The organism is Neglectibacter sp. CSJ-5 (assembly GCF_032490475.1).
GTDB lineage: Bacteria > Bacillota > Clostridia > Oscillospirales > Acutalibacteraceae > Hominenteromicrobium > Hominenteromicrobium mulieris.
On the sequence record NZ_JAVYJC010000001.1, the window covers coordinates 403701 to 461371 of the forward strand.

Here is a 57671-nt window from a genome sequence, read left to right on the forward strand (position 1 = left end):
GACCCGTCCGCAAACTAAAAGGAAAACCACCTGTCCCATATAGAACAGAACTGGTGGCATAAGAAATTTTGTGTCTACTAACTATTGACTACTTCATTATTAAAAGAACTGCGGATACTTTGCAAATGGCAGCGGAAATCAAAACGCTGTTTATCCGCAATCATATTTACCTCCATACGGATTCCGAGAAAGATGTTCAAGTGCTTCGAGAGAGATTTTTAGAATGGAAAAACCGAAATGCTTGTAAACTGAACGGAAAATATTGAATTTCGTTAAGCCGTGTGTTATACTGTTTAAGTGGTTAGTTTCAGTATAGCACACGGCTCGTTTTCAAAAAAATGAAGCCACCTTACGCCAGCTTACTCCACGGCTTACGCCATTAGATTTTCCGCTATCTGAATTAGGCGTAACTGAGCTTACCCCAGCTTCAAACGAGTAGATGCCGGTCGGGACTTATAGACGCTAAGCGGAGCTTATCTAAGGCTGGCCACGAAAATCCCGACAATGAAGTCCTTAGATGGTGTAAATAAGAAAAATGATGTAAATAATACAGCTTCTGAAGCACCTGAAAAAATGTAAAAACTGAGTCTGAAAAGATTGATTTTTCTAAAGTAAAGATTGAGCCTTTGTTTGAGGAAATGGTAGATTTTGATACATTCAGCAAGTCAGATTTCCGTGCAGTAAAGGTTAAAGAGTGTGTTGCAGTACCGAAGTCAAAGAAACTGTTACAGTTTACGCTTGATGACGGAACAGGCACAGACAGAACCATTTTAAGCGGTATTCATAGCTTTTATGAGCCGGATGAACTGGTTGGTAAGACCTGCATTGCAATCACCAATCTGCCTCCGAGAGCGATGATGGGCATTGACTCTTGCGGTATGCTCCTCAGTGCTATCCACGAAGAAGAAGGCGAAGAAAAGCTCCATCTTCTGATGGTAGATGACAGAATTCCGGCAGGTGCAAAGCTCTATTAAGATGATGTAAAGATGTACCGTTTTACTAAATAGACGGGACGTACTTCGTTTGATAAAAAACTAAAAAAACAGCGATTTACATTAAACTTACATCATTTGATGCAGAAATCGGTGCAAGCAAGAAAAAATCGCATAATTAGTGCAATGAGTGGGCAATTCCAATCGGAGTTGCCCATTTTTAAAACAAACAGAAATACAAATCGGGATTTGTGGAGGATAATATGAAAGTAGATGTCATTAAGAAATATTTTCAGTCTTGGTTAGATAACGATGTTGAGATTGTAAAACAGACTTTTTCTGAAAATGCTTTATATAGTGAATGCTATGGACCTGAATATCATGGCTTATCACAAATTGTAACATGGTTTGAAAATTGGAATAATAAGGGACAAGTATTGGAATGGACAATCAAACGAATATTCGAGCAAAACCAAACGTTAATTGTTGAATGGTACTTCAGATGTAATTATGATGGTAAGATAGATGGCTTTGATGGTGTTACAATAGCAGATTTTGATAAGGATATGAAAATATTAAAATTATGTGAATTTCAGTCGAAGGCAGAACACTACTATCCATATGAATCATGATCTAAATTCCAGTTTGCCAACTTGCCCTTTGAGAGAGGAGAAATCCTTTTCTCAAAAGCTTGTTCGATACTGAATGTTATGTTAAGATAGCAAGTATAGCGAGTGGGCAATTCCAATCGGAGTTGCCCATTTTCTAAAATGAATGGAAATGCAAATCGGTATTTGAGGTGGTAAAAATGGAAACAAAAATGGCGTATGGTAACCCAAAATTAAACAGAGATGTTATTAAATATATAGCCATGTTGACTATGCTGTTGAATCATATTTCACAAGTCTTTATGAAATCAGGATATTTTCTGTCGGAGCTATTTCTGGACATAGGGTATTTTACAGCAATTACAATGTGTTACTTTCTTGTAGAGGGCTTTCAATATACTCATTCAAAAAAGAATTATGCGATTAGACTGCTAATATTTGCCTTGATTTCTGAAATCCCATATTGTATGGCGTTTACAACAAATGGAGTGTTAGAATTTCAAGGTTTGAATATGCTATTTACATTGCTCATATGTTTTATAATTCTAATTGTGAATGATAAAGTATCAAATAAATTTTTAAAAGATATATGTATCTTGGGATTGACAGTACTTTCTTTATTCAGCGATTGGGCATTATTGGCACCAATATTTACACTGTTGTTTATATGGAGTAGAGGAACAAGAAATAAGATAAAATATACGTTTATTATTTCAATGTTATTATTTGGACTTTTTAATTTTGCAGGTGGTATTGGAAGATTTTCGCTAGGTACAAATATTGCTTATGCGTTAGGAAGTATGTTAGGAATTGCTCTTGCAGGAATTGTAATTTTATATTTCTATAATGGCAAGCGAATGGAAAAGGGGAAAGTATTCTCCAAGTGGTTTTTCTATTTATTTTATCCTGTGCATCTTCTCATATTAGGTTTGATTAGAATTTATTGTTTATAAACTGACTTCTTGTAGATAAGGAGACTGGAGTTAATTATCTTTGTTGGAAATCTGGATACGGGGCTGGTATTACACCTCTTCTGGATTCTGAAGGAAAGCAATTTTTCAATTTAGGAATCTATGAATTAAATGTTATAGATACAACTACGCATTCAATCAAAGATACTGTTTCAGCAGTAAAAGAAAAAAATAGTAAGCGGTACGGCTTTACTATACTGCGAACTTGACGGTAGAAAAAGTCACAATATCGTCGTATAGGATTCTTAAATCAGAATGACAAATCGGAAGTTGTGGAGGTAAAATATAGATGAATCAAGGTAGAATTATTGTAATCACAGGTGCGCCGGGGACAGGAAAAACTACAACGGCATCTGCTGTTGCAAAAGAATCAGATTTGGAAAAGTCTGTGCATATGCACACAGATGACTTTTATCATTATTTGAGTAAAGGGGCAATACCACCGCATTTGCCAGAATCAAATGAGCAAAATTTGATTGTCATTGAAGCGTTTTTAGAAGCTGCGAAGCGATATGCTCGTGGCGGATATGATGTAATTGTAGATGGCATTGTAGGACCGTGGTTTTTAGAGCCGTGGCTCAACATTGTTCAAGAGCATTATGAAGTACACTATATCGTTTTAAGGGCAAGTAAAGAAGAAACTATGAAGCGAGCTATCGAACGCTCAAAGTTAGACAGAGAAACAAATATTGAATTAGTTGAAACAATGTGGAAGCAATTTTCCAATTTAGGAATCTATGAATTAAATGTTATAGATACAACTACGCATTCAATCAAAGATACTGTTTCAGCAGTAAAAGAAAAAATAGTAAGCGGTACGGCTTTACTATACTGCGAACTTGACGGTAGAAAAAGTCACAATGTCGTAGTATAATATTCTTAAATCAGAATGACTAATCGAAATTTGACGGAGGAGAATGTGAAATGAAAATTTATGACATTTCCCAAGAGGTTTTCGGCTGTCAGGTATTTGCCGGCGATCCGGCGCCTGAAAAAAAGCAGCTTTGCTCAATAGAAAAGGGCGATTTGTATAACCTGACGGCTTTTGGTATGTGTGCTCACAACGGCACGCATATCGACGCGCCGTTCCACTTTATCAAAGGCGGAAAAACCGTTGATTCCATAGGCTTGGACACATTCGTAGGAATGGCTTATGTTGCGGAATATTGCGGAATTGTCTCCGGCACCGCAGCGGCGGAAATCCTTGAAAAAGCGAAAAAACAGAACCCGGAAGCGGCAACGAGAATTCTTATTAAGGGAGACGCGGAGGTTTCTTCGGAGGCAGCGAAAGTATTTGCCGACTCGGGGATCTTACTGCTCGGCAACGAATCCCAGACTGTCGGGCCCGAAGCTGCTCCAATGGAGGTACATCTCATCCTGCTGGGGGCCGGTATCGTATTGCTTGAAGGAATCCGTTTGGCAGAAGTTCCGGAAGGCAGTTATTTCTTAAATGCAGCGCCATTAAATCTATCCGGTGCGGATGGTTCGCCGTGCAGAGCTGTACTGATCGCTGCTGAGAGATAAATCCCAGTTCACCGAACTGAATATGGTGCAGGTGTTTTAGGGTAGTCGAAGTGGTAGAAAAATTCGTAAAGATGTGGTATAATACTTTTGCTTGTGAGAGACAAATCGGGATTTAGCGAGGTAAAGATATATGCTTCATTTAGAAAAAGTAAATGGTAATAATGTCTGGGATATCCTGAAACTGACGGTATCGGAATCGCAGAAGAACTTCGTTGCCACCAATGAGATCAGCATCATTGAAGCGTATACTGCAATTACGGGAAACGGTCATGCATTCCCGTTTGGTATATATGATGAGGATAAGCCTGTAGGCTTCCTGATGATTGGTTTTGATGTTGATGATTATTGGACGGATGCACCTAAAATTGCAAAGGGAAACTATAATCTGTGGCGTCTTATGATCGATAAGGCATATCAAAACAGAGGGTACGGGAAAGAAGCGGTCAGCCTTGCATTAGAGTTCATAAAATCTATGCCTTGTGGAGAAGCGGAATACTGTTGGCTATCATATGAACCCGATAATGCAGTTGCCCGTCAGATGTATCGCTCTTTCGTTTCGAAGAAACCGGTGAAATGGACGGCGAAGAACTGATCGCTGTTCTGAGACTGTAATTAACAACTTCCAGTTTGTCGAACTGAATATAGCGTACATAGCCGCTTGGTTTTCAAAAGAAATCAGGCGGCTATTTCTATTTTGAAGGAGGTGTTCGCTATGAGCGAAAAGGATTACAACGCTCGCCTTTATGAGAAAATGAAAGCCGAGCAGGACAAATACCGGGACTGGCTGCTGCATCCCTACGAATACATGATGCGGGAGGACATCGTAATGGAAGAAGGCAGCGTTTGTGAAAATGTCACAATTTACGGAGGTAAAGTTTCAAATACGCTTGCCTTTTTGTACTTGTTATGATATTATTGGTATGCGTACTAAAACGTTTGGAGAGAGGTGATATATTTGCGGAGAGACAGCAGTGAAACAAAGCGGAAAATACTGACCGTGTGCGTCCGTCTCTTTCTGGAACAGGGGTATAAAAACACCTCTGTCAGTCAGATTGTGGACGAAGCAGGTGTGGCAAGAGGAAGCTATTTGAATCTGTTTCCTACCAAGGACAGAATTTTGCTGGAATTGACCGAAACGATGTTCGGCGGACAGTTCGGCGTGGCAAGAAGCATTGCAGACAGCAAGCTGCCGCCGGTTTACGCCTATGCGGTGGAAACGGCGATCCAACTGACACTGACCGAGCTGAATGAGAACCTGAGGGAAATCTACATTGAAGCCTATTCCCTGCCCGAAACATCGGAGTATATCTACCTGCATACCACGGCAGAGCTGAAGCAGATTTTTGGTGAAAATTTCCCCGATGATACCGAGAGCGACTTTTACGAGATGGAAATCGGCACGGCGGGATTGATGCGTAGCTATATGGCGAGAAAATGTGATATTCATTTTCCGTTGGAACGCAAGCTCAGCCGCTTTCTGACGGCGGCGATGCGGGTGTATCGTGTACCGGAGGAAGAACAGGCAAAGGTGCTTGCCTTTATTCAGTCATTAGATATTAAGGCAATCGCCACGGAGGTTATGTATAAGCTGTTTGCCATGTTGGAAATGAAATACGATTTTAAGCTGTCAAAGAACGGCGAAATGGAGGAAACAAGATGAAGAAACGATTATTCAGTATCCTGCTTGCTCTGTGCATGGTGCTCTGCCTTGTGCCGACCACGGCATTTGCCGAGAGCGAGACGGAAGAACCGCCTGTTTGCAGCTGTGAAACAGCCTGCACGGCGGAAGCAATGAACGCAGATTGTCCCATCTGCGGCGCAGAGGGCGCTTTGCCGGAGAACTGTGCAAAGTGCGCCCAGCCCGCAGACGATGCGGCAGTGCAGCCGGAGGGGGAAGTGTCTGACCCCCAGCCGGAGGGGGAAGTGTCTGACCCCCAGCCGGAGGGGAAAGTGTCTGACCCCCAGCCGGAGGGGAAAGTGTCTGACCCCCAGCCGGAGGGGGAAGTGTCTGACCCCCAGCCGGAGGGGAAAGTGTCCGACCCCCAGCCGGAGACAGCCTTGACGTCGTTAATTGGCGGAAACGAGACGGCAAAAGATGTCAGCACCGCGGAAGAACTGACTGCAGCTATTGCTGATGTTAATTTCGACACCGTCAGGCTGACAGGGGACATTAGCATCAGCAGTACCCTGACCGTCAACCGCCCTGATGTCACGCTGGATTTGAACGGCTATACTTTGACATGCGGTGATACGGAGTGCGATGATATATTCAGCGTGAATGAACACGGAAATCTGACGGTAAAGGACAGCGGTACCGGCGGTAAAATTGACGGTCAAAATAACAACTGCGGCTTCAGTATCAACGGCGGTATCCTGACCTTAAAAAGCGGCACCATCATAAACTGCATGACTGACGGTGACGGCGGTGCTGTGGATATCTCAGACGGCGGCAAATTTGAGATGAGCGGCGGCGCTATTACGAATTGCAAAGCCAGTGATGACAGTGGTGCGGTGGATATCGGTGATGGCTGCACTTTTATTATGAACAGTGGCACCATCAGCGGCTGCAGAGCGGATGACGATGCCGGTGCGATCTTTATCAAGGGAAATGCTTCCTTTTTAATGAACGGCGGAACGATTGAAAATTGTTCTGCCGGCAACTACGGCGGTGCGGTGAAGATACGCAACACCAGCAGATTCACCATGAATGGCGGCACCATCTCCAGCTGCACTGCCCAGCAAGGCGGCGGTGTATATGTAGACGGTAGCAGCACCTTCACCATGAATGACGGCAGCATCGCGAGCTGCACGGCGGTGAATGGCGGCAACAGTGTGTTTGTCGTCAAACCCAGTGCCAGTTTTACTATGACCGGCGGCACGGTGGATGGCAGCATTGCGCTGCCCTACAAGGTCGGCAATAACACCGTTTACATGGACGGCCTTGGCACCGCAGCTTATCCCTATCAAATCAGCACCGCCGACCAGCTGAAGCTGTTCCGGGATATTGTCAACGGTGCGGGCGGCCAGACGCAGAACTGTGGCGCGTATGCTGTGCTGACTGCGGACATTGATTTGAATAACGAACCGTGGACGCCCATCGGTCCGGACAGAGACAGTGCCTATACCGGTACCTTTGACGGGCAGGGACACACCGTCAAGAATCTGAGTGTAACCGTCAATGTCCAGCCCGGTCGCGCCGGTCTGTTCGGTTGCGTAAAAGACGGCACCATCCGGAAACTGACGGTGGCAGGCTCGGTGTCATGTACTGCTAACCAGGGGTGGTGTGGCGGCATTGCGGGCTACGCTATGGACGAAACCATCGAAAACTGCGCCAGCCTCTGCACGGTCTCCTGCACAGGCATAGATGCCAGAGTCGGTGGAATTGTCGGATTAGTCGACTATAATAGTCGTACGCTAATAATCCGCGATTGCTATAACATCGGAAAAATCACCGACAGAAGCGACAACGGCAGTGGCGACGCCGGAGGTATCTGCGGATTTTATATGAACGGAAAGATTTCCAACTGCTATAATGTCGGCGAAATCACTGGTAGCGGATATGTTAGTAAAATCGCAGTCTCCGCCTATAATGATAGCAGACCCACCAACTGCTACTATCTGAGCGACACGGACACAGATCTCAATGGAACCGCCAAAACCGCCGCGGAATTTGCCAACGGTGACGTGCTGGATGAGCTTAAGGCTGGCCGCGACAATTCTCCATGGGACAGCTGCCAGTATGTGGCTGCGGCAAAAATAACCCTGCCCGTGTTCAAGGGACAGGGCGACGCCCATGACCACCAGAGCAACGACTGGAAATCCAACGAAACGGAACACTGGCAGGTCTGCACCTGCGGCGCGGTGTTTCATAAGGCGGAACACTCCGGCGGCACGGCCACCTGCACCGAAAAAGCAAAATGCGCAGTTTGCGGTGCGGAATATGGCGATGTTCTGGGACATGATTTTACTACCAGTTGGACACATGATGATAACGAGCACTGGAAGCAGTGTTCCCGTTGCGATGAAAAGGATGACGTAGGCCCTCATACTTGGAACAGCGGTACGGTAACAACAGCGCCTACCTGCACAAAAGCGGGTGAAAAGACATATAGCTGCAACAAGTGCGGCGCAACAAAAATAGAGCCGATTCCAGCTACGGGCCATAGCTGGAAGTCCGATTGGACGTCCGATGCAACGCATCACTGGCATGAGTGTGCCAACGATAATTGCGATGTGACGGATAACGCGGGAAAGAACGGCTACGCGGAGCACTCCGGCGGCAAAGCGACCTGCACCCAAAATGCCGTCTGTGAGTTTTGCAAGGCAAGCTATGGCAGCCTTGACCCGAACAACCACACCGACCTGAAACACATTGACGCAAAGGCTGCCACCGCTGCCGAAGAAGGCAACATTGCGTATTGGTACTGCGACGGCTGCAAGAAGTATTTCTCCGATGCTGCGGCAACCAAGGAAATCACCAAGGCTGCCACCGTGACGGCAAAGCTGCCCCCGAAAATCACAGCCGGGGATGGTGCAGCGGTCACGCAGGGCGAGAAAAAGGAACTGACCTTCACTTCTGATGCATCCTTTGCCGATTTTGTTCGTGTAGAGCTTGATGGCACTGCGCTGGAAGAAAAGAACTATACGAAGAGAGAGGGCAGCACCATCATCACGCTGAACCGTGATTTTGTTGCCGCGCTTTCCGTGGGCGAGCATACGCTTGCGATTGTTTCTCAACACGGTACGGCAACAGCTAAGTTCACCGTCAAGGCAAAGCCGACGGAAACGGCAACCCCGCAGCCCACTGTGCCCCCGCAGCCTACAGCGCAGCCGACGCCGACGGTGCAGCCCCAGCCGACGGTGCAGCCTGTTTCCCCGATTCTGCGCACCGGCGACACCGCCAACCCCGCATTGTGGTTTGCGCTGCTGATTGTCAGCGGCGGTGCTGCCATTGGTATAACGGTTGCCAGCAGAAAGAAAAAGCATAACAAATAATGGAATAGTGTTTCCTTGCTCCATCTTCCGAGCAAGACAAAAGCGCCGTAGCAATACGGCGCTTTTTTGTTGCCCGGAAGCGGCAACCAGCGGCTTTTGGATGGTTGGCGGTAGGATACCGCCGCCAAAACAAAGCCGTTCATATCGAAAGAAAACGCCCAAAATCGGCCCGAAACTATACAGCGGGAAACGGTTTTGGGCGTTTCTGCGTTTCGGGAGCAAATCGGCATTCGGCAGCGAAAAGGAGGTGTCCGCTATGCCCCGTATGCCGAAATACCTCAAGAGAGAATGGGCGTTCTTTCTTGATATACTCGCTCGAATTCATCTGGTGACATAAAGTCGCAATGCTTATGTGTATTTGAAATTTCTCATTTTGGCTTGTACTATTTATATTCTAGCACCAACTGTTGGCGAAGATACCGTTTCCGAGTCTGGTCCAATTGTGATTCTAAGGATTTGGAATTGATCTTTTTTATTAAGTGTGCTATAATAAAATCGGTATCCAAGTAAAATATATTATGAAAGATTGAATTGTAATGAAGAATCTAAAATGCCAAATACGCAATCTTGAAAATATTACAGTTTCTAACGAAGACTACGCTGCTGTTGAAAGAGAGCTGCAGCTTCTGGGGAAAAAACTACTAACTGAGTATGTCATTAAAATCGGAAACATAGAGGTTGAGCCTTTATGGGTAGAAGCATATTATTCAAACATATCAAAGAAATTTTCGGATCCATTTATTCATGGAAAAGAGGAACAAAGCAAATTTTGTGTTTTATATTTTCATCATAACACAGATGATTCCAGAAGTGGTGTAGATATTTGCCTTTCTTTATGCGACGAGGATAAGAATAAAAGCAAATATTACCTATCGTATTTACTCAAATACACTTTAGTGAATGGTGAGTTTACAACACAATCGCAATTAAGCGCTAAGATTCGAAAAGCATATAATTCACTATCTGAATCAGATAAAAGCTGTATTCTTTTTAATAAGACTTTTAATGCAACAAACACGAATGACATTGTGGGATATACTGCACGAATCGGACTTAAAGCAACAGATTCTGATCCAGAGACAGAGAAAATTAAAAAATCTTATATATCATTAAGGTTGGCTATAGCCAAAAATTTCGACAAATCATATCCTTGCGAAAAAAGGCTTCCTAAATTAGAAAGTCTTGCTGATAACTATCTTTCAACCCATGAGTCGGGCAACAAAGAAAATTGGTACATCGATCATTTCGGGTATTGTCCCCAAAAGTATAAAGGTAAATAATATGCTCTACTTTTCATCACTTCTAAAAACCATTCCCGAATACGCTGCGTCGGCGGGAAATCTGTTTACCGCTTTATCAAAATGCGGTGAAGAATATACTTTTTTCGACGGTGCGAAGGATATATGGGCAAAGGATTATATGCCGGTCAAAACAGGGAGCAGCAAATACATATCCTTTCGCTATGAGCCCTGTTATTTAAAAGGCGATCCCCAACTAAAAACCGACTTCAAAAACGATGTCGCGCCAAAGCTCAGTTTGCCCGTAATATACTCGAACATCAATCTTGACGGCGGGAATATTGTGTTTTCTCCGTCAAAAGAAAAGGCAATCATTTCCGACAGGGTGTTCTCCGAAAATCCGGAATACGAAAAATCCGTGCTTATATCCGAGCTCGAAAACCGGCTTGAGGCCGAAATCATCATTATTCCGTCGCTTAAAAGCGATATGACCGGTCATGCGGACGGCGTTGTGCGGTTTGTAGACGAAAAAACGGTGATTGGCAACGCAACGCCATGTAAGAATGGTTATGAGCAAAGGGTTAAAGCGGCTTTGAGAAAAAGCGGGATTTTGGCTATCGATTTTCCGTATTTTGAGTCTTACGGCATAAGTGCCGTCGGCAGTTATCTTAATTTTCTTGAAACGCAAAAGCATATTTTCCTGCCCGTTTTCGGCGTCTCTGAGGATGAAAGCGCAATAAAGGCAGCAAAATGTATTTTTGCTAAAGAGATAATCGCCGTAAATATAAACGATATTGCACAGGATGGAGGCGTTTTAAATTGCATAAGCTGGGAAACGACAGTATGACTGCAAATGACAAAAGAAACGAAATCAAGGCGGTACTTACGGCAAGGCGAAACCTTTACAATGCCGGTGTTGCACTTTTGGAGTGCGACAATGTATATGCATCGAACATAAAATTTGCACTTGAAAGGCTCACCTTTTCAAGTTATACCGTTCCTTTTGTAGGTGCGGGAGCGGTTAAAAAGCAAATTGACGAAACCAATATAATGCTTTATTAGCGATTTTTTCTCTACACCCATTGCAAACCAGAAAAAAGCGCGGTATAATATGACCGGAAGAACCGAAATGGTCATATTTCAGGGAGGGTGCGACCTTGGCTTTTACCGACTATGAAACAGAACAACTTCACAAGGCGCTGCTGAAGGAAACAAGACATTGCGCTGTCACGCTGGGGATGAAGAAAACCTCAGTGGATCAACTGACAAAGGCTGTCGGTATCGCAAAAGGCTCATTTTATAAATTCTTCGAATCCAAGGAGATGGCCTTCTTTGCGGTTCTGGAAAGTATCCACTCCGAGCTTTACGGGGTGGCTGACCAGGCGTTGCACAGAAATGGCGGCCTGCCAACATCGGAGCGCGCGGCAGAGGCGGTTCTGGCCGTCTGCCGGCGGCTGTCCGATACCGGCGACATGGTTTTCATTGAAAACGATGCGAAGCTGCTTTTGCAGAGACTGCCGGATGACATCAAAAAGGAACATTACCACGATGACGAGACGCACATTCGTCTGCTTCTGGAAAAATATGGCCTTGTTCCTAAACGGGGGATTTCACTTGCCGCCGCGACAGTACGCGGACTGATTCTGACCGTCTCACACAAGGAGCAAATAGGAGGACTGTACCCGCAGGTGCTGGAAACGCTGGTGTACGGTGCTTGCAGGGAGCTATTTGAATAAGCCGAAAGGCCGCAGAGATGCGGCTTTTCCAAGGCGCAACGGTTAGCGACATCTAACATTGAAAGGAATGATAGCGATGCAGGAACACAAGAATTTCTGGGACAAAAATGCCGGTCGCTACGACCGCTTTATGCGAAAGGATCGGGCGGCGTATGACGAGATGTATGAGCTGATCCGGCCGGTCGTAAAAGCCAAGACGGTGTTGGAGCTTGCTACCGGCACGGGACTGATCGCAAAGCACATCGTGAACGCGGCGGCACACATCGAGGCGACGGACGCATCTGCGGAGATGATTGCTGAGGCAAAGCGAGATACCCGCTCTGCCAAGCTGCACTTCTCCGTGCAGGATATGTTCCGCCTGCCCTATGCGGATAAGTCCTTTGATGTGGTGATCGTGTCCAACGCGCTGCATATCGTGCCGCAGCCGGAGAAAGCCCTTGCCGAGATCCGCCGGGTGCTGAAGGACGACGGTGTGCTCATCGCGCCCACCTTCACCCATGCGGGAAACTCGTTTTCCGGCAAGGTCAGGGCATTTTTTATGAGGATGGCAGGCTTCCCTCTCCGCAGCAAGTGGACGAGCGCGGAATACCTGCGCTTCCTACGGCAAAACGGCTGGACGGTGCGGAAAAGCGCTGTTCTGAAGGCATCCTTCCCGCTGACCTATGCGGAATGTGTGAAATCGGAGGTGTGATAAGATGTCATTTTTTGAGAACACCAGAAAGCCTGTGGGGCTTGGCGGGAAAATCATGGTCGCCATGATGAACCTGGGGCACAGTCCTGTGGCACGGTGGGGACTTCGCTTTTTGGAGCTTACTCCGGATGCCAAGGTGCTGGACTGCGGCTGCGGCGGAGGGGCGAACATCAAGAGACTGCTGAAAAAATGCCCGCAGGGTATCGTGAAGGGCATCGACTATTCGCCCGTCAGTGTGGAGAAATCCAAAAAGGTCAACGAGGCCGCCATAGCGGAGGGCCGCTGCACCGTCCTGCAAGGCAGCGTGGCGGATATGATTTTCGCAGATGACTGGTTCGATGCGGTAACGGCCTTTGAAACCGTCTATTTCTGGCCCGATCTGCCGCAGTGCTTCCGGGAGGTTTACCGGGTGCTGAAGCCCGGCGGGACATTGCTCATCTGCAACGAAAGCAACGGCGATACGGACAAGGACAAGAAGTGGACGGAGATCATCGGCGGCATGACCATCTACAAGGACGCCGAGCTGAAGACGTATCTGGAGCAGGCGGGCTTTCACGATGTGCAGATACGCAAAAAGAAAAGCTGGCTCTGCATTACGGCGTGGAAATGAGGGGGCTAAATCATGAGTATCTTTGCATCTATCTTACGCAGCGTATACAAGCTCTCCGGCGCGAAAAAGGCGTTCGCCTTGCCGGAGGATGCACTGCGAAAGGAAATTGAAAAGCAAAACCGGCATCGTGGCGTTTTTACGCCCACCGACCGCAAGGCGCATTATGAAACGATCGCGGCGCACAACAACGCGCAGCCCGAGCCGCTGCCGCAGCCGAGACACATCGTCGTTGTATCCCCCGGTGAAGTGCCGTGGAACGATGCGGAAAAGGCGCGGATGCAGGCGCTCAATATTATGAACGAATTTTACGCCAAAGACACGAGCAATAAAATCAAGGCTGTATTCGTAATTTAATACCAGCCGAAGAAGAACTGCTGTCAAGTGATGGCAGTTCTTCTTTTTCGGCAAGTATTTAAGAAGTCATGAAGTCGTGAGTATAGTCGAAGTGGTAGAAAAATTCGTAAAGATGTGGTATAATACTTTTGATTAAAAACAATAAATGAGAATTTGTGGAGGTAAGTATGATAGTACCTGTAGATGAAACAAATCTTCTTCAAGCCGCAACCATCCATTCAATATCCTGGAAGGAATCGCATCGTGCATTTTGTACTCCTGATTTCATAGAAACACACACGCCAGATCGGCAACGGGAGTATTTGAGAAACAAGATGAACAACGGAACAAAGCTCTATATGCTTGTAGAAGAAAAACCAATAGGGGTTGTTTCTGTAACAAAGGGTTTAATAGAGGATCTTTATATTCTTCCAGATATGCAAAACATGGGTTATGGAACGAAATTGTTACTATACGCAGTAGGCCAATGTACGGATACCCCTACGCTGTGGATCCTTGAGAATAATATAAATGCTGAGAGACTCTATCGTCGAATAGGCTTTAAGGAGACAGGGAGAAAGAACGCAACAAATAAACTTGATGAGATTGAGTTCGCATTGACATAAATTCCAGTTTGTCGAACTGAATATAAGGATGATCCGTCTGCGGTATGGGAGCAACCTCATACCGCAGATACTTATCAGCCGCCCATACAGGCCAGTATGAGATTCTCGTAAAAAATACCACCTATGTTCTTAAAACAACCACCTATCGAGAATCGGTAGAAATCAGTTCTTGATTTTCCTATACTGTAACCGTAGCGAGGAGGTGAACCGATGCAAATTGAAATCAAGATAGACGAAAAATGCAAAGAGCCAAAAATCAGCGTGATGACGGACAAAATGACCGATGAAGTCAATGCAATCATAAAAAGACTGTCAGGCGAGCAACCGCAGGTCATTGCCGGCTTCAGGGAGGATGTGGTCGAGGTTCTGGAACCGTCTGAAATCTACCGTGTTTTTGCTGAATCAGGTAAGGTGTTTGCCGAGACAAATCACGGCGAGTATGCACTCCGCCTGAGGCTATACGAGGCGGAACAACGGCTTGACAGCAAGACTTTTGTCCGAATATCAAACTCGGATATTATCAATCTGAGAAAGGTCAAGAGCTTTGATTTGAGCTTTGCCGGGACAATTTGCATTACGCTTTCAAACGGTACGGTTACTTATGTATCACGGCGATCCGTCGCCAAAATCAAACAACTGTTAGGAATGTGAGGTGGCAGAAATGAAGAAAAAACTGATTGGACGAGGTGTAATTGGTTTCCCTGTTGGCATTGCAATCGGATATGTCATTACGGTGATTATCTCAATCTGCATTGGGGATGGCTTTTTCCATCCGGTCACTCCGGAGCTTGTGAATAAAATGGGGAGCGAATTAAATGCGGTTCTCATTCAAACCGGTCTGAGCGGAATAATGGGCACAGGCTTTGCAATGGCTTCGGTTATTTGGGAGATCGATTCGTGGAGTCTTGCAAAGCAAAGCGGGATTTACTTCGCAATTGCTTGCGTGATTATGTTCCCCATCTCTTATTTTGCCAACTGGATGCCCCATTCGACAGCTGGAATTCTGTCTTATGTAGGCATATTCGTAGCGATCTTCCTCGCTGCTTGGGCAACTCAGTATTCTGTGTGGAAAAGGAAGATTAAGAAAATGAACGAAGGCATTAAAGATAATAACGATATGAATTGATCCCACCGCTCTGCATTCTGCGCTTTGCTTGAACAATAGAATAAGCCACATACATAGCCGCTTGGTTTTCAAAAGAAATCAGGCGGCTATTTCTATTTTGAAGGAGGTGTTCGTTTCCGGATTTGTCACGGACAGGGCGGGAAAGCGGGTTCAAACGCGGCATACCTTTTCGTTATAATAGAACCAAAGAATAATTCTGTTGAGCAAAAGGGGGACGCGTATGAAAAATGGGAAACGGGCGGTAAGCTTTATTTTGGCGGTGGTGCTGTTGTGCACATCGTTTGCAGGATGCGGCATGGTGCAGCAGGACAAGGCGTATTTGGAGCAGGTGGCGGCGGCCGTGACGGAGACGCAGAGCATTTTAAAGGACGTGGAAGCTGCGGCGGACGAGCTTTCCGGGCAGAGCAGCATTGTGTATGAGAATTCTGTGAATGCAGAGGGCTTTGACGTGCTGGACGAGTATTATACTTTGTGTACGGAGAAACTAAACGCGCTTAACGACGCGGTGGGCGCGGTGCGGCAGCAGATGCAGAGCCTCGAGCGTTGCGACGCGCCGAAAACCGAAAAGGGCAAGGCTGTGGAAGCGGAGCAGAAGGCTTACTTTGAGGACGCACTTGAGGTGATCGGCGGCATTCAGGAGGCGCTGACATTTTACACGGCGCAGTATGACGCTTTGCAGCCGCTTGTAACGGCTACGGTCGGCGACCGCAGCGACGAGCAGGCGTACCTCATTTCCGTTTACGAGGCGGCGGGCAATGTGAAAACGGCACTCAGTACGTTGGACACGCCGGAGTGGCTCAATGATCTGTGGCCGAAATACGTTGCGAACCTTGATGTGATGACGAAATACATGGAATCGCGCTCGTGGGGCCTTGCATGGTCGGACGTTTTGAGACTGTATTCCGCAAACCAGCTTATCTCGCGCGTGGGCATTACCTCCGGGCAGCACGAGGAAACGATGTTCGATTTATACAGCCGCGAATATAACCACGCCGCGTTTTTGCTCGATGAGAACCTCGACGCGTATGCGGACGAGATTCTGGCGGCCTGCGAGGGAGGCAAAGATGTTGGCGCGTATGACGCGCAGGCGCCGATCGTGTTTTCGGACTACTCGACCGTTGAGGAGATTTTTCCGAATTTGTACCCCTCGATGGACTCGGCGATCAACCTGCTTTTATATACGGACAAGGGCTACACCGACGTGATGGTGACGGCGGAAATTGCGGGCTTTACGCAGAAATATGAGCAGAAAGTGACACTGACGCCGGAGATGACGTATTTGATGATCAAGCCGCCGGTGCTCACCGATATGCCCGACCTTTCAACGACGAAGGACACGCAGATGACGCTGCGTGTGGAAAACACGATCACGGGCGAGGCGATTATTCAGGAGACGAAGAACATTGAGCTGCACAGCGTATATGATTATAAAAATTACAGCGATGAATTCGGCATCATCCAGAACGACAACATCTTGGCGTGGATGACGCCGGAAACGGACGGCATTTTGCAGGTGCGCCGTAATGCGGTATCGTGGCTGGAGCAAAGCTTCGGCACGGAGTACGGTATGCTGCCGGGGTATCAGCCGGCGTACGGCTTTACGTCCGACCAAGGCGCGTACATCACGTATTATCAGGTGGCGGCGATACAGAGCGCTATCAGCAGCATGGGCGTACGCTACAACATGGGGCCGTATTCGTTCAGTGCGAGCCAGCGTGTTTTGATGCCCGACGCAGTTTTAGAGAACGGCTCCGGAATTTGCATCGAAACGGCGGTTTTAATGGCGAGCGTGCTGGAATCCGCAAGCATGCACGCGATGATTGTGTTCACGCCGGGACACGCGCAGACAGCGGTGGAAACGTGGAGCGGCTCCGGGCAATACTTCCTCATTGAGACGACGATGCTGCCGTTTACGGCGACGCAGGACGCGCTGCAGTCGCTCATTCAGCCGCTGAGCGCGGAGGAATGGGCGAACTACTTGTACAACAAAGAGCAGGAGGCGCAGCAATCCGGCGGCATGGTATATGTTGTGGACTGCGATTTGGCGCCGGTGCTGAACATTCAGGGATTAAACTACTGAGGAGACGAATATGACACGAGCGAAACGAATGACAGCGACTTTGTTGGCGCTTATAATGCTTTTGAATTTTGCGGGCTGCGGCGCGAAAAACGCGCTGTTTGACCGAGTGAGCGGTGCGGGAAAATTTGCGGCGGAAAGCTTGACGATTTACGAAGAAAAAGGAAGCTTTGCGGCGGAACCGAAAACGGTGCGGGACGCAAAGCAAGCGGAAGAAATTTTTGGCGCATTGAAAGATGTGACGCTCGGCGAAGTTGTAAAGACGGACGACAAATACACGCGGTATATTTTTACATTTGCGGACGCAAGCGGCAGCAAAATGAGCTTTACGCTGCGTGAGGACGGGTGTGTTGTATTAGGCGGCAAGACATATGATGCGCTCGGCACGGACACGGCGTTTGAGGCAGCGGGGATAGACCCGGACGAGGAGACGGCGGAATCAAAAACGGAAGCGTCCTCCGAAGCTTCAAATGCGCAGACGGAGCCTGAAGTGACGCCCGAGCCGGAAGTGACCGTGACCCCGGAGCCGACGGCGGAACCGACACCTGAAGCGACGTACACGTTGGTTGATTACGACGGCGGGGTGTTCACGATGCAGCTGCCGCAGGGGTGGCAGATTGTGACCGGCGGCGAATACGCGGGCTATTCCATCCGCGCGTGGGACCCGAATGACCCGGATGTGCAGATCTTCTATTACGGCGAGCTTGGCCCGTACTTTAAGAGTGCGGAAGCGAAGGCGCAGTATCAATCGATGAGCACGAGCAATGACCCGCTGACATATTTGCCGGTGCTGGAGGACCCGACGCTTGCGGGGTGCTTAAACGCGATGGACGATTACCAAGACGCTTACGACAGCATCATGCCCCAGAGCTTTGCATTTGCAAAAATTCAAAACATGACAGTTTTGAGCGAAACGCCCATTACGACGCCGCTTGCAAGCTACGCGGTTTCGGAAACTTCGATCTTAGCGAGCCTTACATCGGAAACAGGGGCGGCCTGCACGGGTATGTTTGAGGGCAGCATTTTAGACGCGGGCGGCTATGAAATCAACGGTGTGGACGTGACGCCTTCGCGCAGTGCCGCGAACATTTTCGGCATCATTGCGCCGGAGGGAAAATTTGAGACGGTGGCGCCGATCTTGATACAGTCTTTGACGAGCTTTACATTTACGGACGAGTACATTCAGGAAGCGATACGGCAAGGAAACATGCAGGCGGAAAACGCGGCCGAGGTTTCGCGCCGGAATAACGAAATGATGGAGCGTGTTGTGAATGATTTTTGCGAATATATTCGGCAATAAACGGCGATTAGCGCCGCGAACGTTGCAAAACTTTTAACCACCGTTGACGCGGGTGGCGGTTAATCCTCAACGTAAGGCAAGATCATGTTTTGGAAGGCGCTGAGCATTTTACTGTGGCGAATGACGAAATGGATGGCGGGGGCTTTGCTTTTGGACAGCATGACCCACTCGTTTTCGTGGATTTGAATTTGGATATTGCGGAACGCGGGTTTCTCCGCAAAACGGACGGTGTAGTTTAGGTGCTGTTCAGCGAATATTTTGGTGGCTTTAAGGTGCGCTGTGTATTCTTCATAGGTGTACGTGACGGTGTTTTCGATGAATGCATTTGAAAGCGAGAGCGTGAGGGGGCTTGCACGGAACGCTTCTTCGCTTACATGCGGGAGCTCGTCGATGACGGTGTTTGCAGTGAGAATTTGCTCGATATTTTCCGTTTGCTGTTTGAGTGCGGCGTTGATGCTTTCTGCGTCTGCTGCTGACAGGCCGCTGCGCTTTAGAATGCGTCCGAGCAGATCTTCCGGCATGGTATAAAGCGGCGGAGCGGAGAGAATGTTTTGCCGTGCGCCGACGGTGGCTGCGTCGTTTTTGAGGAATGCGCGGAACAGATCGGCCTGTGGGGATTTATAAATTTCCATTAAGGGCTGCGCTTTTTGCAGCAGGTGGTCTGCGATGCGGCGGCTGTGCTGCACCTCTTCACGGTTATTCGTGAAATGGTAACGGCCGTCTTTATGAAAGCCGTTTATGCACTCGCCGGTGAGCGCGGCGGCGCCGGAAACGTAATGAAAGTGGCAGTAGACGGTGTTCTGCACGCCTTTTAAGTAGTACGGCGAGACCTGCCCCGTCATGTAAATGGGGATCCAGCTCTCTAACCCGAGCATCATTTCTTCAAACGGGCGGTCTATGTTGTGGATTATATCGAGATGCAGTCCTTTTCGGAGCGCGACGGCGATGCCGAACATCCATTTTTTACCGAAGTCGAGATCTTCGGCCATATCGGCCATGGGCATATCGCTGCACATGAAAACGGGGGCGGCGGATTTGGAAAGCGCGGTCGCCTTGAAAAAATCGAGCTCGCCCTGCTTCATTTCCTCTATGCCGTAGTAATTGCGCGAGGCAGGGAGCCGGAACGGGAGCGACGGTACCTTAATCTCCCCAAAATGAATGGCTTCGATATATTCATTGAGGTCGAAGGTATCGAGATGCGCGAGAAATTTGGAGACGGACTCGGCATCGCGCTGCTTTGCGGCGCACAGCCACTCCATGAGGAGCGCAGTGTATTGCTCGGGCTTTGTAGGTTGTTCTGCGGGTGTACCGACGAGCGCGCAGAGGGCTTCTTTTTGGTCGTTTTTCAGGCACCGCCTTGTGACATAGCGGCAGACCTGCGTGATGAATTCCTCTGTGTTTGCGGGTTTTCTCTGTCCGGAGCAGACGCGGGAGAGGTAGGATGCGTCGAAATTCATGGCGCGGGAAAGCTCTGCGTAGCTGATGCCGAATGCGGTGAGCAGGTTTTTGAGGTTTTGAACGGCGCTGTCAAAATCGGATTTTTCGGTGTGCAGGGAAGCGCGGAGGGCGCAGAGAACTTCGCCCTCCGAAAAGCCGGGAGAATAATCGCTTTCGGCGGCGATGGCGCAGATGCCCTGTGCGAGCCGCAGAAGCTGTTCGCTGTCCCTGCCGGGTTCACGCTCGCCGGAGCGGTAGCGGCTGATGGCGGCATCCGATATGCCGGAGGCGGCGGAAAGCGTTTTGGCGGAGCAGCCGAGTGTTTCGATATATAAATTGAGACGGTCACAAAATTTCATGCGGGTTCCCTCCGTATGCTTGATTTAAGGCGATTATACCACGCTTCGACCGAAACCGCCATAAGCGAACGCATTGGGTTTTGACATTTTCCGGCGTGTCAATGACAAAACCGGGAAAACGCTTTTTTCGGTTACGATCGTTTGGTAGGATAGGGGATAGAAAAGGGGGCGGGAAAATGAAGCGATGCGGTTTTATTTTGCTGTGTGCGCTGGTCGTTTTGTGCGTGCTGCTTGCGAGCTGCGGAGGAAAGACGGCGGAAAGAAGCGAAGCCGGCGAGGTGTTTGCGTTTTGCGGCGGCGAAGCAGAAAATTTCGCAAAGACATTTGACGTGAATGAGATGAACTGCATGGAATATCGCTACACGATGGACACGCCCGTTTCCTGCCGCATCACGGACAAGGCGGCGATGCAAACGATTTTTGACGCACTTTGCGAGGTGAAAATCGGCGAAAGAACAGACATGCGTGCAACAGACAGCGAGCAGAGCTTGACGTTTGTGAAAACGGACGGCACAACGTGTGTGATACGGTTTGAGCAGCGGAACCTGCTGCATGAAGAAGACGCTTATCAACTGGGAAATGATGCGGCGCTTTGGAAGGCGCTGCGCGAAGCGAAATAGAAATGGGGGAACAACATGAAAGAGTCGAGAGTATTTGAGCTGAACCAAGTGACTGCAGAGCAGGTTTTGGAGGCTGTGACGACGTTTTTGCGCGGCGAAAAGGGCATGGAGGTGCAGAGCGTGGCGACGCCGAATGGGTACCTCATTCAGGCGGCACAGGCCGATACGCTGCGCACGCTTTCCGGCATGAAGCTGGCGACGACGGTGGAGCTTACGGTAAACGGCACGCAGCTCAATGTGACGCTCGGTGAGGGCCAGTGGGCGGACAAGCTGGGCGCGGGCGCCGTGGGGCTTTTTCTGCTGTGGCCGCTGGCGGTAACGGCGGGCATCGGCGCATATAAGCAGAAAAAGCTGCCGAGCGAGATTTTTGAGGTGGTGTATCGCTGCACGATGGGCGAGCCGACGAGCTTCCGGACGGCGGGCGTATCCGTAAATGCGGCGCCGACAGCTCCGGCGGGGGCAGTCTGTCCGCAGTGCGGGGCGCAGATCTTCGCAAACGCGAGGTTTTGCAGCGCTTGCGGCGCAAAGCTACAAACGGTGTGTCCGGGCTGCGGCGCGCCGGTGAAGCCGGGCAGTAAATTCTGCTCGGAATGCGGGCAGGCGCTCTCCTGACTTATATATCCCAAAACGGCGGCGTGGAGCTTAGGTAGCTTTGCGCCGCCGTTTTTTATGCACCGTGTGGAGTGAAGCGGTTGAAATCTTCGGCGAATTCTTGTATGATAAGGGAAAAGAAAGGCGGGGATGATGATGAATATCACGGTTTATCTCGGTGCGAACGCAGGCAATGACCCCAAGCTGCAAGAGGCGGTGGAGGCGCTCGGCAAGTGGATCGGCGAAAACGGGCATGACCTCATTTACGGCGGCTCAAAATGCGGACTAATGGGGGCGATCGCCGAAAGCGTGCTGCAAAACGGCGGCAAAGTGACCGGCGTGGAGCCGCAGTTTTTTGTGGACTCCGAGCTGCAGCACGACGGGCTGACGGAGCTTATTGTGACAAAGGACATGACGGACAGAAAGACGAAAATGATTGAGCTCGGCGACGCGTTTATCGCGTTCCCGGGCGGCACGGGCACGCTGGAGGAAATTGCGGAAGTGATGTCGAAGGTATCGCTGAAGCATTTAGACGCGCCGTGCATTCTTTATAATCTCAACGGATATTACGACGGGCTGAAGGCGCTTTTAGGGCACATGATTGAGATGGGGCTTTCGACCAAGAAGCGGCAAGAGGGTGTTTATTTTGCCGACACGTTAGAGGAGATCGAACGCATTTTATCGGAAAAGTGAGCGAAATAACGACACCTGTTTGCTGCCGGACTTGCATGGTGAGGATTCGTCCGCTATAATAAACGCAGAACGAGCGCAAAGGAGTGCTGCTTTATGGCAAAGACGAATAAGACACCGAAGGCGGAGGACAACGCCGAGCTGCGGACGATTTCGCTTTTGAAAATTCTGAACACATACAGCGACGAAAACCACGAGCTTTCTACAAAAAACATTATGGATAAGCTCCAAAAGGAATGCGGCGTTGCGGTGCACCGCACGACTGTCGGCAAGAACATCAAGCAGCTTGTGGACTGCGGCTTTGATATTTACACGCACAAGACGACGCAGAACCGCTATTACCTTGCGAGCCGCTTATTTGAGATGCCGGAATTGAAGCTGCTTGCAGACGCGGTGGAATCTGCGGGGTTCATCACCGAAAAGAAAAGCGAGGAGCTGATTGAAAAGCTTTGCCGGCTGACGAGCGTTTATGAGGCCGAGGCTTTGCAGGAGGGTTTTTGCGCGAACAACGGGAAATCCTGCAATGAGAGCATTTATTATATTGCGGACACGATCAACGCGGCTATTGCAAAGCGGAAGAAAATTGCGTTTTACTATTTTCATTACGGTCCGGGCAAGAACCGTGTGCTGAAAAACGACGGGAAGCCGTATGTTTTCAGCCCATATAAACTTGTATGGAATACAGATGAATATTACGTTGTGGGGTATTCCGACAAGCACGAAAAGCTTGTGAGCTTTCGAGTGGATCGTATTGACCGTTGCCCGGAGATTTTAGATGAGGACGCGGAGCCGCGGCCCGAAAAAGAGGTGTTAATGCGGCATATCCGCACGATGACAAGCATGTATGACAGCCGCCGCGAGCGCGTGACGCTTTTGTGTGACAACGCGATGATGAATGCGGTGGTGGACGCATTCGGCGAGAATGTGGAAACAAAGGCCTTTGGCGACGATGCGTTTACCGTGGAAACGGAGACGGCGGCAAGCCCTGTCTTTTACCGCTGGGTGTTCGGCTACGGTGGGAAAATCCGAATCACGGAGCCGGAAAACGTGAAAAAGGAGTATGCCGAAATGGTGAAAAGCGCGGCAGAGGGGCTTTTACTTTTGTGATCGTCTGAAAATTTTTACGCTATGGCTTGCGTTTGGCGCTCTGTTTTGGAGAAACGTGAATGAAAAACACGCCGGCTTCATGTATCCGCAAGTAAAATCAAGCAGAGTGCGCTTTTTTTGCGGTATACTGAACGGGAAGCAGGAAGGAAGCGGTGCGCATGTGTGTATGGTACAAAAGCATTCAAACGCTTGTGGAGGAGATTGGCCGGTGCGGCGCGTAAAGTAAACAGCAGTCCGACCTTTGGCAGTTTGATGCACAAAGGTCGGGCCTTTTTTTGTGTTGAAGACAGAACGTGAATGTGCTATAATGAACCGTAAGATTTTGGGAAAGGGTCCGGCAATGTATAACTCCAAACGATTCGAAACGGTGAAAAATATGAGGGAAAACAAGAAAATATCGAATGCCGTGCAGGCGGTCATCGGCGTGTTGGCCGTGGTTTTGGCGGCGCTGATCGTTTGGATGATGGTGCTGGTCTCGGGCATTCAGGGCACGGCGCGCGTGGTGAACTATGCGGGCCTTGTGCGCGGCGAAACGCAACGCCTTGTCAAAATGGAGATTGCGGGTCAAGCGGAGGACGGGATGATGGAGAGCGTGGAATCGTTTATCAACGGTCTGCGCTTCGGCGATGACGAGCTTACCCTTGTGCGATTGGACGACAAGAGTTTTCAGACGAAAATGGAAGAGCTGGCTTCTTGCTTCGAAAGCCTGAAGCAGGAGATTTATCTTGTGCGCGAAAAGGGTTTTGAGAAAACCGACATCATCGACAAAAGCGAAAGGTTTTTCGGCATTTGCGATGAGGCGACGGGCCTTGCGGAGGAATATTCGCAAATGCGCGCGTCCTCTTTGGCGGTTTTGGAGCGGTACATCACGGCGGACATCGTAGTTTTGATGATGCTGATCGGTTATGAGTTTATCAAGGCGCTGCACTACGCCGCCATGAACCACGCTTTGCAGAAAAAGGTGTACATGGACGAAGCGACGGGGCTGCCGAACAAAAATAAATGTGAGGAGCTATTGAGCGCGCCGGAGATTATCACGATGCCCGTGGGTGTTTGCAGTTTTGACCTCAACAATTTGAGACGCATAAACAACAGCATGGGCCACGAAAAGGGCGACGCGTACATTCGCATTTTTGCGGAGCTGGTGCGCGAGGCGGTGCCGGCGCATTACTTTGTGGGTCGCGCGGGCGGCGACGAATTCATCGCCATTATGGACGGCGCGGACAAGGAAGAAATGCAGCGATGCTTACAGCTTATCCGCGACCGTGTGGACACGTACAATGCGGCGAACCCCGATTTTCCGGTGAGCTACGCGGTGGGCATTTCGGTCTCCGACGAGAACGAAAACTGCACGATGCGCGATTTGTATATCTTCGCAGACAAAAACATGTATATCAACAAAAACCACGTGAAGCGCGAGGAAGCATTGGCCGAAAAGAAGCTGGATCGCAGGCTGCTGAAAAGCATGAAAAAATATGGCAGCAACTTTTCCGATTGCCTGTACTGCGACGCTAAGCAGGACGCTTACCGGGTGATTCGTGCAAGCGAGGCATTTTTCCTTGCGGCGGACGGCAGTTATTCCGGCGCTGTGGAGCAGATTGCAGAAGAACGCGTGGCGCAGGAAGACCGCAAGGCGGTGCGCAGCAGATTACAGCTGCCGGCGCTGTGCGAGGCGCTTTCCGAAAAGAACCGCGTGGTGGAATTGCAGCACAAGATTTTCGGCGCGAACAGTGCCGACTACGGGCGACTGACGGCGATTTTTGTGGATGCAGACCCGGACGGCACGCTGCACCATTTTTTACTGGCGTTTGAGACGATCGACAGTGTGCAGCCGGAGACGGACGCCAAGCAGCAACTGACGCAGTATTACGAGCAGCTGAAGCAGTCCATTTTGGAAAACGACAGTTACGTGGATGCGATGCTGGAGACTGCGGATGCGGTATACTCCGTGAATCTGACGGATGATCTGGTGGAGCGCGATTTCCGTCGTGAACGCGGCGCAGACACCTTTATTGAGGACTTGAAAGCACCGTGTTTGTACGGCGAATATTGCCACCGTCATTCTATGCTGATTTTGCCCGAAACGATGGGCAGCTACCGGTTAATCGACACGGCCGAAAAGCTTTTGGAGCGCTATGCGAGCGGAGAAAAGCAGGTGACGGTGGAATACTGTGAGCGCGTATCCGGCGGCGAGACACGCTGGATACAGAAAACGGCGCTGATGATGTCTTCACGCGTATACGATGCGAAGAGCGGTGAGGAAAAGCCGATGATCCACAGCCTTGTGCTGCTGAAAAACACCACGGAGTTCCATGCACAGGAGCAGAAGGAGCACGAGCGCTTGCGGGCTGAGGTGGACGAAGCAACGCTGGCGAATAAAGCGAAGACGGAGTTTCTTTCCCGCATGAGCCACGATATCCGCACGCCGATCAACGGCGTGATGGGTATGCTGGAGATTATCAAGAAAAATCGTGAAGATCATGAGCGCGTGGACGACTGCCTTGAAAAGATCCATGTTTCCTCCGAGCACCTGCTGTCGCTCATCAACGATGTTTTGAATATGAGCAAGCTGGAATCCGGCCATATGGAGCCGGAGCATGTGCCGTTTGACCTTGACGATGTGATGAAGGACGTCCGCGCGCTGAACGAGGCGCAGGTGGCGAAAACGAGTATTGTGTATACCTACAGCAAGATTTTGTTTGCGCACGCAAAGCTTATCGGCAGCCCGCTGCATCTGCGGCAGATCTTATTGAATCTGTTCAGCAACGCGGCGAAATACAATAAAGAAAATGGCACGATCAAAACGTATGCGGAGGAGATTGCCTGTGACGAAAACACGGCGACATTCCGCTTTACGATACGTGATACAGGCATCGGTATGAGCGAAGATTTTGTGAACAACGAGCTTTTTGAGCCGTTTACACAGGAAAAGCAGGGCGCCCGCACACAGTATCAGGGCACGGGCCTCGGCATGTCTATCGTGAAGGAGCTCATCGAGAAGATGAACGGCACCATCACGGTGGAAAGCGTGCTCGGCGAAGGCTCTGCGTTTACGGTGACGCTGCCGTTTGAGATCGACAAGCATCCCTCTGCGCAGGCGGCGGCGAATGGCGCGGCGGACGAAACGGCTCTGCACGGGCTGAAAGTGCTGCTGGCCGAAGACAACGAACTCAACATGGAGATTGCGGAATTCTTCCTGGAAGACATGGGTGCCGAAACGATGCAGGCGTGGAACGGCAAAGAGGCCGTGGAGGCCTTCCGAAACTCCGCGCCGGGCGAGATCGGCGTGATCTTAATGGACATCATGATGCCGGTGATGGACGGCCTTGAGGCGGTGCAGCGCATTCGTGCGCTGGATCGGCCGGATGCGAAAACGGTGCCGATCATCGCGATGACAGCGAACGCGTTTTCGGAAGATGTGGAGCGCAGCCGCAAAGCCGGTATGACGGAGCATCTCTCGAAGCCGCTGAATGCCGAAACGCTGAAAAAAGCGATCTTACGGAACATATAACCCGTGCGGTAAAGACAAATATTCGTTAAGGGCGGCGAAGAGCTGCCCTTTTTTCGTGTACCGACACTTGATTTTTCTTTTTGTTGTGGTATACTCATTTGGGAGTATTAGAATCAATTCTAAAACAGGGAAAAGAGGGGTATAAATGGCAAACCGCAACGAAAAGGAGGCCTCGCGCAAGCGAATTCTTTCTACCTGTGTGCGTCTGTTTTTGGAGCAGGGATTTAAGCATACACCGCCGAAGCAGATTTTGACGGAAGCGGATGTTTCCGCGGGCACGTTTTATAATTTGTACCGCACGAAAGCCGGTGTGCTTACCGAGCTGACCGAGTTCATGTTTCAAAATCAGTTTACTATCGCGGGGCAGATTGTGCAGGGGGAGACAGACCCCGTAAAGCTCTACGCGGTGGAGACGGCGATTCAGCTGACGCTGGCAGAGCTGAACGAGAACCTGCGCCAAATTTACGTGGAGGCGTACACGCTGCCGGAAAATTTGGAAATCATCCACAGGATGACGGCCGAAATGCTGCACCGTATTTTCGGCGCGTATATGCCCGGGTACAGTGTGAGCGATTTTTATGAGTCGGACATCGGTTCGGCGGCGATTATGCGCGGATATATGGCGCGTCCGTGCGACGTGTATTTTACGCTGGAACGCAAGTTAGAGCGCTTTTTGCAGCTGACGCTGCGCATTTATTGCGTGCCGGAGGAAAAACAGCGGGAGGTTATGGCACTGATTGCAAGCCTCGACATCCGTGCCATTGCAAACGAAGTGATGCAAAAGCTGTTTGCCGCGCTTGAGATGCACTATGAATTCACGCTCGGCGAAGAGGCAAAGCAAATTTGATTAAAAAAGAGCCGCACAGACGGATATGCACCCGGTTTTCTGGGCACAGGTTCAAAATTGAAAAATTTGGTTTCCATCGTGGATGCTTCCCTGAATGCAGAGGAAAGCGCAAATATTTGTTGAGTGTGCTGTCGAAATTCATTGAAAACAGCAAAATTCTGTGCTAAACTTAGAGCATAAACACCGGGCGGAATATAACGTGCGGAAACCATTGAAAAGGAGCAATTATTTATGGGTCTTATTAAGGCAGCTGTCGGCGCCGCGGGCGGTGTTATGGCGGATCAGTGGAAAGAATTTTTCTATTGCGAATCGATGCCGAAAGAGGTGCTTGTCACAAAGGGTGTAAAGCGCACGAGCGGGCGTTCCTCCAATACGCGCGGCAGTGACAACATCATCACGAGCGGCTCCGGCATTGCGGTGGCAGACGGCCAGTGCATGATGATCGTGGAGCAGGGCAGAGTGGTGGAGCTTTGCGCGGAGCCGGGTGAATTCACCTATGACGCTTCGAGCGAGCCTTCTGTTTTCTCCGGCTCTCTCAGTGCGGGCATTAAAAACACCTTTGCGCAGATCGGCAAGCGTTTTACGTATGGCGGCGACGCCGGCAAAGATCAGCGCGTATATTATTTTAATACGAAGGAACTCATCGACAATAAATTCGGCACGCCGAACCCCATTCCGTTCCGCGTGGTCGATAACAAGATCGGGCTGGACGTGGACGTTTCCGTCCGCTGCTCCGGCGTATATTCGTACCGCATTGCGGACCCGCTTTTGTTCTACACGAATGTGTGCGGCAATGTGGAACAGGAATATACCCGCGACGAATTGGACAGCCAGCTGAAGCACGAGTTCATCAGCGCTTTGCAGCCGGCGTTCGGCAAGCTTTCCGACCTCGGTTTGCGTCCGAACCAGATTGTGGCACACAACACGGAGTTGGAAGACGCCATGAATACGGCGCTTTCCGCAAAATGGAGCGAGCTGCGCGGCTTGACAGTCGTCAGCATTGCGCTTGGCTCCGTGACACTGCCGGACGAGGACGCCGAGATGATTAAGCAGGCACAGCGCACGGCGATGATGCGCGACCCGACTATGGCGGCGGCCACGCTCGTCGGCGCACAGGCGGACGCGATGAAAACGGCCGCGGGCAACTCTGCCGGTGCTATGAACGGCTTTATGGGCGTAAATATGGCTATGAATGCGGGCGGCATGAACGCACAGGCGCTGTACGGCATGGGTCAGCAGCAGGCGGCGCAGGCTGCGGACAGCTGGAAGTGCGCGTGCGGCACGGTGGTCAACGGCAATTTCTGCCCGAACTGCGGGGCAAAGAAGCCGGATAACGACGGCTGGACCTGCTCCTGCGGCAAAGTGAACAAAGGCAATTTCTGTGCAAACTGCGGCGCGAAAAAGCCGGAGGGCTTACCGAAGTACCGCTGTGACAAGTGCGGCTGGGAGCCGGAAGACCCCGCGCACCCGCCAAAGTTCTGCCCGCAGTGCGGCGATCCGTTTGATGAAAATGATCGTGCCTAAAGGTTGCGACCTGCGTTGAACTGTGAGGAGATGAGAGCAAATGGCGACAATTAAAGAATACAAATGCCCTTGCTGCGGCGGCGCTGTGGAATTTGACAGTAAAATTCAGAAGATAAAGTGCCCGTACTGCGACACGGAGTTTGACACCGAAGCGTTTACCGCGCACGAGGAAGAAGTACAAAACGCAAAGCCCGACGAAATGGACTGGGAGACCACGGCCGGCGGCGCTTGGGAGCAGGGCGAAGAAAGCACGCTGCGCAGTTACGTGTGCAACTCCTGCGGCGGCGAGATCGTTTGTGATGAAAACACGGCGGCGACCTCCTGTCCGTACTGCGGCAATCCGGTCGTGATGATGGGGCAGGTGAGCGGCGCTTTGAAGCCCGATTACGTGATTCCGTTCAAGATCGACAAAAAGGCGGCAAAGGAAGCCTTGCAGCGGCATTATAAGGGCAAAAAGCTGCTGCCGAAGATTTTCAAAAAAGAGAACCATATCGATGAGATCAAGGGCGTTTACGTGCCGTTTTGGCTGTTTGATGCCGATGCCGATGCGGATATTCGCTATAAAGCGACGCGTGTGCGCACCTGGAGCGACAGCGATTACGATTACACGGAAACAAGCTACTACTCGATAGGCCGCAGCGGTGATATCGGCTTTGACCGTGTGCCGGTGGACGGTTCCTCCAAGATGCCGGACGATTTGATGGAATCCATTGAGCCGTTCAAGTTTGAGGACGCGGTGGATTTTAAAACGGCGTATCTCGCGGGCTATCTTGCGGATAAGTACGACGTGACGGCCGAGCAGAGCATCGACCGTGCCAACGAGCGCATCAAGCGCTCCACGGAAGACGCATTCGCTTCCACGGTGAAGGGGTATCACTCCGTCACGACGGAGAATTCCTCCATTCGTCTGCACAACGGCAAGGCAAAGTACGCGCTTTACCCTGTGTGGCTTTTGAACACGACGTGGAAGGGCAAAAAGTATCTCTTTGCGATGAATGGGCAGACCGGCAAATTCGTCGGCGACCTGCCGGTGGATAACGGGCTGTACTTTAAGTGGCTTGGCGGGCTTACGGCAGGCTTCAGCGTGATTGCGCTGATTGCCTATTTCCTGTTCTGGCTGTTCTAAGGGGGTGCGGAGAATGAATAAAAAGCTTTTATCGGTATTTTTCGCCGTTCTTTTATGTGTAGTTGTGTCTGTTCCGGCGTTTGCCGATACGGCGGAGGACTACACGCCGCACCTGATCGACAACGCGGACCTTTTGACGGGCGAGGAAGAAAGTAATCTGCTCGCGAAGCTTGATGAGATCAGCGACCGGCTGAGCGTGGACGTTGCCGTTGTGACGGAAGACTCCATCGGCGACAAGACACCGCGTGAATATGCGGACGATTTTTACGATTATAATTCGTATAAGTATAACCCGGACGGCGTTCTGCTGCTTATCAGCATGGAAGAGCGCGACTGGTACATAACGACGACGGGCAGCGCCATTACGGCCATTACGGATGCGCGGCGCGGCAATATGGAGGATGCGTTTTTGAGCGACCTCAGCGGCGGCTACTATTATGACGCGTTTTCAACGTATGCCGATATGTGCGACAACTACATCTCGGGCGTGCAGAGCGGTTACTACGAGGAAGGCGAGGCATACGAGGAGAGCACCGTGGGGGATTTCCCGTGGGGCCCGGCGATTTTGGTTTCGCTTGCTATCGGCCTCGTCGCGGCGCTCGTTGTGACGGGCTTTATGCGCGGGCAGCTCAAGACCGTGCGCCGTAAGGCGGCAGCGTCGGATTATGTGCGTCCCGGCAGCATGAACGTGGCGTATGCAAACGACGTGTTCCTCTACTCGCACGTGAACCGCACGGCAAAGCCGAAGGACAACGATTCTTCCGGCGGCTCCGCAACGCACACGTCGTCCTCCGGCACGACCCACGGCGGTGGCGGCGGAAAGTTCTGATTTTGCCGGCAAGGCGATGATTCCGTTTACGACCTGCGGCGGCAGCGGTATGGGCTAATGCGTTTTAAACCATAGCTAAACCGTATAAATTCATAGAAATTAAATCCGCATTTCCGTAAAAACCGGGAATGCGGATTTTTAATTCTTGTTGTGAATAATAACGTAAAATTTAAGAAAGAAGAAAGGAAAATAGGTTGATTTTCAACTGAACTTCGTATATGATTAAAATAGAAACAGTATATACGGTACGTTCTGAAAATTAAAAATGGAGGAACTATTATGAAGAAAAAACTATTTGCAATCCTACTCAGCATTGTAATGGTAGCTGGACTCCTGCCTGCCACAGCACTGGCAGCGGAACCCACAGTCTACGACATCTGGGTAGACGGCGTACAGGTCACGTCTGAAAATAAGGATAATCTTTGCGGTGGAACAGTAAGCTATGACCCGGCCGCGCACACCTTGTCCTTGAACAATGCTACCCTTGACAACGACACCCTGTCGGACTACGGTATTAAAACGACTATCCCCAGTACGTTGAAGATACGGTTGACCGGGACAAATAGCATTACCCGAACCGATCCCGGCGGAGGAGTGGGAATATACCTCAATTACAGCAATTCTGTCGAGATTACCGGCGATGGAACACTGGTGATCAACGTTATCGGGGAAAACTACGATGGAATTAGCACAGGGGCTGACGTCAAGATTTCCGATAAAGCAAGGGTCATAATAAACTCTGAAGGCGGATTGGGCATAGCCGGAAGAATGGTCGAAATTGACGGGGCAACAGTGGATTCCACCGGCTTGTATGCCGGAATCGATGCCCATGGTCTGAAGATTGTAAACGGCGCCGATGTTACGCTTAAGGCGACTCAGGACGAACGCAACGGAGCATATATCAGGAAAGATCAAGAAGGGAGCGGCGGCGATATTGAACTTGCTGCATCTAAAATTAAAGCAACAAGCTATTATCCCGGTCTGTATGCTGCAGGTAATCTGACGGTTAACGGCGGCGAGGTAAACTGTACCTCTACTGCGGACGGTGCAATATGGGCAAAAGGCAATATTCTGATCAAAGGAGGCGCCAAAGTAACCACTGACGGTAAATACCCCATGGGCGGTAACGGTACTTTTACCGTAGAAGAAGCAGAGATTGATGCAAAGAATACGAGTGCGGACAATACCCCTGCAATTTCCGATAAATGTGTGCCTGTGATTGCCGATGGCTATCACCTGAACTATGCAAAAGCTGTAGACTCGGAAGGAACAGAAATTGACCTGCTTTCCAGCGGTACTCAGGACTTTGCAAAATATAAAAATGTTCATTTTATCACAAAGGCTGTCTATCCGGTTTCTTTCGTTGTAACGCCGGACGGTCTGACCAATGTTGTTGTTAAAGTGAATGGTCAGGAGGTTACCGGCTCTGTCAGTTTGGAAGCAGGAACTTACCCTGTTGAGGTAACAGCTGATAATTGCAAAGCGTATAGCGACAATATAACGATTACGTCTGATACGGCAACGCACACGCAGACGATTGCAATGGCTTATTTGCCTGCCGACTACACGAAAGTGGACGAGGCCATTGCCAAGGCAAATGCACTGAATAAAGACGCATATACAGACTTCACCGCAGTGGAAACGGCGATTAACGCAGTTGTGCGCGACAAGAACATAACGGAACAAGACGAGGTAGACGCAATGGCGAAGGCCATTGAAGATGCTATGGCCGCGTTGGTGGAAAAGCCCACAGAGACTCCGACCGCGACACCTACGGCAACACCTACGGCTGCGCCTTCTGCAAGCCCGACGGCGGCTCCGACCGCGACGCCTACGGCAACACCCACGGCTGTGCCTTCTGCAAGCCCGACGGCGGTTCCGACCGCGACGCCTACGGCAACACCCACGGCTGCACCTTCTGCAAGCCCGACGGCAACACCCACGGCTACACCTTCTGCAAGCCCGACGGCAGTCCCGACCGCGACGCCTACGGTAAAACCGACGGCTACGCCGACTCCGGCGCCGAAAGCAGACCCCAATAACCCGAAGACAGGCAGCAGTAATTTGCCGGTCGTTTTCGGCAGCGCGGCGCTCGTGCTGAGCGGAGGCGCGCTTGCAGCGGTGCTCATCTATAAAAAGAAGAGACACGAAAAGTAAAGTGAAAACCTAAAAGTAATGAACCCCCGCCCCGGAAATCGGCTTTGTGCCGGCACCCGGGGCGGGGGTTTTACATTCTTATTCAAAAAATATTTACGATTTACACGACACCGTGGTTGACACCCGTCCGGACCCGTGCTAAAATAAAATACGAATTCGTATTTTAGCGGGGTGGAGCGAAATGGAACGATATGCGTTTTTCCGGCAGCTTGGCAAGGCGGTGTACGGCATAGACGCAGCTTACGATGTGTTCTCGAAAAGTGCGCAGATCAAACCGAATATGCTGTGGCTGCTTTCGGCGCTGAACGACGGCGAGGGGCACACGCAAAAGCAGATCTGCTGGGACTGGGGATTCCCGAAAACGACGGTGAACACGCTTATCAAAGAGCTGGAAAAGGGCGGCTTTGTGGTGCAGAGCCCCATTCCCGGCGAGCGCAGGGAGCTTTCCGTAACGCTGACAGAAGCGGGCAGAGACTACGCGAATGAGGTTTTAAAGCCCGTGTATGAAGCAGAAGAACGGCTTTTTCGACTGTATTTTAAAGATAAAGACCCGGAATTTGTACAGGAGCTGTTCCGGTTTTCCGGCGTGATGCACCGCTATTTTACAACAGGGGAATTTGAAGAAACGGGGAGCGAGACATGAAAAAAATAAGCTGGCATGAACTGAAGCCGCAGGTGAAGGAAGTTTGGGTACTGAGCCTGCCGGCTATTTTAACGCAGATCACAACCATCGTGATGCAGTATATCGATTCCGCCATGGTGGGTTCGCTCGGCGCGAACGCTTCGGCGGCGATCGGTCTGGTATCCACGAGCACATGGCTGCTGGGCGGCATTACATACGCTGTTTCGGCGGGCTTTTCCGTGCAGGTGGCGCATAACATCGGCGCGGGAAATGATGCGGAAGCGAGAAGCGTGGTGCGTCACGGCCTGTGCACGGCGCTGTGCGTGGCAGGGATTTTGTGCGCGTTGGGGCTTTCCATCCACAGCATGCTGCCGACGTGGCTCGGCGGCGACCCGGCTATTCGTTACGATGCCTCGAAATACTTTATGGTGTACGCGCTGATGATCCCGTTTTCGCAGATCAACTCGCTGAACTCGTCGTTCTTGCAGTGCAGCGGCGATATGCTGACGCCGAGCATTTTAAACGCCGCCATGTGTTTACTCGATGTGGTGTTCAATACCATTTTCATTCCGCATTTCGGCGTGATGGGTGCGGGCATCGGCACGGCGAGTGCGTGTGCGGTCATCAGCCTGACGATGGCGTGGCGCTGCCTGTTGTGCAACCCGCATTTGCGGCTCAACCGCAAAGAGACCGAAAAGCACGGCTTTGACCCGGAAATTCTCAAAAAAGCTTTAAAGATCGGCCTTCCGGTCGGCGTGCAGGAGATCGCCATGTGCAGCGCGCAGGTCGTCGCGACTATGATCATTGCGCCGCTCGGTGCAGTCTCCATCGCGGCAAACTCCTTCGCCGTGACGGCAGAGAGCTTGTGCTACATGCCGGGCTACGGTATCGGCTCGGCGGCGACGACGCTCGTCGGGCGCAACATCGGCGCGGGAAAGACCGACCTTGCCAAGCGCTACGGCAACATCTGTATCGTGATGGGCGCGGGCTTTATGGCGATAACGGGACTTTTGATGATGTTCCTGTGCCCGTTTGTATTCAGCATTTTGACGCCCGATCTCTCCGTCCGCGCGCTTGCGGCGCAGGCGTTGCGCATCGGGTTGCTGGCTGAACCGCTGTACGGCGTTTCCATCGTTGCGGCGGGCGCACTGCGCGGCACCGGCGACACCTTCGTGCCGAGTATGATGAACCTCGGCAGTATTTGGGTGGTGCGCATCGGGCTTGCCCTGCTGCTCGTCGGCAATTTCGGTCTGCCGGGCATGTGGACGGCCATGGGGACGGAGCTTTGCGTGCGCGGCCTTTTGATGCTGTACCGTCAGAAAACAACAAAGTATTATAAAAAATATAATAAAACAACTGAAACGAGCGAACCCGAGCTGTTAGAAGCTGCGGAAGGCTGAAAAGCGCTGCGAAAGGACGCTCGATACGGAAAATACGGAGCATACGGTAACGGCGCCGCACAGGGTAAATTATCTCTGTGCGGCGCCGTTTTGCTTGTGATTCAAATTTTAAAGCTGTGGGTAGATCTCCTCAAAGACGGCGCGCAGCAGTGCACCGGCATCGCGGCTTTCGGCGGTGACGGTGACAACGGCGTTTTTGTCGCGCATCAAAATGACGAACTGGCCGTATTTGCCGTCGGCGCGGAAGGAACCCTCGGGGCCTGCCCAGAAGAGGTAGCCGTAACCCTCGCTGCCGTTTTCGACCTGTTTTGAGGTCGCTTCTTTGACCCACTCGGCGGTGATGAGCTGCTTGCCGTTCCATTCGCCGTTTTGCAATAATAGCTGACCGAACAGGTGCAGCTCGTCAATGGTGAGGAACAGACCGCCCGCGCCGAAGGTCTGACCGTTCGGGTCATTTTCCCATGTGGGCAGCTGAATGCCCATCGGCGCGAACATGCGCGGCATCAGGTAATGGACAAGGTCGCAGCCCGCGCGGCGCTGCACGAGAATGCCGGCAAGGTATGGGCCGACGTTGTTGTACACGAATTTTTCGCCCGGCGCGTACACGAACGGCTGACGAAGCGCAAGGCGCACCCAGTTGCGGTCTTCATAGTACGGGCGTTCGCCGCCCATTAAAAAGCTCTTTTCCTGTCCGAGACACATGGTGAGCAAATCGCGCACCGTGGCGGCCTTTAAGTTGTCGGAAACGATTTCGGGTAGGTCATCCTTGAATGTGTCCGTGAGCTTTTCGTCGATGGAGAGCAGGCCCTCTTTTTGCGCAATGCCGACTGCCATAGAAGTAAAGCTTTTGCTTGCGGAATACACATTGCGGCGGCAGGCATCGTCCCACAGCTTGCGGGCCAGCTGCGTGCCGTTTTGCGAGACCACAACGCCGAGTGCGCGAAGCGGCACTGCACGGCTTTCAAATTCGGTAAGATCGATCATAGTAAACGCCTCCTAAATGAAATCGAGTTGGTGTAAAGGGAACGAATAAAGTCTTTGGTCAAACAATACCACAATAAAAATGCCGATGCAAGTATTTTTGGCTAAAATAAGATTTTCGGAGAAAATTTGAAGTTTTTTTAAAAAAGGGGTTGACATATTGCACTTTTGAGCTTATAATAATGAAGCTGTTTGAGAAATGCGCTTGTAGCTCAGCTGGATAGAGTGACTGGCTACGAACCAGTAGGTCAGGGGTTCGAGTCCCTTCAAGCGCGCCAAGGAATCCACAAAGATTTCGGTCTTTGTGGATTTTTTCTGTTTTAAAATAGATTTTATCGGTTAAAAGATTTATAAAGCTGAATGTATTTGGTTGATTCAACAAATTACTTTTGTCTTCCGACCTTGTGCGAAAGAAATACGCATTTTTACTTGCTACATCTTGCATATGTGTGTATAATAAAAAATATTATTCTGCGTTTTTCGACTTTGCCTGACAGAAAAGTGAAAAACGCATTAAATTTGAGAAACGAAAGTTGGAAGATCATGTTAGAGATCATAGCTGCCGTAAACAAAGCGGTGAACGATTTTATCTGGGGTGTTCCGGCCATGGCCTGCATCATCGGCGTAGGCTTGCTTTTAAGCTTCCGCACGCGCTTTTTGCAGATCCGCAAATTCCCCTATGCCATGCGCACCACGGCAGGGCGCATGTTCCGAAAAAAAGATGCCTCGGACGGTTCCATGACGCCGTTTCAGGCTGTATGCACGGCGCTGGCCGGCACAGTGGGCACGGGCAACATTGCCGGTGTGGCGGGCGCTATTGCGATAGGCGGCCCGGGCGCGGTATTCTGGATGTGGTGTTCCGCACTGCTCGGTATGTGCACAAAGTTTGCGGAAGTTACGTTGGCGGTACATTTTCGTGAGCGCAGCAAAACCGGCGAGTGGGTCGGCGGGCCGATGTATTACATTAAAAACGGCCTCGGTAGGCACTGGCAATTTTTGGCGGTGCTGTATTCGCTGTTCGGCGCGCTGACGGTGTTTGGTACCGGAAACGCTACGCAGGTGAACACCATTGTAACCGCTATCGATACGGCGCTGACGCAGTACAATGTGATTGGCGCGGACCACATTCCCACGGTGAACCTTGTCATCGGCATTTTATGCGCAATGCTCGTTGCCATGGTGCTACTGGGCGGCATCAAGCGCATCGGCAGTGTGAGCGAAAAACTCGTGCCGTTTATGGCGCTTTTGTATGTGCTTTTGGGGCTTGGCGTGGTTGTCCTGAACATTACGCGTCTGCCGGAGGTACTGGCATCGATCGTTGTTGGCGCGTTTAACCCGAAGGCTTTCACGGGCGGTGCCATCGGCAGTCTGTTCATCAGCATGCAGCGCGGCGTTTCCCGCGGCATTTTCTCCAACGAGGCCGGCCTCGGCACGGGTTCTATCGCGCATGCCTGCGCCGATACGAAAAAGCCTGTAAAACAGGGTGTGTTTGGCATTTTTGAGGTTTTTGTCGATACCATCGTCATCTGCACATTGACGGCGCTTGTCATTTTGTGCAGCGGCACGGCGGTGAATTACGGCACTATGGCGGGCGCAGACCTGACGATTTCCGGCTTTACGACGACCTACGGCAGTTGGGCTTCCATTTTCTCTGCGGTCGCTCTGTGCTGCTTCGCGTTCTCGACCATCATCGGCTGGGGCCTTTACGGCTCGCGTTTTGTGGAATTTCTGTTCCGCACCAGTAAGGCCGTGCGCCCGTTCCTCGTCATTTATTCGTTCGTCGCAATCCTCGGCGCAACCGTCAACCTTGACCTGCTGTGGAACATCGCCGATACCTTTAACGGCCTGATGAGTATTCCGAATCTTATCGCGTTGTTATTGCTTTCCGGCACGGTGGTGAAGCTGACAAAGGAATTTTTTGCGAAAGAAGACGGGCGTAAGCTCAAAAAATAACAGAAAAATAACAGATAGTATGCGGAAAATTGCCGGGGCAAGTGCGCTCCGGCGATTTTTTGTATGTGAAAATGTCGTAGAATCGCCCGAGCCATTTGGTGAGTTTGTTAGAAAGTTGCAAAATATGGCAGAGATTGCCGAAAAACTATTTAAATGTTCAACGGATTACGATATACTCTTGTCAAGAAGTTTGTTCGGCGCAGAGAGGGGACGAAAACATGAAAAAACGGCGATATTTTGCGGGTGCTGCGGCAATTCTCTTTTTACTTTTGCTTTGCGGATTTGCCCCGCAGAGCATCACGGAAGACAAGGATGCGCAGGTTTTACTGTATGAAACTTATGGTGAAAGCGAGATACTGGTCTACACCGGTCGTACGACGGTGCTGTATCGCCCGGACGGTCGTTCTGCCGAAGCACCGTTTAACGGGCAATATGCCGTTTTGCATGGCGATACCGTGACGGTTTTCGCCGAAACGGAGGAGTTCCTTGCCGTGGAGCGCTTCAGTGCGGAAACACTGGAGGAAACAGACCTGTTCGCTTTGCCTGTGACGAGCGGCCTGCGCTTTGCGGAAAGCGACAGCGCGGGCAGGCTTTATGCTGTTACCTACGGCGCGCCGAGTACATTGCAAGTGTTTGACGCAGCGGGTGAGCCCCTAACGGAATTCATGTTTGAAGACAAAATTTTCGGCATACAGACGGTGGATAGTACGCTTTATGTGCTGCTTTCGGAAAGTGCCGTGCAGCTTTCGCTTGCGGGAAATGTGCCGACACTTTCCGGCACGGCGTTTACCTATGCGCCGGCTGCGCGGCCGTATAAGCTGCTTGGCAGCGACGTGTACGTCAACATGCAGGGCGAAGTGCGCCTGTTTTCCGGAGAAGAGTGGGCGGAAGACACGATCGTGACGGAGGCCGTTTTGAGCGGCGACATGCTCTACTGGCTTTCGGACACCTCGGAGGTCTCGCGCGTGTGCCGCGGCGACAAGGCGGAGTTCTTCACGCTTTCCGGCGAAGCGGCTGCACTCACCGCAAATGCAGCGATCATCTGGCAAAACGGCGCACTGTGCAGAGAGCCGTTCGGTACATTTGTGCAGCCTACGCCCACACCTTCGCCCATCCCGACACCTACGCCGGAGCCGACCGCGACCCCAAAGCCCTCTAAAACGCCGAAGCCGACGGCTACCCCAAAATCGAGCACGACGCCGAAACCGACGGCTACACCGAAACCGAGCACGGCGCCGAAGCCAACGGCTACATCGAAACCGACCGCCACGCCGGATCCGGATGTCACGGCGAAGTTGCGTGTTTCCGGCCACATTTTGTACGCAGAACCGGGTGTTACGGCAGCAAAGCTACGGGCAGCGTTCCCACAGGCGGAAGTGGAAGTGTACACGTCATCCTCCGCAGCGGCCTCCGGCAGGCTGAAAACCGGCATGAGCGTGCTGATCGACGACAAGCTGTATACGGTCATTGTGCCCGGCGACATCAACGCTTCCGGCACCGTGAATACGGCCGATATGCGTCTTTTGCAGCGTGTGCTCGTCGGGGAGACGGAACTGACCGACACAGCTGCGCTTGCTGCCGATTTAAACGAAAACGGCAGGCCCGATGCCGCAGACCTTGTTCTGCTCGACGCCAAAATGCAGCGGGACTAAACCGCATAAAATGGAGATGCCATGGACATAAAAGCCGACGCATATATTGCTTTGACGATGTGTATTATGTCGTCGGGCAGATCAGAAACAGAGGCGGCGATTCCATAGCGCTTATGTTCCGCTTTGACCCGGGAGCGCGCAAGGCCGAGTATGTCGCCTACGCAAATGTAGGCGAGGGCACATGGACGGGCTATGGGGCTAATCCCATGGGTTGAAGCAAATTAAAAGCCCCCATCAGCCTTAATTTCAGCGCGATGGGGGAGAGAATGTTCAAAAATAGTCATTTGGATAAAAAGAAAAACCTCAGAAACCGAAGTTCCTGAGGTTTTGGTGGGCGCTAACGGACTTGAACCGGGACGAAAGGTATTTTTGAGGGAAAAAAGCCTTTTCAAATCTTTAAAAAGCCCAGTGTTTATGCGGGTTTTATTACTTGTAGGTAAAAGGGTGCTTTTGCCGCTTGCGGGTGAAAGTGTGTTATAAAGTGTGTTGTTTTTTCGGGCACGGAAGCGGTGTGCTGCCGTGTTGTGCCCCTATAAGCTCTGCCGGCGTTTTGTCGGCGGGGCTTTTTAGCATTCAAGAATATCTTTCCAGTTTTCAGGAAATCCCATTCGCTTTTGTATTTTCGATGCTGTTTTACTCGGCAAGGTTGAGAAGTGCGCAGTGAGAACGGCGTCTAAGCCTATGACGAAAGATTTGAACTCTTCTTTCGGGAGAAGATAATGCAAGGCGATCACTACGGCGAACAGATCCTGCTTACCGTACATGTAGACCGTACCACGCTTCGGAATTTTCAATTCGGCATGAATGGGCATATCGTCGATGGTCATGCGTGGCTTAAAGGCGTATACGCGTTCGCCATGCGCACAGATATTGCGAAACTTGGTGAGAACCTGAAGCATGGAAGCAAGCGTTTTAGGGTTAACAGGGCCGCCGAACTGCCGCGCGATTTGGCTTTGCAGCTTTGGCTGTGAAAAGCTGTACATTTTCGAGATGTTGCCAAAGGTCAGCGCGTGGATTAACACCCAAAACGGAACTTCTCCGTACTTCGACAGGTTGTAGGAAATATATTCATGCTTCGGTTTTCTGAGTTGGTCCAGCACCATGACAAGGTATTCGTTTACCTGATTTTGATGCTGCGCATAGTTGTAGTTGTTGGCGTTCAGATAGTCTTTTTGGCGATCTCCGTAAAGGGAGCAAAACGTATAAGAATAAAGGGATTTCATGTGTCGCTCAATACCAACTATTTGATGCAGGAACATATCGCGCAAAGACTGGTCAAGCATATAAAGGACGACGATGTGCGTGAATTCTGTGCCGGGTATGTAGTTATCGTTTGGCCCGATCTTGAAAATGTCTTTGTATGCGGAAACACCGGCATAGTAGCTATACCGTTTCAAAGCTGAAATTGCGGCTTCTTCATCGGCGATGACCAGACCTTTTTTCTTTAGGTGTTCAATTTGTTCTTCGTAGGTGTAGAACTTCTTCATGCTAACTCCTTGATAAACAAAAAAGCCCCTACGCAAAGCGCAGAGACTTTTCTGGGGTTGCAGGCCCGCAGGCTACTGCAACACAATCACTGAAAGAAATGATACCATAGATTATGGGCAAAAGTCAATACTTTTTGCTCAAATTCCGGTACATTCTTTCCGCTTTATAGCTTATGCGTTTTGGTCGAAATATATGCGCTGTGGTTACGTTTTTATTTGCGGCTTCCGTATGCAAAGCCGAGAGCTATATAATAAGCCCCCATTCCTTTTTGCAGTCCTCCAAGGTGTAGGAAACGTCTTTTTCGGGGTCGTTCTCGTACTCGTCTACGAGTTTTTCGCAGAAAGCGGCATCTTCAAGCTCCGGCGTTATTTCAGGCATCGGGCTTGACCTCCTCATATTCTACCAGGTTGCCGGGTTGGCACTGGAGCAGGGCGCACAGGCGGTCAATATCATCTCTAAGCGAATTTGCTGAAACAACGTCACCTTTTTTCTCGTATGACAGAATGGAATTAACCGCGTCGCCTACTACCAACCGGGCGATAAGTACATGATTATCGTTGCTTTTGTCACGAAGCGAAAGTTCGGAAGCGGCACGCGTGCAGCTAATTTGTGCCCGCCGGTTGAGCCGAACCAATTTCGATGAGCAAGGCAATGACACCGGCGGCATAAGGTAACACCGATGTTCAACTCGCGCTCCTTTTGCGGAAAATAGGAACGGGGAAGAATGTGGTGCGCGTTTACGCCAACTGCTCCACCAATCCGGCATGTATGTCCGTCTCTTTCTTGCACCGCATGAGACCATTCGCTAATATTGGGGTATTTTGCTTTTAGTGGTAAAGCCATGCTTTCCCCTTATATCCGTTCATTCGTGTCGTTCATGATGAATTCTGCGGAGAAGGAGCAGTTCAGCGCTTCGGCGATCTCGCGCAGCTCCTTTTCAGAGAAGTTATCACGAGACATTTTATTTGACATGTTCTGACGGGACTGCCCGGTCAATGCGGCGAGCTGGGCGATGGTCATGTTTCTGCGGTTCAGGATCACCTTTATTTTTTCTCCCATTGTTAAAGACATAATAACACCTACCTTTTTCTAACTCTAATTATAACGTGTACATTATAAAATGTCAATCGTCAAAAATATTTTTCAAAATAAATTAAAAAGTTGCAAATAACGCTTGACAAACGAAACTTTTTAGTGTATACTATAATCACAAGGTAAGGGAAACGACAAAGCCGGGGTTAACGACTTGAAAGCCCTCAGATAGGTGGAATATAGCAGCGTAAGCGTCCTGGCTCCCGAACTCTTGTTAAAGCCCGACGGTTCGACGGCTCCCAGAGAAAGCCGCCCCGGTAGGTACCGGGCAAACACCGGTTAGTCAGTGAACCAGAAACATGACGCTTCGCGGATTGACGCGGGGGAGCGGCATAACCCGTTCTTCCAAAAGTCCGAGCGCCGCCCCTCGCATCGGGGGCAAGCCCTTCGGGGCGATAACGCAAACGACGGAAAGGAGCAGCAACCATGAGCAAGAAAGACCTGAAGAAAGCGGTATACCGTCTGCGGGAGCTGGAAGCGCAGGCGGGGGAGATCGCGCAGGAGATCGACATGCTGAAGGACGCCATTAAAGCGGAGATGACTACGCAGAACGTAACGGAAATGCAGGTGGACGTTTTTCGCATCCGCTGGGCGAGCGTGCAAAGCTGCCGATTTGACAGCGCCGCTTTCAAGCGTGCTATGCCGGACCTGTACGGCAGCTTCCTTCGGCAGACGGAGACGCGCCGGTTCTCGGTACAATGAAAAATCCCCCTGCAAAGCTCCGGTAAAGCGATGCAAGGGGAAAAGCCGCTGAAACGGCAGCCGTTAAAACGACCTTAGACACCCACAGTATAACACAACAGCCCCCAAACAGCAAGCCCCCGCAGCCGAAAAGAACGGTTGTGGGGGTGTTGTTTTTCCCGCGCGTACTCGTGTCATGAAATTCACTTAAAGCCGTGGAAATCGCGTTCCAGAAGCTCTGTGACGCGCTCGGGGTTGCTGCCTTTAGCGCTCCATGCGGAGAACGACGTGGAAACGGAATAAGCGTATTCTTCCCGGAAGCCGTTTAAAAGGCGGCGGGCTTCGGGCTTTCGCATGTTGCGCAGCGCCCGGGATTCCAACTGCCGCACGCCCGCTTTCGTTATGCCGAGCGTTTCGGCGCACTGCCCGCGCGTCTGGTTCAAGTAGAAACGGGTCTTCAAAACGCGCTGCTCTACCGGGTCGCAGGTCTCCCGCATGGCGGTTTCAAGCGCCGTGTGCAGGGCGGCGGTGTAGCAGTCGTCTTCCACGTCCGTGATCTGCTGCGCCGCTTCCGGGTCTTCTATCGCGTCGGAAAGCGGGGCGTCGTTATCTTCACCGGCGGGCGCGTCAAAGCTCAGGCAGTCGTCGAGCGGATTGCGCTTCGTATTTCCGTAGCCCAAAAGCTGGGCAAAGGCGTTTTTCAGCGGGTAGGAAAGATAGGTGGTGAATTTATACGCCCGCTCCGGCTTGAACGCCGCAAGAGCTTTTCGGAACGCGCAGTAGGTCTCTTGCTGGAGGTCTTCAAGTGTCACGCCGCGCCTGGAGAGCTTCGCGGGGTCGTGCCTGCGGTAAACGTGCCCCGCCGCTGCCATGCAGAATGGCTTCACCGCTTCCCATAAATCAAAGAGCGCCCGCCGGTCACCCTGCCGCGCCAATGCGGCAATCTGTTCGTTTGTCATGAATTCTCCTTTTTTTGCGTGAAACACGAAGGGCGCAGAGGTTAAGTCTTGTACAAGTCTTGCACGCTTTCCGTCAGAGAGACGCAGAGTGGTCAAATCTTAACTTTTCCCAGTGTTTATGCGGGCCCCAAGATTTGACACTGTGGTCAACTCTTGATTTAAGTCTTGTCACCTGAACACTAAGTCTCGACCACCCTGACAAATCTTGAGAGATAGATATAATCTATATTTTTTTAAGATTTGACCACTTTTCAAGTGTCTGACGGTGGGGTGTATGTATCGGGTTCGGAAAACTCGGTCTTTTCCACGACCCAAGGAGCGCCTTTGCCGCCCGGTTTCACGCGTATGGCAGAGGATGCGCACAGGTCTTCCTTTGCCCAGCGTATGGTGCGGAACGTGTAACCGTACTCTTTCAGCTTGGCTTCCATATCCTTTACCGCCATGCTGCACTCGTTTTCGTCCAGAACCTGCAAGAGCGCTTCTTTGCAGTCATTACAAAGCGTAGGGTTCTTGATCTCCGCCGCTGCCGCCAACATGTATTCCCGGTCGCGCTTCATGCTCGTTCCGCTGCGGTGGGGTTGACCGGCTTCGTCTATCGTGAACAAAACGGTCTCCTGCAAAGAGGCGTAGTTATTCTTCTCGTTCGAGAGGTAGCGCACGCCGGCTTCCTCCGTGTAGCCCATCATCAGCACGGAACGGGCGATGTCCCACAGGTCGGCGGTGTCGGCAATGCGGTCGCGCCCGGAAGCACCCTTGCGCTTGTTTGTATGGCAGATGATAAGAAACGTCGTGCCGTATTCTTCACCGAGGGAGATCAGCGGCGCCATACAATCGCGCATGGCGTTGCGGCTTCCCATGTTGATCTCCGGCGGAATGAACCCCTGCACGGGGTCGAAGACGCACAGCGCGGGGCGGAAGCGGCGGATAAACGATGCCATTTTGTGCGTGCCGAACTTGAAGTCCCGCAGCAGTCCTTCTTTGTCGGCGAGAAAATCGGGCGTCAGCACCTTCGTTTGGTCGGCTCCGGCTTCGCGCAGCTTGCGTTTTAGCTTCTGGCGCACGCTGTCCTCTGTGGTGAGAAACGCAACGGAAAGCGGCTTGCGGTCCGTGTCGGCGGTGTCGAGCAGGCTCTTTCGTCCGCTGCTCAATGCGGCGACGATGTTGCACCACAGCGTGGTTTTGCCCGTGCCGCCGTCGGCAGCTAATAAGGTGATTTGCCCTTTCGGCACCCAGCCTGGAATCAGCCACGCGGCTTCCCGCTCGTCAAAATCGCTGAGGGGGCGGAAGCACTCGAAAAACGCGTCCTCCGGGCTCTGTGCGGCCTCTTGTGCCGCTTCCGCATTGTGCGGGGTATAAACGGGCGTGGTGATCTGCAAGGCTTCCAAGCGGCGCAAAACGTCCTTTTTGCTGCCCTCCATGTCCACGACGTCGGAAATATCGCCGTGCGGCTTTAAATCCGTCCATTCCTGTGTGAGGTCCAGTATTTTCACTTCTGCGGCGTGCCCGAAAAGCGCCTGTGCTGCCCGCTCTGCGAACGCTTTGCCGGGCTCGTCGTTATCTTCAATGATCGTCACGCGCTTGCTTTCGAGCGCTGCGGTGAAATTCCCGTGCCATTTGGATGCGGCGCCGTCCGGCACGGAGACCGCCGTAAGCCCTATGCGGCGCAGTGTTTCAACGTCCTTTTCGCCCTCCACCATATAAAGCTCGGGCTTATCTGCCGCTTCCCACAGGTTGTAAAGTACCGGCTCCGCGCCGCCGCGCCCGATCTTCATCTCTTTGCCGTCCTTGTGCGACCACACGAAGGTTTTGCTGTCGCTTTCGGTGCGGTAGCGGGTCTTGCGGTACAGAAACGCCCCGTTTTCGTCGGTGTAGTCGTACTTCGCCACAAATTCGCGCTTTTCCTTCCGAGGCTTTTCTTCCTTTTTGAGAGATTCTGAAAAGAGGTCGGCGACCGTGATGCCGAGCGCCCCGCAGATTTTCTCCGTCGTGCATCCGGCGTGGCACTTTAAGAGCACGCGCCCGTTTTTGCCCTCTGTGACGGATAAGCTGTTTGATTTGTCTTCATGTGCCGGGCACCGTGCGGAACCGCCGTGGACGTTCTGCAGGCGTGCCTTAATTTCGTCTAAGGTCAAATTTTCACTTCCTTTTCAAAAAATGCCGAAAGCGGCGTTCAGCGCGCCGCTTGTGTTTATAGCTTTCTATCCCACACCAAAGCCGTGGTGAACAGCCTGCGCGCGTAGCTCAACGGCATGTGCTGCATCAGCTTCATGCTAGCGTCTATGCGTCCTTCCCGGCTATCTGCACTTGACTTTTCCGCCGGTTCGTGGTATCGTCTGGGTGAGGATTTATTTGTCTTTGCGTCTCGCTCGGTTGCCGCCGAACGGGGCGCTTTTTTTGTCCGGGGGTCTGTTACTTGCGGCATGACGGCAATGTTCCTTTCGCAGAAAAATAATCTATAAGCTCATTGCGGGGAATTTCTAAAAGCTCGCCGATGATTTCCATTTCATCAATTGTCCACGGCTTGTGCCCGTTGATGCGGGTGCAGACGTAGTTCACGCCGCGCCCAATGGCTTTTACAATGTCCGTCTGCGTTATGCCGCGCTCGAACATGCGGCCTTTTAATTTGTTCCATTTGACCATGGTTCACGCTTCCTTTCTGTGTGCGCCCGTCTTAAACAGGGCTTCGGCTTCTTTTCGCTCGGCTTCGGTTGCTTTGTCGATGTTCCGGATAAGCCAGTGGCGGAGTTTGTTGACCGTGTGCGGCACGTATTCTTGTTTCTCGTAGAGGTCCGGACGCTGTAAACGGCTTTTCAGCGCGTTTAATTGCCAACGGAAGTCCGACATGACGGGCACGTCTACGACGGGCACGGCCTGCCCTTTGAACCGCGAAAGACCGATGACCGGATATTCTTTCCCGCCTATGGGGTATGTACCTAATGAATTCTGCATGTTATTTCGTCCTTTCTGTAAGTAATACCGCTTTCATCGCTTCATAATCCACGCCGACGGCGTACAGGCTCGCAACGGCGTTTTCCTGCTTCTGGTAGGCGGAAAGCTCGTCCGCGGTCAGAAGATCCACCGCCCGGCGTTTGCTGCCCGGGGCGCGTTCCTTCCTGATCTGCGCCGCCGTCTTGCCGAAAGCGGCTTTGTACGCCAAATCGGTGTATAGCTTGTAGTCCCAGCGGTTCGCCCCCGGGTTATCGCGTATCATGTCCGTAAGGCTCCGCCGCTGCGGCTTGCCCTCTGCACGCAGCTCGCGGCGCTTTGTCAGTTCGGCGCGCATGGCGTAGAACTCTTTTACCAGTGCTTTTTTGAACGCCTTTACCGGCTCGGTATTACGCAGGTATGTAATCAAAAGCGTCGCTTGCTGTTCGTTTAAGTGGTAGAGCTTTTCGGGTCGTCCGCGACCGTCTTCGGAAATTATTTTAGCGTTTTTAAAACGCAAAATTCCAAAGCTTTCCAGATCGGTTTTGTAGCGGCGGATAAGGTCAGAAACGACTTTTCGCTTCACCTGTGCGCATTCCGCTATGATTTTGTCCGTGGTGTACGGTTCGTGTTCGCCCGCTTCCAGAAACACCAGCTTCGGAAGCGGTGCTGCTTTGTGGGTCATGGATTCCTCCTTTTGTAAAAGTTAAACTAAATTGAACTTACATAGCAAAAAAATAAGCGCTGATCTCGTCTGCATTGATAGAGAGAAGTTCACAGGCTTTGACGATCTCAGACTGCTTCCACGTTACTTTCCCCGATAATTTGCGGGAAATCGAGCGTTCGGAAAGGTCGAGCTGCTTTGCGAAGGCGCGCTGTGTTCCGAACTTCTCAACAACACGTCCGCGCAGCTTAGAATAATTGTACGACATCTTGTTCACCTCCTTAGTTCAATGATTTTGAACAATTATAGTCTAACACATGCGAAAAGGCTTGTCAATACAAAAGTTCAAAATTTTAGAACTTTTTATGTTTAACTATTGAACTTTAGTTCAAAGTATGCTAATGTATAGACATGAGGTGATAACACATGAGGAAAACAAACACTGCTGAACGGCTAAAAGAACTTATGCGTATTCGTAATTTAAGACAGGTGGATATTCTGAAAGCTGCCGAACCGTATTGCGATGCTTTTCATGTGAGATTGAATAAGAACGATTTAAGCCAGTACGTAAACGGCAAGGTTGAACCCGGTCAAGAAAAGCTGTACGTGCTCGCGCAGGCGTTGAAGGTCAGTCCGGCGTGGCTTATGGGCTATAACGTTTCCATGGAGGAGAGCGAAAACGAAGGTTCCGCTTCCGAAAGCGGAAAGACGGTGCACGGGGTTCGCATTCCTGTTCTCGGTACAGTGGCGGCAGGTCTGCCGATTGAAGCCGTGGAAGACATTCTGGACTTTGAGGAGATCCCGCAGGAGCTTGCAAACACCGGCGAGTTCTTTGCCTTGCAGCTTAAAGGAAACAGTATGGAGCCGCGTATGTGCTCCGGCGATGTTGTTATTGTACGCCAACAGCCGGACGTGGAAAGCGGAGAAATAGCCGTTGTGCTGGTGAACGGCAATGAAGCCACGGTGAAAAAGCTCATCAAGAAAGAAAACGGTATCATGCTGCAAGCGTTCAACCCGGTCTATGAACCTATATTTTACTCCGCGCAGGAGATAGAGGAACTGCCCGTGCGTGTCATTGGCAAGGTCATCGAGCTTCGCGGCAAGTTCTGACCTGCTTTCAATGAGGTGAGTTCAGTTCACTACATGCAATAGGTTCGGTGCTGAATATCGCTCCTCTTGCTCGATGACCGTACTCTAATTCCGCTCACCCAACGGGGTAAGCCAGATTGACCCCCATGCACCGGCAAGGGTATCGATTTGACCGACACCCTAAGCCGAACTTAGTCGTTCTCTATAACGAGAACGTGGATAGAAATGTGCAAGCTGCATACACACGCTATACACACGTTCGAAAATTTTTGTCCACACGCGCCAGCGCCTGGAACGATAGGAAATATCAGACTTTACGGAAATACAAAACACTGCTTTGTGGACAGTTTGCCTTATGCCCTGCACCGCTTTCACGTTAAAGGGGTGGGGGATGGACCCCCATACCCGTGTTGGCGACCCGGTGCCGTCCAGCGCCAATTTACCCCCGTAAGGGGAAGCAGGAGGGGGTGGTCAGAACGGAAAAAAGGGAAAAGGCGGCGCACGACTACAGAAAACTACACCTGCCGTTAGGGGTCTGTTTTCTGCACATAGTTTTAAAACGCTCTGTAACGCGCTGTAAGCGACGATAGATGAAAACGCAAAAATACCCTACGGAGACAAAAAGCCCGTGCAGAGACGCACAGGCAGAAAGGAGAAGCGCATATATGGGAAAGCGGACGAACACAGCGACATGGAACGAAAAATACAACCGCTGGCAGATCAACGTACAGAAAGACGGATACCGCCGCAGCTTTTACAGCTCCGCCCCCGGCAGGACCGGGCAGAGAGAAGCCAACGCCAAAGCCGACGCGTGGCTTGATGACGGCATCTCGCCCACAGGGGAGCGCCTGGAAGCGGCGTACAACCAATATCGGCAGGAGTGCAAGGAGAACATGAGCACCACGGAATACAACCATGTGGACAGTGTGGGGCGCGTCTGGATCATTCCGAACCTCGGAAAGCGGAAGATTACCGAGTTGAACGACGGCGACGTGCAAAAGATGCTGGATAAAGCCGCTGCTATGGGGCGCTCCAAAAAGACCATACAGGATATAAACGGCATTCTGAACAAGTTCCTGAAATGGTGCCGGCGCAATAAAAAGACCACCTACCGCCCGGACGATGTGCATATACCCGCTTCCGCCAGGCTAAAAGGGAAGACGGTCCTGCAGCCGGATGACCTCTGTACGCTGTTTTCCACAGATACCGCGCTGTATAAGGGAAAACGGCAGAAAGACGAGTATATTCATGCGTACCGCTTTCAGGTGCTGACCGGTCTGCGCCCGGGAGAGCTGCGCGGCCTGCGCGTCAAGGACATTCAGGGCGGCGTGGTGTACGTGCAGCGGTCTGTAAACGTCTACGGTGAAACGACGCAGGGGAAGAATGAGAACGCCGTGCGGTCGTTCGTCCTGTCCGATCTCGCGCGCTGTGAGCTCGCTTTGCAGCTTCAGGAATATCCGAGCGAAAGCGGCTATGTGTTCCCGCTTCCGTCGCCCACGGCGTATAGGGAGCGCTGGCAGAAGTATTGCGCGTCGAACGGCATGACGAAAACCACGCCCTACGAGCTCCGGCACACGTTCGTTTCTGTCGTGAAAACGCTGCCGGTCGGCGAAGTCAAACCGCTTGTCGGGCACTCGGAGAGCATGGACACGTTCGGCATATACGGGCACGCCCTGCAAGGCGAGGACACCGAGACCGCCGAGAAGATCAACAGGCTTTTCCGAAAGCTCCTCACCGATCAGCCGAAAGACGCGCAGGCACCGAATAAAACCGAATAAGCATAAACAAGCACAAAAAAGCCCCCGCCAGCCAACCGAAACAGCCGGAAAACGGAGGTTTAAAATATAAAGTGTGTTATTTAGTGTGTTACAGATAAATCAAAAACCCGCAAAAACTAAGCGTTCATGCGGGTTTTCTATGGTGGGCGCTAACGGACTTGAACCGCTGACCCCCTGCACGTCAAGCAGGTGCTCTAGCCAGCTGAGCTAAGCGCCCAATTTTCTGTTGCTCGATTATTATATAGCAAGTCCCCGAAAAATGCAAGTCTTTTTTGCGAAAAAGTTAAAATTAATTTTCCTTTCGTGAATATCACGAAAAAGTGCGTAAAATTTGGTGCACTGTTCGCAGAAATTTAAGGTTTCTTACAAAACTCATAAGAATCGCACATTTCTATTGTTTATTCCTTTTCTATGCCGTATAATGAAAATACTGAAAACTGTGAATAGAATGTGAATGAAAGCGGATGGCGGTTGCGCGTTGCGCTTTGAATACGGAGATTTAGACAGAATTGGAAATCTGAAAACAGACGATGACGTTGGTCCTGCACCAAGGCCAGAAAAGGAGAAACCATGAAAACACTGTCATATGTGAACTTTATCATTTCTATTTTATTTATGGCTTGCTACGCGTACCAGGCGGTCTACCTTGTGGCGGCGCTTTTAAAAAAGCAGAAAGTCTTTAAAGCGAAGAAGCTGCACCGCTACGGTGTGCTGATTGCCGCGCGCAATGAGGAAGCCGTCATTGCGCAGCTCATCCGCAGTGTGCGCGCGCAGAAGTATCCCGAGGAGCTTATCGATATTTTTGTTGTGGCGGATAACTGCACGGATAACACCGCGCAGGCGGCGCGTGAAGCCGGGGCGGTCGTTTACGAGCGCCACAATACGTATGCCGTGGGCAAGGGCTATGCGCTGCGTTTCTTATTAGAAAACATTTTTAAGAATTTCGGCGAATATGCCTACGACGGTTTTTTCGTCTTTGACGCGGACAATATTCTGGATGAGAATTTTATCTCCGAGATGAATAACGTTTTTGACAACGGCTACAAGGTTGTCACGTCCTACCGCAACTCGAAAAACTTTGGCGACAACTGGATCAGCGCGGGCTACTCCATTTTCTTCCTGCGCGAAGCGACGCAGCTCAATCGCGCCCGTATGATGTTCGGTACCAGCAGCTGCGTTTCCGGCACCGGCTTTTTGTTCAGCAGCGAGATTGCACGCGAAAACGGTGGTTGGAAGCATTTCCTGCTGACGGAGGACTTTGAGTTCACCGTGGACCGCATTTTAAAGGACGACACGGTCGGTTACTGCGAAAACGCCATTATTTATGACGAGCAGCCCACGCGGCTTGGGCAGTCCTTTACGCAACGTGCCCGCTGGATTAAGGGCTATTTGCAGGTTTTCAGCCGATACGGCTTCAAAATGCTGAAAAAAACCGTTGTGGATGGCAGTTTTGCCTGCTTCGATATGATTATGAACAACATTCCGTGCCTTGTCTTGACCTGCGCTTCAATCGTGTTTAACGCGATTATGGTCGCGGCGGGCGTTGTGACGCGCACGCCGGATATGGGCGTTTGTGTGCTTTCCGTGTGCAGCGGCATTTTCGGTTCTATACTGACGCTGTGGTTCGTCGGCGGTATCACGTGCATCACGCAGAGAAAGCGCATCCGTGCATCGAAAAAAGCGATGTTCTTTGGTTGGCTGTTGTTCCCGCTGTTTATTTTCACCTATGCGATTGCAATGGTTTACGCGGTGTTTACGAACATTGAATGGAAGCCCATTCAGCACAAAGTGGCGCTTAGTGTGGAAGACCTGAACGACACTACCAAAAAATAGCACAAAATTGCACTCAAAAACAGGGCGTGATTTGCTATAATCTATATTTGCTTATAAACGGCACCTGTGATAAAATAGTAAGAGATTACTTTGTCACAAGTGCCGTTTTTTGCGGCAGTACAAATCCTGATTTTTCCCCAGAAGAAAGGAATGGTCACAAACATGGTCACACGCGTATTTGTGGAGAAAAGAAAGGGATTCGATGTTGAAGCACGCCACATGATGGCGGATCTTCGTCAGAATCTCGGCCTCAAGGCTATTGAGGACCTGCGTATTTTGAACCGCTATGATGTTTCCGGTCTTTCCGGCGAGGAGTTCGAGGCGGCAGCCCGCACGATCCTTTCCGAGCCGAATGTGGACAACGTGTACGACGAAAACTACAAGATCAGCAGCGAATATCACGTCTTCGCAACGGAGTTTTTGCCCGGTCAGTACGACCAGCGTGCGGATTCCGCTTCCCAGTGCGTACAGCTCTTGACGCAGGGTGAGCGCCCGCAGGTCGCTTATGCAAAAGTGATCGCCGTTAAGGGCGACCTTTCCGAAGAGGAAATGGACAAGATTAAGAACTACATCGTGAACCCGGTCGAATCCCGTTTGGCATCGATGGAAAAGCCGGAGACGCTTGACATGAAGATCGACGTGCCGGCAGACGTTAAGCGCGTCACGGGCATGATCTCCTGGAGTGACGAGGAGCTTAGAAAATATTACGGCACCATGGGCTTTGCCATGACATTTGAAGATCTCGCGTTCTGCCGCGATTATTTCCGCGACGAAGAGCACCGTGACCCGAGCGTGACGGAGCTGCGCGTGATTGATACCTACTGGAGCGACCACTGCCGCCACACCACATTCCTTACGCGTCTCAACAACATCGAGATCGAAAAGGGCAAGCTGAGCGGCGCTATCGAAAAGGCACTCGGCGAGTATTTTGCAGCCCGCGAAGAGCTGTATAAGGGCAAGGACAAGCCCGTTTCCCTCATGGACATGGCGGTCATCGGCGCGAAATACCTCAAAAAGCACGGCATGGTAGACGATCTGGATGAAAGCGACGAGATCAACGCCTGTTCCATCGAAGTGCCGGTCACGATCGACGGCAAGACCGAGCAGTGGCTCGTGCAGTTTAAGAATGAGACCCACAATCACCCGACGGAGATTGAGCCGTTCGGCGGCGCGGCAACATGCCTTGGCGGCGCGATCCGCGACCCGCTCTCCGGCAGAGCGTATGTTTATCAGGCAATGCGCGTTACCGGCAGCGGCGACCCGACTGTTCCGTTTAAGGATACGATGAAGGGTAAGCTGCCCACAAGAAAGATTACCACCGGCGCTGCGGCGGGCTATTCCTCCTACGGCAACCAGATCGGCCTTGCGACCGGTCAGGTCACGGAGCTTTATGACCCCGGTTATGTTGCAAAGCGCATGGAGATTGGCGCGGTCATCGGCGCATCTCCGAAGGCGAACGTCAAGCGCTTCGAGCCGAAGCCCGGCGATATCATTGTGCTGCTCGGCGGCGCAACGGGCCGTGACGGCTGCGGCGGCGCAACGGGTTCCTCCAAGGCGCATACGCTCGAATCCATCGAGGTTTGCGGCGCAGAGGTGCAGAAGGGCAACCCGCCGACCGAACGCAAAATTCAGCGTCTGTTCCGTAACCCGGAGGTTTCCACGCTCATCAAGCGCTGCAACGACTTTGGCGCAGGCGGCGTGTGCGTCGCCATCGGCGAGCTTGCACCGGGCCTTGAGATTGATTTGAACAAAGTCCCGAAGAAGTACGAGGGCCTCGACGGCACCGAGCTTGCGATTTCCGAATCGCAGGAGCGTATGGCGGTCGTGCTCGACCCGAAGGATGTGGAGAAATTCCGCGCTAAGGCGCAGGAGGAAAACCTCGACGCGCAGGTCGTGGCCATCGTCACCGAAGAGCCGAGACTCAAGATGGAGTGGCGCGGCGACCGCGTAGTCGACCTGAGCCGTGCATTCCTCGATACGAACGGTGTGACGCAGAACGCAGACGCGTTTATCACCGCACCGGATGAAACGAAAAACTACCGCAACGCCGTACCGGCTTGCCTTGAAAATAAATCGTTGGACGAGGCGTTCGCAGAGAACCTCTCCCGCCTTGAAGTCTGCGGCCAGAAGGGCCTTTCCGAGCGTTTCGATGCTTCCATCGGCGCAGGCACCGTTTTGATGCCGTTTGCCGGTAAGTATCAGCTGACGCCGGAAGACGCCATGGTTGCGAAGATTCCGCTGCTCACGGGTGAGACCGATGACGCCACCGCTATGGCTTACGGCTATATTCCGGGTATTGCGCGCTTCTCGCCGTTCCATGGCGCAGCGTACGCTGTTGTGGAGAGCCTCTCGAAACTCGCAGCTGTCGGCGCAGATCCGATGAAGTCCCGCTTGACGTTCCAGGAGTACTTCGAGCGCCTGCACGATAAGCCGGAGCGCTGGGGCAAGCCTGCCGCAGCTCTGCTCGGCGCACTCACCGCGCAGCTGAACCTCGGCCTGCCGTCCATCGGCGGCAAGGACAGTATGTCCGGCTCTTTTGAAGACCTCGATGTCCCGCCGACGCTTGTCAGCTTTGCGGTGACGATGACGAAGGCCAGCAAGACGATCTCCGGCGCGTTCAAGAACGCCGGCAACTACGCCATGCTGCTGCCGATTCCGGAGGACAAGGAAACCGAGCTCCCGAACTGGGAAGCTTTGAAGGCATACTACAAGAACGTGCTTGCAAAAATCGCGGACGGCTCTGTTCTTTCCGCACACGTCGTCAAGGAAGGCGGCGCGGCTGCTGCCGTTGCGAAGATGGCGTTTGGCAACAAGCTCGGCTTCAAGTTCGAGAAGACCGCCGAAAACGCAGAGCTGCTTTTTGCCCCAAAGGCTGGCGCACTCGTCGTGGAAGTTCCGGCAGATGCGCTTGAGAGCGTCAAGAATACATTCGACGCTGTTGTGCTCGGCACCGTTACCGATACGGCAAAGATTGAGCTGAACGGCAAAGTGCTCGACTTGGACGACCTCATTGAGACCTGGAACGGCAAGCTCGAAAAAATCTTCGCGAATAAAGCGGAGACCGTCGCCGTAGAATATGATGTGCCCCTCGATAACCACAAGTACACCGGCTCCCCGGTCATCCGCGTCGCAAAGCCGAAGGTATTCATCCCGGTATTCCCGGGCACCAACTGCGAGATCGACACGAAGCGTGCGTTTGAAAAGGCGGGCGCAGAGACCGAGATCCTTGTTGTGCAGAACCTCTGCGCAAAGGACATCGAATACACCATCGACCGCATGGAAAAGGCAATCCGCTCCTCCCAGATCATCATGATCCCGGGCGGCTTCTCCGGCGGCGACGAGCCGGAGGGCTCCGGCAAGTTCATCGCGACAACGTTCCGCAACCCGAAGATTGCACAGGCGGTCACGGACTTGCTCGACACGCGCGACGGTCTTGTGCTTGGCATCTGCAACGGCTTTCAGGCGCTCATCAAGCTCGGTCTTGTCACCTACGGCAAGATCGTGGACCTCAAGGACGACGACCCGACCTTGACGTTTAACACGCTCGGCCGCCACGTTTCCCGCATGGTCTACACTCGCGTGACAAACACGAAGTCTCCGTGGCTCTCCGGCGTCAACGCAGGTGATGTCTTTGCCATCCCGGTCTCCCACGGTGAGGGTCGCTTTGTAGCGGATGACGCAGCGCTGAAAAAGCTCATCGAAAACGGCCAGATCGCTACGCAGTACACCACGCCGTGCGGCAAGGTGAGCGGCGACATCACATGGAACCCGAACGGCTCCGTGTGCGGCATTGAGGGCATTACAAGCCCGGACGGCCGCGTCTTCGGCAAGATGGGCCACAGCGAACGCAAGGGCGAAAACCTCTACTTTAACGTGCCGGGCGAAAAGGATCAGCAGATCTTTGAGAGCGGCGTGCGTTACTTCAAGTAATAAAAGGCAGAAACGCCTTATAAAATTCCGGTATGCGCGGGCAAAATGCTGCCCGCGCAGCCGCGTATAAGGACAATTTGGTTATGGACATTTTACAGAAAAGAACATGGGCGCAGATCGACCTCGACGCGGCGGCGCACAATTTTAAGGAAATTCGTCGCTATGTCGGCAACCGGTCGATGGTCTGCTGTGTGATTAAGGCAGATGCCTACGGGCACGGCGCGGTGCGCATGGCAGAGGAATACGAAGCCCTCGGCGCAGACTGGCTGGCGCTTTCCAACATTGAGGAAGCCTTGCAAGTGCGTCGTGCAGGCATCAAACTGCCGCTGCTCGTGCTGGGCTATACCCCGGCGGAAGCCGCAGACGTGCTTGCCGAAAACGACATTGCGCAGTGCGCGTATTCTGCAGAATACTGCGCGGCGCTCTCCGAAAACGCCGTAAAAAGCGGCGTTAAGGTGAAGATTCACGTCAAGGTCGATACCGGCATGAGCCGCCTTGGGTTCTATTTTCAGGACATTGAGCGCGACAAAGAGGCCGTAAGCGTTGTGGCAGAAGCGTGCCGCCGCCCGGGGCTTATCCCGGAGGGCATCTTCACGCATTTTGCCGTGGCAGATGGTGGCGAGAATGGCAAGGCATTTACCTTGAAGCAGTTCTCGTGCTTTATGGCGCTCATCGCGGAGCTTGAAAAGCAGGGCATCACGTTTAAAATTCACCACTGCGCGAACAGCGGTGCAATCCTCGATTACCCCGAGATGCACCTCGATATGGTGCGTGCGGGCGTGATTTTATACGGCATGGAACCGTCGCTCAGCGTGGAGCATCACGCGGATTTCCGCCCGGTGCTCAGCCTGCACTCCGTCATTTCGCACGTGAAGGAGATTGAGCCCGGATCGGACATCAGTTACGACCGCACATTCACCGCAAAGGAACGCATGCGCGTCGCGACCATTCCGGTCGGCTACGCGGACGGCTACTCCCGCAGGCTTTCGAACCGCGGCAGTGTGCTCATTCACGGTACGCGCTGCCCGATTTTAGGTAAAGTCTGCATGGACCAGTGCA

53 protein-coding genes, 2 tRNA genes and 1 pseudogene (2 of these 56 cut by a window edge) are annotated in these 57671 nt (G+C 51.5%); 44 read left to right on the forward strand and 12 right to left on the reverse strand.

Translation table 11 applies throughout. The features are described from left to right. The 22 genes and pseudogenes from R2K26_RS01850 to R2K26_RS01955 all read left to right on the forward strand — a co-directional run. Nucleotides 1-62: the end of an IS3 family transposase gene (locus R2K26_RS01850; RefSeq protein ID WP_316518474.1), read on the forward strand. It extends 814 nt beyond the left edge of the window; only the last 62 of its 876 coding nucleotides appear in the window; its start codon lies off the left edge, out of view; it ends in the stop codon at nt 60-62. A gap of 576 nt (nt 63-638) precedes the next feature. Beyond that, a complete protein-coding gene (locus R2K26_RS01855) occupies nt 639-974 on the forward strand; it encodes a methionine--tRNA ligase subunit beta (RefSeq protein ID WP_396897211.1) in 336 nt (111 codons plus the stop codon). A gap of 221 nt (nt 975-1195) precedes the next feature. Continuing rightward, nucleotides 1196-1564: a nuclear transport factor 2 family protein gene (locus tag R2K26_RS01860; RefSeq protein WP_147513982.1), complete on the forward strand. Its 369-nt coding sequence runs from the start codon at nt 1196-1198 to the stop codon at nt 1562-1564. Nucleotides 1565-1740: 176 nt separating this feature from the next. Then, entirely contained in the window at nt 1741-2493 is a 753-nt protein-coding gene (locus R2K26_RS01865; RefSeq protein WP_316518475.1) for a TraX family protein, read from the forward strand. A gap of 5 nt (nt 2494-2498) precedes the next feature. Continuing rightward, a pseudogene (locus R2K26_RS01870) lies at nt 2499-2591 on the forward strand (DUF6440 family protein); the annotation flags it as partial. Between the two features lie 209 nt (nt 2592-2800). Further along, nucleotides 2801-3385, forward strand: a complete 585-nt coding sequence (locus tag R2K26_RS01875) for an AAA family ATPase (RefSeq protein ID WP_316518476.1) — start codon at nt 2801-2803, stop codon at nt 3383-3385. A 50-nt stretch (nt 3386-3435) separates the two neighbouring features. After that, nucleotides 3436-4035, forward strand: coding sequence for a cyclase family protein (locus R2K26_RS01880; protein ID WP_316518477.1), 600 nt, complete (start codon nt 3436-3438; stop codon nt 4033-4035). Between the two features lie 130 nt (nt 4036-4165). Continuing rightward, a complete protein-coding gene (locus R2K26_RS01885) occupies nt 4166-4627 on the forward strand; it encodes a GNAT family N-acetyltransferase (RefSeq protein ID WP_396897212.1) in 462 nt (153 codons plus the stop codon). Nucleotides 4628-4747: 120 nt separating this feature from the next. Further along, the gene (locus tag R2K26_RS01890; RefSeq protein ID WP_316518898.1) at nt 4748-4945 is read left to right on the forward strand and encodes a hypothetical protein; all 198 of its coding nucleotides are present in this window, start codon (nt 4748-4750) and stop codon (nt 4943-4945) included. A 45-nt stretch (nt 4946-4990) separates the two neighbouring features. Next, the gene (locus R2K26_RS01895) at nt 4991-5695 is read left to right on the forward strand and encodes a TetR/AcrR family transcriptional regulator (protein ID WP_396897213.1); all 705 of its coding nucleotides are present in this window, start codon (nt 4991-4993) and stop codon (nt 5693-5695) included. Next, complete coding sequence (locus tag R2K26_RS01900) at nt 5692-9030, forward strand: pectate lyase-like adhesive domain-containing protein (protein ID WP_316518479.1); 3339 nt, start codon at nt 5692-5694, stop codon at nt 9028-9030. Before R2K26_RS01895 ends, R2K26_RS01900 begins: the two co-directional genes overlap by 4 nt. A 536-nt stretch (nt 9031-9566) precedes the next feature. Continuing rightward, nucleotides 9567-10310 (forward strand): hypothetical protein, encoded by a 744-nt coding sequence (locus tag R2K26_RS01905; RefSeq protein WP_316518480.1) that lies wholly within the window; start codon nt 9567-9569, stop codon nt 10308-10310. Beyond that, a complete protein-coding gene (locus tag R2K26_RS01910; protein WP_316518481.1) occupies nt 10237-11115 on the forward strand; it encodes an agmatine deiminase family protein in 879 nt (292 codons plus the stop codon). Before R2K26_RS01905 ends, R2K26_RS01910 begins: the two co-directional genes overlap by 74 nt. Nucleotides 11116-11425: 310 nt before the next feature. Continuing rightward, a complete protein-coding gene (locus tag R2K26_RS01915) occupies nt 11426-12004 on the forward strand; it encodes a TetR/AcrR family transcriptional regulator (RefSeq protein WP_316518482.1) in 579 nt (192 codons plus the stop codon). A gap of 76 nt (nt 12005-12080) precedes the next feature. Beyond that, the gene (locus tag R2K26_RS01920; RefSeq protein ID WP_316518483.1) at nt 12081-12695 is read left to right on the forward strand and encodes a class I SAM-dependent methyltransferase; all 615 of its coding nucleotides are present in this window, start codon (nt 12081-12083) and stop codon (nt 12693-12695) included. 4 nt (nt 12696-12699) lie between these two features. Continuing rightward, nucleotides 12700-13305 carry a class I SAM-dependent methyltransferase gene (locus tag R2K26_RS01925; RefSeq protein WP_316518484.1) on the forward strand — a complete coding sequence of 202 codons (606 nt, stop codon included), beginning with the start codon at nt 12700-12702 and terminating at the stop codon, nt 13303-13305. 12 nt (nt 13306-13317) lie between these two features. Next, a complete protein-coding gene (locus R2K26_RS01930) occupies nt 13318-13659 on the forward strand; it encodes a hypothetical protein (RefSeq protein WP_316518485.1) in 342 nt (113 codons plus the stop codon). Nucleotides 13660-13826: 167 nt separating this feature from the next. Next, nucleotides 13827-14264: a GNAT family N-acetyltransferase gene (locus R2K26_RS01935; protein ID WP_316518486.1), complete on the forward strand. Its 438-nt coding sequence runs from the start codon at nt 13827-13829 to the stop codon at nt 14262-14264. 210 nt (nt 14265-14474) lie between these two features. Further along, nucleotides 14475-14915: a LytTR family DNA-binding domain-containing protein gene (locus tag R2K26_RS01940; protein ID WP_316518487.1), complete on the forward strand. Its 441-nt coding sequence runs from the start codon at nt 14475-14477 to the stop codon at nt 14913-14915. Between the two features lie 10 nt (nt 14916-14925). Then, on the forward strand, nt 14926-15390 hold the full coding sequence (locus tag R2K26_RS01945; RefSeq protein ID WP_316518488.1) for a DUF3021 domain-containing protein: 465 nt from the start codon (nt 14926-14928) through the stop codon (nt 15388-15390). A 220-nt stretch (nt 15391-15610) separates the two neighbouring features. Then, nucleotides 15611-17470, forward strand: a complete 1860-nt coding sequence (locus R2K26_RS01950; protein ID WP_316518489.1) for a hypothetical protein — start codon at nt 15611-15613, stop codon at nt 17468-17470. Between the two features lie 10 nt (nt 17471-17480). Beyond that, complete coding sequence (locus R2K26_RS01955; RefSeq protein ID WP_316518490.1) at nt 17481-18767, forward strand: hypothetical protein; 1287 nt, start codon at nt 17481-17483, stop codon at nt 18765-18767. Between the two features lie 59 nt (nt 18768-18826). On the opposite strand, the gene R2K26_RS01960 is transcribed toward R2K26_RS01955, so the two are convergent. After that, complete coding sequence (locus tag R2K26_RS01960) at nt 18827-20563, reverse strand: helix-turn-helix transcriptional regulator (RefSeq protein ID WP_316518491.1); 1737 nt, start codon at nt 20561-20563, stop codon at nt 18827-18829. Nucleotides 20564-20739: 176 nt separating this feature from the next. Between R2K26_RS01960 and R2K26_RS01965 the strand changes: the two genes are divergently transcribed. The 12 genes from R2K26_RS01965 to R2K26_RS02020 all read left to right on the forward strand — a co-directional run bounded on the left by R2K26_RS01965 (nt 20740) and on the right by R2K26_RS02020 (nt 35587). Then, nucleotides 20740-21183 carry a hypothetical protein gene (locus tag R2K26_RS01965; RefSeq protein ID WP_316518492.1) on the forward strand — a complete coding sequence of 148 codons (444 nt, stop codon included), beginning with the start codon at nt 20740-20742 and terminating at the stop codon, nt 21181-21183. A gap of 15 nt (nt 21184-21198) precedes the next feature. Then, the gene (locus R2K26_RS01970) at nt 21199-21795 is read left to right on the forward strand and encodes a zinc ribbon domain-containing protein (RefSeq protein WP_316518494.1); all 597 of its coding nucleotides are present in this window, start codon (nt 21199-21201) and stop codon (nt 21793-21795) included. Nucleotides 21796-21930: 135 nt separating this feature from the next. After that, nucleotides 21931-22467, forward strand: a complete 537-nt coding sequence (locus R2K26_RS01975; protein ID WP_316518890.1) for a TIGR00730 family Rossman fold protein — start codon at nt 21931-21933, stop codon at nt 22465-22467. A gap of 93 nt (nt 22468-22560) precedes the next feature. After that, nucleotides 22561-23571, forward strand: coding sequence for a WYL domain-containing protein (locus tag R2K26_RS01980; RefSeq protein WP_316518495.1), 1011 nt, complete (start codon nt 22561-22563; stop codon nt 23569-23571). Nucleotides 23572-23947: 376 nt separating this feature from the next. Next, complete coding sequence (locus tag R2K26_RS01985) at nt 23948-27082, forward strand: ATP-binding protein (protein WP_316518496.1); 3135 nt, start codon at nt 23948-23950, stop codon at nt 27080-27082. 145 nt (nt 27083-27227) lie between these two features. Next, entirely contained in the window at nt 27228-27929 is a 702-nt protein-coding gene (locus R2K26_RS01990) for a TetR/AcrR family transcriptional regulator (RefSeq protein ID WP_308449133.1), read from the forward strand. A 231-nt stretch (nt 27930-28160) separates the two neighbouring features. Continuing rightward, the gene (locus R2K26_RS01995) at nt 28161-29453 is read left to right on the forward strand and encodes an SPFH domain-containing protein (RefSeq protein ID WP_316518497.1); all 1293 of its coding nucleotides are present in this window, start codon (nt 28161-28163) and stop codon (nt 29451-29453) included. A gap of 40 nt (nt 29454-29493) precedes the next feature. Beyond that, complete coding sequence (locus tag R2K26_RS02000; protein WP_316518498.1) at nt 29494-30579, forward strand: hypothetical protein; 1086 nt, start codon at nt 29494-29496, stop codon at nt 30577-30579. A 13-nt stretch (nt 30580-30592) separates the two neighbouring features. Continuing rightward, nucleotides 30593-31408, forward strand: coding sequence for a TPM domain-containing protein (locus R2K26_RS02005; protein ID WP_316518499.1), 816 nt, complete (start codon nt 30593-30595; stop codon nt 31406-31408). 279 nt (nt 31409-31687) lie between these two features. Beyond that, nucleotides 31688-33565, forward strand: coding sequence for a hypothetical protein (locus tag R2K26_RS02010; protein WP_316518500.1), 1878 nt, complete (start codon nt 31688-31690; stop codon nt 33563-33565). A gap of 181 nt (nt 33566-33746) precedes the next feature. Further along, complete coding sequence (locus R2K26_RS02015) at nt 33747-34208, forward strand: MarR family transcriptional regulator (RefSeq protein ID WP_316518502.1); 462 nt, start codon at nt 33747-33749, stop codon at nt 34206-34208. Next, on the forward strand, nt 34205-35587 hold the full coding sequence (locus R2K26_RS02020) for an MATE family efflux transporter (protein WP_316518503.1): 1383 nt from the start codon (nt 34205-34207) through the stop codon (nt 35585-35587). Before R2K26_RS02015 ends, R2K26_RS02020 begins: the two co-directional genes overlap by 4 nt. A 108-nt stretch (nt 35588-35695) precedes the next feature. Here R2K26_RS02020 and R2K26_RS02025 read toward each other — a convergent pair whose 3' ends face one another. Beyond that, nucleotides 35696-36571, reverse strand: coding sequence for a serine hydrolase (locus R2K26_RS02025; protein WP_316518504.1), 876 nt, complete (start codon nt 36569-36571; stop codon nt 35696-35698). Nucleotides 36572-36769: 198 nt separating this feature from the next. Here R2K26_RS02025 and R2K26_RS02030 point away from each other — a divergent pair. The 4 genes from R2K26_RS02030 to R2K26_RS02045 all read left to right on the forward strand — a co-directional run bounded on the left by R2K26_RS02030 (nt 36770) and on the right by R2K26_RS02045 (nt 40388). Then, nucleotides 36770-36846 (forward strand) — tRNA-Arg (locus R2K26_RS02030). A 265-nt stretch (nt 36847-37111) separates the two neighbouring features. Further along, nucleotides 37112-38521: a sodium:alanine symporter family protein gene (locus tag R2K26_RS02035; RefSeq protein WP_316518505.1), complete on the forward strand. Its 1410-nt coding sequence runs from the start codon at nt 37112-37114 to the stop codon at nt 38519-38521. A 218-nt stretch (nt 38522-38739) separates the two neighbouring features. Further along, entirely contained in the window at nt 38740-40173 is a 1434-nt protein-coding gene (locus tag R2K26_RS02040) for a dockerin type I domain-containing protein (protein WP_316518506.1), read from the forward strand. Nucleotides 40174-40232: 59 nt separating this feature from the next. After that, entirely contained in the window at nt 40233-40388 is a 156-nt protein-coding gene (locus R2K26_RS02045; protein ID WP_316518507.1) for a hypothetical protein, read from the forward strand. 351 nt (nt 40389-40739) lie between these two features. Here the strand turns inward: R2K26_RS02045 and R2K26_RS02050 are convergent, their stop codons facing one another. The 3 genes from R2K26_RS02050 to R2K26_RS02060 form a co-directional block, all read right to left on the reverse strand. Next, complete coding sequence (locus R2K26_RS02050; RefSeq protein ID WP_316518508.1) at nt 40740-41660, reverse strand: Abi family protein; 921 nt, start codon at nt 41658-41660, stop codon at nt 40740-40742. Nucleotides 41661-41904: 244 nt separating this feature from the next. Continuing rightward, entirely contained in the window at nt 41905-42039 is a 135-nt protein-coding gene (locus tag R2K26_RS02055; RefSeq protein WP_316518509.1) for a hypothetical protein, read from the reverse strand. Between the two features lie 474 nt (nt 42040-42513). Further along, a complete protein-coding gene (locus R2K26_RS02060) occupies nt 42514-42732 on the reverse strand; it encodes a helix-turn-helix transcriptional regulator (RefSeq protein WP_316518510.1) in 219 nt (72 codons plus the stop codon). A gap of 447 nt (nt 42733-43179) precedes the next feature. On the opposite strand from R2K26_RS02060, the gene R2K26_RS02065 reads away from it, so the two are divergent. After that, a complete protein-coding gene (locus R2K26_RS02065) occupies nt 43180-43455 on the forward strand; it encodes a hypothetical protein (protein WP_316518511.1) in 276 nt (91 codons plus the stop codon). A gap of 182 nt (nt 43456-43637) precedes the next feature. Here R2K26_RS02065 and R2K26_RS02070 read toward each other — a convergent pair whose 3' ends face one another. The 6 genes from R2K26_RS02070 to R2K26_RS02095 all read right to left on the reverse strand — a co-directional run bounded on the left by R2K26_RS02070 (nt 43638) and on the right by R2K26_RS02095 (nt 48250). Further along, the gene (locus tag R2K26_RS02070; protein ID WP_316518512.1) at nt 43638-44393 is read right to left on the reverse strand and encodes a sigma-70 family RNA polymerase sigma factor; all 756 of its coding nucleotides are present in this window, start codon (nt 44391-44393) and stop codon (nt 43638-43640) included. A gap of 251 nt (nt 44394-44644) precedes the next feature. After that, a complete protein-coding gene (locus R2K26_RS02075) occupies nt 44645-46525 on the reverse strand; it encodes an AAA family ATPase (protein WP_316518514.1) in 1881 nt (626 codons plus the stop codon). A 277-nt stretch (nt 46526-46802) separates the two neighbouring features. Next, nucleotides 46803-47033, reverse strand: a complete 231-nt coding sequence (locus R2K26_RS02080; RefSeq protein WP_316518515.1) for a hypothetical protein — start codon at nt 47031-47033, stop codon at nt 46803-46805. Nucleotides 47034-47036: 3 nt separating this feature from the next. Beyond that, a complete protein-coding gene (locus R2K26_RS02085) occupies nt 47037-47342 on the reverse strand; it encodes a hypothetical protein (protein WP_316518516.1) in 306 nt (101 codons plus the stop codon). A gap of 1 nt (nt 47343) precedes the next feature. Then, nucleotides 47344-48003 carry a Rha family transcriptional regulator gene (locus tag R2K26_RS02090; RefSeq protein WP_316518518.1) on the reverse strand — a complete coding sequence of 220 codons (660 nt, stop codon included), beginning with the start codon at nt 48001-48003 and terminating at the stop codon, nt 47344-47346. Nucleotides 48004-48040: 37 nt separating this feature from the next. Beyond that, nucleotides 48041-48250, reverse strand: coding sequence for a DUF739 family protein (locus R2K26_RS02095; protein ID WP_316518519.1), 210 nt, complete (start codon nt 48248-48250; stop codon nt 48041-48043). A gap of 158 nt (nt 48251-48408) precedes the next feature. Between R2K26_RS02095 and R2K26_RS02100 the strand changes: the two genes are divergently transcribed. Further along, entirely contained in the window at nt 48409-49092 is a 684-nt protein-coding gene (locus R2K26_RS02100) for a S24 family peptidase (protein ID WP_316518520.1), read from the forward strand. 644 nt (nt 49093-49736) lie between these two features. After that, nucleotides 49737-50849, forward strand: a complete 1113-nt coding sequence (locus tag R2K26_RS02105; RefSeq protein WP_316518521.1) for a tyrosine-type recombinase/integrase — start codon at nt 49737-49739, stop codon at nt 50847-50849. Nucleotides 50850-50989: 140 nt separating this feature from the next. On the opposite strand, the gene R2K26_RS02110 is transcribed toward R2K26_RS02105, so the two are convergent. Further along, nucleotides 50990-51066, reverse strand: a tRNA-Val gene (locus R2K26_RS02110). A 353-nt stretch (nt 51067-51419) separates the two neighbouring features. Here R2K26_RS02110 and R2K26_RS02115 point away from each other — a divergent pair. The 3 genes from R2K26_RS02115 to alr all read left to right on the forward strand — a co-directional run. Next, complete coding sequence (locus tag R2K26_RS02115) at nt 51420-52682, forward strand: glycosyltransferase family 2 protein (protein WP_316518524.1); 1263 nt, start codon at nt 51420-51422, stop codon at nt 52680-52682. Nucleotides 52683-52844: 162 nt separating this feature from the next. Next, entirely contained in the window at nt 52845-56612 is a 3768-nt protein-coding gene (locus tag R2K26_RS02120) for a phosphoribosylformylglycinamidine synthase (RefSeq protein ID WP_316518527.1), read from the forward strand. 83 nt (nt 56613-56695) lie between these two features. Further along, on the forward strand, nt 56696-57671 hold the 5' portion of the coding sequence (alr, locus tag R2K26_RS02125) for an alanine racemase (protein WP_316518528.1). Its footprint extends 218 nt past the window's final position; 976 of the gene's 1194 nt are visible here — the first part of the coding sequence; it begins with the start codon at nt 56696-56698; the stop codon falls past the right edge of the window.

Coding starts and splice junctions, on each gene's coding strand:
- R2K26_RS01855 (WP_396897211.1), top strand. CDS start 639: ATGGTAGATTTTGATACATTCAGCAAGTCAGATTTCCGTGCAGTAAAG.
- R2K26_RS01860 (WP_147513982.1), top strand. CDS start 1,196: ATGAAAGTAGATGTCATTAAGAAATATTTTCAGTCTTGGTTAGATAAC.
- R2K26_RS01865 (WP_316518475.1), top strand. CDS start 1,741: ATGGAAACAAAAATGGCGTATGGTAACCCAAAATTAAACAGAGATGTT.
- R2K26_RS01875 (WP_316518476.1), top strand. CDS start 2,801: ATGAATCAAGGTAGAATTATTGTAATCACAGGTGCGCCGGGGACAGGA.
- R2K26_RS01880 (WP_316518477.1), top strand. CDS start 3,436: ATGAAAATTTATGACATTTCCCAAGAGGTTTTCGGCTGTCAGGTATTT.
- R2K26_RS01885 (WP_396897212.1), top strand. CDS start 4,166: ATGCTTCATTTAGAAAAAGTAAATGGTAATAATGTCTGGGATATCCTG.
- R2K26_RS01890 (WP_316518898.1), top strand. CDS start 4,748: ATGAGCGAAAAGGATTACAACGCTCGCCTTTATGAGAAAATGAAAGCC.
- R2K26_RS01900 (WP_316518479.1), top strand. CDS start 5,692: ATGAAGAAACGATTATTCAGTATCCTGCTTGCTCTGTGCATGGTGCTC.
- R2K26_RS01905 (WP_316518480.1), top strand. CDS start 9,567: ATGAAGAATCTAAAATGCCAAATACGCAATCTTGAAAATATTACAGTT.
- R2K26_RS01910 (WP_316518481.1), top strand. CDS start 10,237: ATGAGTCGGGCAACAAAGAAAATTGGTACATCGATCATTTCGGGTATT.
- R2K26_RS01920 (WP_316518483.1), top strand. CDS start 12,081: ATGCAGGAACACAAGAATTTCTGGGACAAAAATGCCGGTCGCTACGAC.
- R2K26_RS01925 (WP_316518484.1), top strand. CDS start 12,700: ATGTCATTTTTTGAGAACACCAGAAAGCCTGTGGGGCTTGGCGGGAAA.
- R2K26_RS01930 (WP_316518485.1), top strand. CDS start 13,318: ATGAGTATCTTTGCATCTATCTTACGCAGCGTATACAAGCTCTCCGGC.
- R2K26_RS01935 (WP_316518486.1), top strand. CDS start 13,827: ATGATAGTACCTGTAGATGAAACAAATCTTCTTCAAGCCGCAACCATC.
- R2K26_RS01940 (WP_316518487.1), top strand. CDS start 14,475: ATGCAAATTGAAATCAAGATAGACGAAAAATGCAAAGAGCCAAAAATC.
- R2K26_RS01945 (WP_316518488.1), top strand. CDS start 14,926: ATGAAGAAAAAACTGATTGGACGAGGTGTAATTGGTTTCCCTGTTGGC.
- R2K26_RS01950 (WP_316518489.1), top strand. CDS start 15,611: ATGAAAAATGGGAAACGGGCGGTAAGCTTTATTTTGGCGGTGGTGCTG.
- R2K26_RS01955 (WP_316518490.1), top strand. CDS start 17,481: ATGACACGAGCGAAACGAATGACAGCGACTTTGTTGGCGCTTATAATG.
- R2K26_RS01960 (WP_316518491.1), bottom strand. CDS start 20,563: ATGAAATTTTGTGACCGTCTCAATTTATATATCGAAACACTCGGCTGC.
- R2K26_RS01965 (WP_316518492.1), top strand. CDS start 20,740: ATGAAGCGATGCGGTTTTATTTTGCTGTGTGCGCTGGTCGTTTTGTGC.
- R2K26_RS01970 (WP_316518494.1), top strand. CDS start 21,199: ATGAAAGAGTCGAGAGTATTTGAGCTGAACCAAGTGACTGCAGAGCAG.
- R2K26_RS01975 (WP_316518890.1), top strand. CDS start 21,931: ATGAATATCACGGTTTATCTCGGTGCGAACGCAGGCAATGACCCCAAG.
- R2K26_RS01980 (WP_316518495.1), top strand. CDS start 22,561: ATGGCAAAGACGAATAAGACACCGAAGGCGGAGGACAACGCCGAGCTG.
- R2K26_RS01985 (WP_316518496.1), top strand. CDS start 23,948: ATGAGGGAAAACAAGAAAATATCGAATGCCGTGCAGGCGGTCATCGGC.
- R2K26_RS01990 (WP_308449133.1), top strand. CDS start 27,228: ATGGCAAACCGCAACGAAAAGGAGGCCTCGCGCAAGCGAATTCTTTCT.
- R2K26_RS01995 (WP_316518497.1), top strand. CDS start 28,161: ATGGGTCTTATTAAGGCAGCTGTCGGCGCCGCGGGCGGTGTTATGGCG.
- R2K26_RS02000 (WP_316518498.1), top strand. CDS start 29,494: ATGGCGACAATTAAAGAATACAAATGCCCTTGCTGCGGCGGCGCTGTG.
- R2K26_RS02005 (WP_316518499.1), top strand. CDS start 30,593: ATGAATAAAAAGCTTTTATCGGTATTTTTCGCCGTTCTTTTATGTGTA.
- R2K26_RS02010 (WP_316518500.1), top strand. CDS start 31,688: ATGAAGAAAAAACTATTTGCAATCCTACTCAGCATTGTAATGGTAGCT.
- R2K26_RS02015 (WP_316518502.1), top strand. CDS start 33,747: ATGGAACGATATGCGTTTTTCCGGCAGCTTGGCAAGGCGGTGTACGGC.
- R2K26_RS02020 (WP_316518503.1), top strand. CDS start 34,205: ATGAAAAAAATAAGCTGGCATGAACTGAAGCCGCAGGTGAAGGAAGTT.
- R2K26_RS02025 (WP_316518504.1), bottom strand. CDS start 36,571: ATGATCGATCTTACCGAATTTGAAAGCCGTGCAGTGCCGCTTCGCGCA.
- R2K26_RS02035 (WP_316518505.1), top strand. CDS start 37,112: ATGTTAGAGATCATAGCTGCCGTAAACAAAGCGGTGAACGATTTTATC.
- R2K26_RS02040 (WP_316518506.1), top strand. CDS start 38,740: ATGAAAAAACGGCGATATTTTGCGGGTGCTGCGGCAATTCTCTTTTTA.
- R2K26_RS02050 (WP_316518508.1), bottom strand. CDS start 41,660: ATGAAGAAGTTCTACACCTACGAAGAACAAATTGAACACCTAAAGAAA.
- R2K26_RS02055 (WP_316518509.1), bottom strand. CDS start 42,039: ATGCCTGAAATAACGCCGGAGCTTGAAGATGCCGCTTTCTGCGAAAAA.
- R2K26_RS02060 (WP_316518510.1), bottom strand. CDS start 42,732: ATGTCTTTAACAATGGGAGAAAAAATAAAGGTGATCCTGAACCGCAGA.
- R2K26_RS02065 (WP_316518511.1), top strand. CDS start 43,180: ATGAGCAAGAAAGACCTGAAGAAAGCGGTATACCGTCTGCGGGAGCTG.
- R2K26_RS02070 (WP_316518512.1), bottom strand. CDS start 44,393: ATGACAAACGAACAGATTGCCGCATTGGCGCGGCAGGGTGACCGGCGG.
- R2K26_RS02080 (WP_316518515.1), bottom strand. CDS start 47,033: ATGGTCAAATGGAACAAATTAAAAGGCCGCATGTTCGAGCGCGGCATA.
- R2K26_RS02085 (WP_316518516.1), bottom strand. CDS start 47,342: ATGCAGAATTCATTAGGTACATACCCCATAGGCGGGAAAGAATATCCG.
- R2K26_RS02090 (WP_316518518.1), bottom strand. CDS start 48,003: ATGACCCACAAAGCAGCACCGCTTCCGAAGCTGGTGTTTCTGGAAGCG.
- R2K26_RS02095 (WP_316518519.1), bottom strand. CDS start 48,250: ATGTCGTACAATTATTCTAAGCTGCGCGGACGTGTTGTTGAGAAGTTC.
- R2K26_RS02100 (WP_316518520.1), top strand. CDS start 48,409: ATGAGGAAAACAAACACTGCTGAACGGCTAAAAGAACTTATGCGTATT.
- R2K26_RS02105 (WP_316518521.1), top strand. CDS start 49,737: ATGGGAAAGCGGACGAACACAGCGACATGGAACGAAAAATACAACCGC.
- R2K26_RS02115 (WP_316518524.1), top strand. CDS start 51,420: ATGAAAACACTGTCATATGTGAACTTTATCATTTCTATTTTATTTATG.
- R2K26_RS02120 (WP_316518527.1), top strand. CDS start 52,845: ATGGTCACACGCGTATTTGTGGAGAAAAGAAAGGGATTCGATGTTGAA.